Origin of the sequence: Streptomyces parvus (assembly GCF_014648875.1) — a bacterium.
Classification (GTDB): Bacteria; Actinomycetota; Actinomycetes; order Streptomycetales; family Streptomycetaceae; genus Streptomyces; species Streptomyces parvus.
The window spans coordinates 1-57,671 of the sequence record NZ_BMRY01000015.1 but is presented as its reverse complement, the minus strand read 5'-3'; the positions used below and the strand labels follow the sequence as shown (position 1 = coordinate 57,671).

At 72.3% G+C, this 57,671-nt stretch carries 37 protein-coding genes and 1 rRNA gene (1 of these 38 running past the window's edge); 18 read left to right on the top strand and 20 right to left on the bottom strand.

The features are described 5' to 3' along the window. Positions 1-933, bottom strand: partial view of a serine/threonine-protein kinase gene (locus IE140_RS32425; RefSeq protein WP_150196216.1) — the 5' portion only. The gene continues 762 nt to the left of window position 1, outside the view; 933 of the gene's 1,695 nt are visible here — the first part of the coding sequence; the start codon lies at positions 931-933; its stop codon lies off the left edge, out of view. 472 nt (positions 934-1,405) lie between these two features. On the opposite strand from IE140_RS32425, the gene IE140_RS32420 reads away from it, so the two are divergent. The 5 genes from IE140_RS32420 (at position 1,406) to IE140_RS32400 (ending at position 11,572) form a co-directional block, all read left to right on the top strand. Then, a complete protein-coding gene (locus IE140_RS32420; RefSeq protein ID WP_150196217.1) occupies positions 1,406-5,206 on the top strand; it encodes an FHA domain-containing protein in 3,801 nt (1,266 codons plus the stop codon). Positions 5,207-5,425: 219 nt separating this feature from the next. Continuing rightward, complete coding sequence (locus tag IE140_RS32415) at positions 5,426-6,790, top strand: ABC transporter substrate-binding protein (protein ID WP_150196218.1); 1,365 nt, start codon at positions 5,426-5,428, stop codon at positions 6,788-6,790. A 100-nt stretch (positions 6,791-6,890) separates the two neighbouring features. After that, a complete protein-coding gene (locus IE140_RS32410) occupies positions 6,891-8,177 on the top strand; it encodes a carbohydrate ABC transporter permease (protein ID WP_150196222.1) in 1,287 nt (428 codons plus the stop codon). After that, positions 8,174-9,136: a carbohydrate ABC transporter permease gene (locus IE140_RS32405; protein WP_093436039.1), complete on the top strand. Its 963-nt coding sequence runs from the start codon at positions 8,174-8,176 to the stop codon at positions 9,134-9,136. The genes IE140_RS32410 and IE140_RS32405 overlap by 4 nt, the downstream gene beginning before the upstream one ends. 204 nt (positions 9,137-9,340) lie before the next feature. Beyond that, on the top strand, positions 9,341-11,572 hold the full coding sequence (locus IE140_RS32400) for a bifunctional glycosyltransferase/CDP-glycerol:glycerophosphate glycerophosphotransferase (RefSeq protein WP_150196219.1): 2,232 nt from the start codon (positions 9,341-9,343) through the stop codon (positions 11,570-11,572). A 24-nt stretch (positions 11,573-11,596) separates the two neighbouring features. Here IE140_RS32400 and IE140_RS32395 read toward each other — a convergent pair whose 3' ends face one another. From IE140_RS32395 to IE140_RS32370, 6 genes are all read right to left on the bottom strand, one after another. Continuing rightward, a complete protein-coding gene (locus IE140_RS32395) occupies positions 11,597-12,739 on the bottom strand; it encodes a glycosyltransferase (protein WP_150196220.1) in 1,143 nt (380 codons plus the stop codon). Beyond that, on the bottom strand, positions 12,736-15,600 hold the full coding sequence (locus tag IE140_RS32390; protein ID WP_189460945.1) for a bifunctional glycosyltransferase/CDP-glycerol:glycerophosphate glycerophosphotransferase: 2,865 nt from the start codon (positions 15,598-15,600) through the stop codon (positions 12,736-12,738). The genes IE140_RS32395 and IE140_RS32390 overlap by 4 nt, the downstream gene beginning before the upstream one ends. Further along, a complete protein-coding gene (locus IE140_RS32385) occupies positions 15,597-19,076 on the bottom strand; it encodes a bifunctional glycosyltransferase/CDP-glycerol:glycerophosphate glycerophosphotransferase (RefSeq protein WP_189460943.1) in 3,480 nt (1,159 codons plus the stop codon). The genes IE140_RS32390 and IE140_RS32385 overlap by 4 nt, the downstream gene beginning before the upstream one ends. Positions 19,077-19,294: 218 nt before the next feature. After that, positions 19,295-20,176: a TylF/MycF/NovP-related O-methyltransferase gene (locus IE140_RS32380; protein WP_189460941.1), complete on the bottom strand. Its 882-nt coding sequence runs from the start codon at positions 20,174-20,176 to the stop codon at positions 19,295-19,297. A 26-nt stretch (positions 20,177-20,202) separates the two neighbouring features. Further along, a complete protein-coding gene (locus IE140_RS32375) occupies positions 20,203-20,979 on the bottom strand; it encodes a methyltransferase domain-containing protein (RefSeq protein ID WP_189460939.1) in 777 nt (258 codons plus the stop codon). Positions 20,980-21,019: 40 nt separating this feature from the next. Beyond that, positions 21,020-22,207, bottom strand: a complete 1,188-nt coding sequence (locus tag IE140_RS32370) for a CDP-glycerol glycerophosphotransferase family protein (RefSeq protein ID WP_150198020.1) — start codon at positions 22,205-22,207, stop codon at positions 21,020-21,022. 100 nt (positions 22,208-22,307) lie between these two features. On the opposite strand from IE140_RS32370, the gene IE140_RS32365 reads away from it, so the two are divergent. After that, positions 22,308-25,961: a bifunctional glycosyltransferase/CDP-glycerol:glycerophosphate glycerophosphotransferase gene (locus IE140_RS32365; RefSeq protein WP_150198023.1), complete on the top strand. Its 3,654-nt coding sequence runs from the start codon at positions 22,308-22,310 to the stop codon at positions 25,959-25,961. A gap of 77 nt (positions 25,962-26,038) precedes the next feature. After that, positions 26,039-27,262: a hypothetical protein gene (locus IE140_RS32360; protein ID WP_150198025.1), complete on the top strand. Its 1,224-nt coding sequence runs from the start codon at positions 26,039-26,041 to the stop codon at positions 27,260-27,262. Positions 27,263-27,268: 6 nt separating this feature from the next. Here IE140_RS32360 and IE140_RS32355 read toward each other — a convergent pair whose 3' ends face one another. Continuing rightward, positions 27,269-27,889, bottom strand: coding sequence for a TetR/AcrR family transcriptional regulator (locus IE140_RS32355; protein ID WP_032765096.1), 621 nt, complete (start codon positions 27,887-27,889; stop codon positions 27,269-27,271). Positions 27,890-28,051: 162 nt separating this feature from the next. Here IE140_RS32355 and IE140_RS32350 point away from each other — a divergent pair, with 162 nt between their 5' ends. Continuing rightward, positions 28,052-28,999: an ABC transporter permease gene (locus IE140_RS32350; protein WP_373296209.1), complete on the top strand. Its 948-nt coding sequence runs from the start codon at positions 28,052-28,054 to the stop codon at positions 28,997-28,999. Continuing rightward, entirely contained in the window at positions 28,992-29,783 is a 792-nt protein-coding gene (locus tag IE140_RS32345; protein ID WP_150197982.1) for an ABC transporter ATP-binding protein, read from the top strand. Before IE140_RS32350 ends, IE140_RS32345 begins: the two co-directional genes overlap by 8 nt. Positions 29,784-30,022: 239 nt before the next feature. On the opposite strand, the gene IE140_RS32340 is transcribed toward IE140_RS32345, so the two are convergent. Next, the gene (locus IE140_RS32340) at positions 30,023-35,038 is read right to left on the bottom strand and encodes an NAD-glutamate dehydrogenase (RefSeq protein ID WP_150197984.1); all 5,016 of its coding nucleotides are present in this window, start codon (positions 35,036-35,038) and stop codon (positions 30,023-30,025) included. Positions 35,039-35,492: 454 nt separating this feature from the next. Between IE140_RS32340 and IE140_RS32335 the strand changes: the two genes are divergently transcribed. Continuing rightward, positions 35,493-36,059, top strand: a complete 567-nt coding sequence (locus tag IE140_RS32335; protein WP_093444041.1) for a DJ-1/PfpI family protein — start codon at positions 35,493-35,495, stop codon at positions 36,057-36,059. 241 nt (positions 36,060-36,300) lie between these two features. Here the strand turns inward: IE140_RS32335 and IE140_RS32330 are convergent, their stop codons facing one another. Continuing rightward, on the bottom strand, positions 36,301-36,987 hold the full coding sequence (locus IE140_RS32330) for an HAD family hydrolase (RefSeq protein WP_032765103.1): 687 nt from the start codon (positions 36,985-36,987) through the stop codon (positions 36,301-36,303). Between the two features lie 62 nt (positions 36,988-37,049). Further along, on the bottom strand, positions 37,050-37,556 hold the full coding sequence (locus IE140_RS32325) for a DUF6912 family protein (protein ID WP_032765104.1): 507 nt from the start codon (positions 37,554-37,556) through the stop codon (positions 37,050-37,052). 274 nt (positions 37,557-37,830) lie between these two features. On the opposite strand from IE140_RS32325, the gene IE140_RS32320 reads away from it, so the two are divergent. Next, positions 37,831-38,340, top strand: a complete 510-nt coding sequence (locus tag IE140_RS32320; RefSeq protein ID WP_150196677.1) for an Rv3235 family protein — start codon at positions 37,831-37,833, stop codon at positions 38,338-38,340. A gap of 68 nt (positions 38,341-38,408) precedes the next feature. Here IE140_RS32320 and secA read toward each other — a convergent pair whose 3' ends face one another. Further along, on the bottom strand, positions 38,409-41,228 hold the full coding sequence (secA, locus tag IE140_RS32315; RefSeq protein WP_032765105.1) for a preprotein translocase subunit SecA: 2,820 nt from the start codon (positions 41,226-41,228) through the stop codon (positions 38,409-38,411). Positions 41,229-41,491: 263 nt separating this feature from the next. Here secA and IE140_RS32310 point away from each other — a divergent pair, with 263 nt between their 5' ends. Both IE140_RS32310 and IE140_RS32305 read left to right on the top strand, forming a co-directional pair. After that, complete coding sequence (locus IE140_RS32310; RefSeq protein WP_150196676.1) at positions 41,492-42,088, top strand: GNAT family N-acetyltransferase; 597 nt, start codon at positions 41,492-41,494, stop codon at positions 42,086-42,088. Between the two features lie 10 nt (positions 42,089-42,098). Beyond that, positions 42,099-43,286, top strand: coding sequence for a winged helix-turn-helix domain-containing protein (locus IE140_RS32305; RefSeq protein ID WP_109175124.1), 1,188 nt, complete (start codon positions 42,099-42,101; stop codon positions 43,284-43,286). A gap of 26 nt (positions 43,287-43,312) precedes the next feature. Here the strand turns inward: IE140_RS32305 and IE140_RS32300 are convergent, their stop codons facing one another. From IE140_RS32300 to mtnA, 7 genes are all read right to left on the bottom strand, one after another. Continuing rightward, positions 43,313-44,068, bottom strand: a complete 756-nt coding sequence (locus IE140_RS32300; RefSeq protein ID WP_032765108.1) for a response regulator — start codon at positions 44,066-44,068, stop codon at positions 43,313-43,315. A gap of 182 nt (positions 44,069-44,250) precedes the next feature. Then, positions 44,251-44,940 carry a ribosome hibernation-promoting factor, HPF/YfiA family gene (gene hpf / locus IE140_RS32295; RefSeq protein WP_006124981.1) on the bottom strand — a complete coding sequence of 230 codons (690 nt, stop codon included), beginning with the start codon at positions 44,938-44,940 and terminating at the stop codon, positions 44,251-44,253. A gap of 327 nt (positions 44,941-45,267) precedes the next feature. After that, on the bottom strand, positions 45,268-46,047 hold the full coding sequence (locus IE140_RS32290) for a ComF family protein (protein ID WP_150196675.1): 780 nt from the start codon (positions 46,045-46,047) through the stop codon (positions 45,268-45,270). 65 nt (positions 46,048-46,112) lie between these two features. After that, on the bottom strand, positions 46,113-47,948 hold the full coding sequence (locus IE140_RS32285) for an LpqB family beta-propeller domain-containing protein (RefSeq protein ID WP_483027948.1): 1,836 nt from the start codon (positions 47,946-47,948) through the stop codon (positions 46,113-46,115). 28 nt (positions 47,949-47,976) lie between these two features. Beyond that, positions 47,977-50,013 carry an MtrAB system histidine kinase MtrB gene (gene mtrB, locus IE140_RS32280; protein WP_150196674.1) on the bottom strand — a complete coding sequence of 679 codons (2,037 nt, stop codon included), beginning with the start codon at positions 50,011-50,013 and terminating at the stop codon, positions 47,977-47,979. Between the two features lies 1 nt (position 50,014). Further along, a complete protein-coding gene (mtrA, locus tag IE140_RS32275; protein WP_007448372.1) occupies positions 50,015-50,704 on the bottom strand; it encodes a two-component system response regulator MtrA in 690 nt (229 codons plus the stop codon). A 4-nt stretch (positions 50,705-50,708) separates the two neighbouring features. Next, positions 50,709-51,851 (bottom strand): S-methyl-5-thioribose-1-phosphate isomerase, encoded by a 1,143-nt coding sequence (mtnA, locus tag IE140_RS32270; RefSeq protein ID WP_093444012.1) that lies wholly within the window; start codon positions 51,849-51,851, stop codon positions 50,709-50,711. A gap of 140 nt (positions 51,852-51,991) precedes the next feature. On the opposite strand from mtnA, the gene IE140_RS32265 reads away from it, so the two are divergent. Genes IE140_RS32265 through IE140_RS32245 form a run of 5 tightly spaced genes read left to right on the top strand, consistent with a single transcriptional unit; the run spans position 51,992 to position 57,493 of the window. Then, on the top strand, positions 51,992-53,203 hold the full coding sequence (locus tag IE140_RS32265) for a DUF7847 domain-containing protein (RefSeq protein WP_093444010.1): 1,212 nt from the start codon (positions 51,992-51,994) through the stop codon (positions 53,201-53,203). A 4-nt stretch (positions 53,204-53,207) separates the two neighbouring features. Further along, positions 53,208-53,897 (top strand): DUF4129 domain-containing protein, encoded by a 690-nt coding sequence (locus IE140_RS32260; protein ID WP_093444008.1) that lies wholly within the window; start codon positions 53,208-53,210, stop codon positions 53,895-53,897. Next, positions 53,894-55,144: a DUF4350 domain-containing protein gene (locus tag IE140_RS32255; protein ID WP_150196673.1), complete on the top strand. Its 1,251-nt coding sequence runs from the start codon at positions 53,894-53,896 to the stop codon at positions 55,142-55,144. The genes IE140_RS32260 and IE140_RS32255 overlap by 4 nt, the downstream gene beginning before the upstream one ends. Further along, positions 55,141-56,169 (top strand): AAA family ATPase, encoded by a 1,029-nt coding sequence (locus IE140_RS32250; RefSeq protein ID WP_150196672.1) that lies wholly within the window; start codon positions 55,141-55,143, stop codon positions 56,167-56,169. The genes IE140_RS32255 and IE140_RS32250 overlap by 4 nt, the downstream gene beginning before the upstream one ends. A 10-nt stretch (positions 56,170-56,179) precedes the next feature. Continuing rightward, positions 56,180-57,493: a DUF58 domain-containing protein gene (locus tag IE140_RS32245; RefSeq protein ID WP_150196679.1), complete on the top strand. Its 1,314-nt coding sequence runs from the start codon at positions 56,180-56,182 to the stop codon at positions 57,491-57,493. Between the two features lie 103 nt (positions 57,494-57,596). Here IE140_RS32245 and rrf read toward each other — a convergent pair. Further along, a 5S ribosomal RNA gene (gene rrf, locus IE140_RS32240) occupies positions 57,597-57,671 on the bottom strand; the annotation flags it as partial.

The following is a 57,671-nucleotide window of genomic DNA, read 5'->3' as shown; positions in this document are numbered from 1 at the left end:
GGTCTCCGGGACGGCCGTGGGCGCCGGGTCGGGAGCGAGCAGGGCGCCCACCCCTTCGGCGGCGGCGATCTGGGCGGAGTTCGCGTGGACTCCGATGCCCGGGGCGACCGTACGCAGACCGCGGGCCAGGTTCTCGGCGCTGGGCCGGCGGTCCGGGTCCTTGCTCAGACAGCGCTCTATGACCGTCCACAGCGGTCCGGGGACGGTGGAGGGCCGGCGGGGCTCCTCGCTGAGGTGCCGGTGCAGGACTTCGAGTGCGGTGCCCCCGGCGAACGGCGGACGGCCGGTGACCAGCTCGTACAGCAGGATGCCCGCGCCGTAGACGTCGACGGCGGAGGTCTGCGGGCGGCCCTCGGCGGACTCCGGCGCCACATAGGCGGGCGTGCCGACGAACTCGTGGGTCCGGGTCAGGCCCGGGGAGTCGGCCAGGCGCGCGATGCCGAAGTCGGTGAGCATCGGGGTCATGCCGCCGTCGCGCTCGTCGAGGAGCACGTTGGCGGGCTTGAGGTCGCGGTGGACGACGCCGTCGGCGTGGCTGGCGGCGAGCGCGTCCGCGATCTGCGCGGTGAGCAGGGCGGCGGCGACCGGGGTGAGCGGGCCGTTCTCGCGGAGGTAGCGGTGCAGGTCGGGGCCGTCGATCAGGTCCATGACCAGGGCGAGGAGATCGCCCTCGACGACGAGGTCCCGGGTGCGCACGATGTTCGGGTGCGTGAGCCGCAGCAGGACGGAGCGCTCCCGCAGGAACCGCATCACCACGTCGGCGTCGTTGGCCAGCTCCTCCTTGAGGACCTTGATGGCCACGGTCTCGCCGGGCTGACCCGCGACGGCTGCCTCGGCGCCCGCGGTCTCCCGCTGGCGGGCTCGCCAGACGGTGCCCGTGGCGCCGCGCCCGAGCGGCTCCTCGAGCAGGTACTTGCTGCCTACCGGCCGCACGTCATGCGCTCCCTGCTGATCGTGGCTTGCGGTCCCCCCGGCCCGCCCGAATGTTCCGGCCCACTGTAATGCCGCCGAACGGGGCACCGGGGGCTCGCGTTTCGAGGGAAGACGCGGAGACCCGGCGGAAGGTTGCCGGACAGCTGATCACAGGCCGGTCAGACGTTCGGTGATCCGGTGCGGGTTTCCACCCGGTGTGCGGCGGACAACTCCCGGGAAACCACCCCGAGCGACGGGATCCGGACGCAAGCAGGCACTTTTGCGCCCACAGCCGACCATTCAAGATCATTTAAAGGTGACCGCCGGGCGTGTTGTCAGTGGCAGGTGCGAGGATGCCTCCAGCACGGATCTGTGGGCTCGGAGTTCCACGGTCCGTGACGACCTGTACGGACGACGTGTCCGTGCCGGGTGGGGGGAATCACAGGGCGTTTCCCCGGCCGGGCACCCCGCGCAGAAGGGACCGCTGACGGCGATGCAGATCCGGCTGACCGTCCTCGCGCCGCGCAGCGGCCAGACCCCGGCGCGCACCTGCGACGTGCTCGTGACCGCACCCGCCGGGACGGCGCTGGCCGCCGTGGCCTCGCAGCTGGCCGCCGCCGTGTCGGGGCCCGAGAGCTCCCAGGGCGGCGGGGCGGTCGTGCTCTTCGCCGGGCGGGAGCGGCTGGACGGCCACCGCATCGCGCTGGGTGAACCGCCCCTGGTGGACGGCGCGGTCCTCTCGCTCCAGGTCCCCGGCGACGACGAGGCGACGGACGACGTCGTTCCGGCCCAGCTCCATGTGGTCGCGGGCCCCGACGCGGGCGGTGTCCATCTGCTGCACGGCGGGCAGATCCGGATCGGCCGCTCCGCCGACGCGGACGTCCCGCTCGACGACCCGGACGTCTCCCGGCTGCACTGCGCGGTGTCGGTCTCCGACGACGGCCGGGTCTCGGTCGCCGACCTCGGTTCGACGAACGGCACCTCGCTGGACGGCGTGGAGGTGCGTGAGCGGCCGGTCCGCCTCACCCCCGGCGCGCTGCTGCGGCTCGGCGAGTCCACGCTCCGCCTCACCTCGGGCTCCCGTCCGACGACGCTGCCGACCGCCCCGGACGGCGAGGGGCACCTGCGGGTGACCCGCGCCGAGACGGGGGCCGCCGCCCCGGGCCGGGGCACGGGCGCGCCCGCCGCCGCACGCACCTCCGCCGACCACGGCGGCCAGGGCCCCGGCCACGCGTACGGCGCGCCCGCCGCCTCCCCGTTCGCCTCCGCGGGGCCCTCCGGGGCGTACGGGGAGGCGGAGCCGTCCTTCGACGAGGCGGCCTCCTGGCCGGAGCACGCCGAGGCCGGTCCCGGCGGCGCGTACGCGGGCGGCGGCACCCACGCCCGCGGCGAGGAGTTCGCCGAGGCTCCGGCGCCCCGGCGCGGTATAGGCGCCTGGGCGAGACGGCTCACGGGCGGCGCGAAGGGCGAGCAGGCAGCGCGCCCGGCGGCCGGAGCCGGGGTCGGCGAGCGGGCCGACGCGTACGGGCCCGCCCGCACTCCGGCCGCTCCGGGCGCCCCGGCGGCGTACGGAGCGCCGTACGGAACCGGCGCCGACGACTCCGGGTCACGGAGCTCCGGCGGGCACGGCTCCGGCGCGGGCTTCTCCGGCGTCCCGGGCGGGTCCGCGTCTTCGGTCGGCGGGCCGTCGGGGGCCGGGCACCTCGCCTCACCGGCCTCACCAGGTTCCCCCTTCTCCGCGCTGCCCTCCGCCCCCGAGGGCACCTGGCCGGACCCCGCGGCCGTGCTGCTGACCGCGCTCGGTCCGGGGCCCCGGCTCTGGGAGCGCCACCCGGACCACCCGGAGGCCCTGGTGGTGCGGCTCGGCACGACCGACCGGGCCGAGGTGCCCGCCGTGCCGGTGACCGTGGGGCTGCGGGAGGCCGGTTCGCTCGGGCTCGCCGGTCCGCGCGCCCGGCTGGCGGGTCTGGCCCGCGCGACGGTGGCACAGCTCGCCGCGCTGCACTCCCCGTTCGACCTGGAGATCGTCCTGATCTCCACGGACCGGTCCCGCACGCTGGAGGAACGGCGCCGCGAGTGGTCCTGGCTGGGGTGGCTGCCGCATCTGCGACCGACGCACGGGCAGGACTGCCGGCTGCTCCTCGCGTACGACCGTGAGCAGGCCGAGGCCCGTGCGGCCGAGCTGGTGCGCCGCCTCGACGAGGGGCCCCTCGGTCCCGGCTGGCCGCATCTGGACCGGGCCGCGGTGGCCGAGGCGGCCCGCGCCCACACGGGCCCGCACACGGTGGTCGTCCTGGACGGCGACCCGGGTACGGCGTTCCTGCGCGAGACCACGGCGCGGCTGGCCGGGGCGGGCGCGGCGGCCGGGATCCATCTGATCTGCCTGGCCGAGACCCCGGCCGCCTCCCCCACCTCGCCGGTGGCCGCGACGTACGAGGCCGCCTGCCGCGGCTCCATCGCCTTCCGGGAGTGCGGGGCCGTCGCGATGCTGAGCGGCGACGTCGCCACGGCGTTGCGCCTGCTGCGCACGGCGGGCGGACAGGCCGCGGGGCACGGGACGGTGGCCGCGGTGGACGCGGTGTCGGCGGCCTGGGCCGAGCGGTTCGGGCGGGCACTCGCACCCCTGCGCGAGGAGGGCTCGGCCGCGCTGGCGGGCCGCCCGACGACCGCGGCGCTGCCGCCGTCCGCCCGGCTGCTGGACGAGCTGGGGCTGGCCCGCGCCACTCCGGCGTCGCTGATGGCCCGCTGGGCGTCCACGGCGGAGGCCCAGCCGGGCGCTTCGGCACCCCGGGCGGCCGCCGCGCCATCGCCGCGCGCCGACCTGGACAGCCCCAACTCCGGGCGCACCCTCAGCGCGGGCCCGCGCGTCGGCCCCCAGCGCACGGCGGCCTCCCCGCACCACGACTCCGGCCGCACGCCGTACCCGGCCGCAGGCGCCCCCGACCCGGACCGCACGCCGTACCCGCCGCTGGACTCCAGGGATTCCGGCCGTACGCCGTATCCACCGCTGGACTCCCGCGACTCGGGCCGCACCCCGTACCCACCGCTGGACTCCCGCGACTCGGGCCGCACCCCGTACCCACCGCTGGACTCCCGCGACTCCGAGCGCACGCCCCACCTGGGCGCCCAGCGCTCCGGGCCGGGGCGCGGCGCAGGGAACGGCTCCGGGAACGCCTCCGGGTCCGATGCGGGCGTCGATGCCAGGGAGCGGGGCGACGCCACCGTCCACGCCGGCCGGCCCGTCCTCGTGCTCGGGGCCGGCCCCCGGGGCCCCCTCAGCGTCGACCTCGCCGACGAGGGCCCGCATCTGCTGATCGAGGGGCCCCCGGGCAGCGGCCGCACGGAACTGCTCCGGGCCGTCGCCGCCTCGCTCGCCTCCGCGGCCCGGCCCGACCGGCTCGGCATCCTCCTCGTCGACGGATCCGGCGGCGAACAGGGCGAGCGCGGCGAAGGCCTGCTCCCCTGTACGGAGCTGCCGCATGTCTTCACCCACCTCGTGGCGTCCGACCCGGTCCGGATGCGGGAGTTCGCGCAGGCCCTGGGCGGTGAGCTGAAGCGGCGCGCCGAGCTGCTCGGCGAGCTGGACTTCGCGGCCTGGCACGAGCGGTACGGGCAGCAGGATGCCCAGCGGGGGCCCGCCCCCCGTGTCGTGGGCCAGCGGCCGCCGAGCGGTGCCGAGCGCCGGGGCGATCTGGACTCCCCGGCCAGCGGCACCCTGCGGCTGCGCCCGGCCGCCGCCCGGTCCGCGGATCCGGGCCCGTCCCCGCTGCCCCGCCTCGTCGTCCTCGCCGACGACTTCGACGCGCTGGTCGCCCCGGCGCTCGGCTCCCCCGGCCGGCCCGCCGCCGGGTCGGTGGTGCGGGCGCTGGAGGCCGTGGCCCGGGACGGCGGACGGCTCGGGGTGCATCTGGTCGCCACCTCCGCGCGCCCCGACCGCACCGAGGACACCGAGCTGGCCCGGGGGGCCCGGCTGCGCATCGTGCTGGACGCCCCGGTGCTGCCGCCGTCCCCGGACGAACCGGCCCCCGGCCGGGGCAGGCTGGGGCATCCGGACGGCCGGGTGACGCCGTTCCAGGGCGGCAGGGTCACCGGCCGCATCCCGCGTACGGCGACGCTGCGGCCGACGGTCGTCCCGCTGGAGTGGGAGCGGATGGGCGATCCGCCGACCCGGCGTCCGGTCCGGGAGCTGGGCAACGGGCCGACCGACCTCGCGCTGCTCGCCAGCGCGCTGGAGCGCGCGGCCCGCTCGGTGAATGCCGAACGGCTGCCCGCGCTGGTGCCGTTCACCACCTGACACCGATCGGAGCCGACCTCGGGGAGGGAGCCGCTCCTACCCCTGCCCGGCCTCGCTTCCGACATGCCCTGACATGACGTCACGAGGCGATCACGATCAGCCTGTTGGGCCCTCCGGCGGTATTGCGGGGCCCGTGCGCCGGGCGTAGGACTGTGCGCACGGACGACGTGGTCCGGGCATGCGACGTGGCCGGGCGCGCAGGGAAGAAACGGGGCAGGAATGCGCACAACCTTCTCGATACGCAGGGCCGCCGTCGTGTTCGCGGCGGTCGGCGCTCTGGCGCTCACCGGCTGCGGGGGCGACGGCGACGGCAAGAAGAAGTCGGGCGAAGACTCCGGCAAGGGCGCGGACAGCGCGTCCACGGTCGACCTGCCGAAGCTGGACGGGGAGAAGGTCTCCGTCGCCGCGGTCTGGACCGGGCCCGAACAGGCCAACTTCACCAAGGTGCTGGACGAGTTCGAGAAGCGTACGGGCGCGGACGTCACGTTCGTCCCGGCGCAGGACCCGATCATCAACTTCCTGGGCACCAAGATCGCGGGCAAGCAGCCGCCGGACGTGGCGATGATCCCGCAGGTCGGCGCGGTCCAGCAGGCGGCCGCGAAGAAGTGGGCCAAGCCGGTCGGCGCCGAAGCGAAGGCCCAGCTCGACAAGAACTACGCCAAGGTCTGGCAGGACCTCGGCACGGTCGACGGCACCCAGTACGGGGTGTATTTCAAGGCCGCCAACAAGTCCCTGATCTGGTACAACGCCGCCGCGTTCGACAACGCGGGGGCGAGCGAGCCGAAGACCTGGAAGGACTTCCTGACGACCGCGGAGACCGTCTCCGCCTCCGGTGTCACCCCGGTCTCGGTGGGCGGTGCGGACGGCTGGACGCTGACCGACTGGTTCGAGAACGTCTACCTCTCGCAGGCGGGCCCGGAGAAGTACGACCAGCTGGCGAAGCACGAGATCCCGTGGACCGACCCGTCCGTGAAGGACGCGCTGACCACCCTGGCCGAGTTGTTCGGGAAGCCGGAGCTGATCGCGGGCGGTGCCGACGGGGCACTCCAGACGGAGTTCCCGGCCTCGGTGACGCAGACCTTCACCGGGGGCGACCAGCCCAAGGGTGCGATGGTCTTCGAAGGTGACTTCGTCGCCGTCAACATCGCGCAGACCGAGGCGAAGATCGGTACGGACGCCAAGGTGTTCCCGTTCCCGGCGGTCGGCGCGGACTCCCCCGTGGTGACCGGCGGCGACGCCGCGGTGGCGCTGAAGGACAGCAAGGGCGCGCAGGCGCTGCTGACCTGGCTGGCGTCGGCGGACGCGGCGAAGATCTGGGCCGAGGCGGGCGGGTTCATCTCCCCGAACAAGGGCCTGGACCTGAAGGCGTACCCGAACGAGGTGCAGCGCACGATGGCGCAGGCGCTGATCGACGCGGGTGACGACGTCCGGTTCGACATGTCCGACCAGGCCCCGCAGTCGTTCGGCGGGACGCCCGGGGCGGGCGAGTGGAAGATCCTCCAGGACTTCCTGAAGAACCCGAAGGACATCGCGGGGACCCAGAAAGAGCTGGAGTCCGAAGCGGTCAAGGCGTACAAGAGCTGACGCCGTGACGACAGCGACCGCGGGGGGCGCCGGTGCGGCGCCCCCCGCCGACGACACGAGTCCGAGCCCGTCCCCCGACCCGAAGAAGCCCGGCCACAGCGTGACCGGTACCCGCAGGGTCGTCGCGGCGGTGTTCCTGCTGCCCGCGCTGGTGCTGCTCGGTGCGCTGGTGCTCTACCCGATCGGGTATTCGGTCTACCGGTCGTTCTTCGACCAGGCCGGTACGGGCTTCGCCGGGTTCGACAACTACACCGCTCTGTTCACCGACGACACGATCCTCACGGCGGTGAAGAACAACGCGATCTGGGTGGTCCTCGCCCCGACGGTCGCCACCGCGCTGGGGCTGATCTTCGCGGTGCTGACCGAACGGATCCGCTGGGGCACCGCGTTCAAGCTGATCGTCTTCATGCCGATGGCGATCTCGATGCTGGCGGCGGGCATCATCTTCCGGCTGGTGTACGACCAGGCTCCCGAACGCGGGGTCGCCAACGCGGTGGCGGTGAGCGTGCACGACACGTTCAACGAGTCCGCCGGTTTCCCGAAGGCCCGCCCGCTGCCGGTGCACCCGCTGGAGAAGGCGGCCGGCGGGACGTACCTCTCCAAGGAGCCGATCCGGGCAGGCCAGCCGCTGCGGGTGCCGCTCGTCGGTGTGGCCCCGGCGAAGATGCCGGGCGACGCACGGCCGGCCGATGGCTCTCCCGCGGCCTCCGGGGACGAGATCTCCGGTACCGCATGGCTGGACTTCACCCGGGGCGGCGGCGGGAAACCGAACGTCGTCGACCCGAAGGAGCTGGGGCTGAAGGGCCTGAAGGTCGAGGCGGTGAAGGACGGCGAGGTCGTCGCCACCGCGACAGCGGGAGCGGACGGGGTGTTCACCCTGCCCGCCTCGGCGGACGGGGCCCAACTGCGCCTGCCCGCCGACAACTTCCGCGAGCCGTACAACGGCGTCGACTGGCTCGGCCCGTCCCTCGTGACGCCCGGGATCATCGGCAGTTACGTGTGGATGTGGGCCGGGTTCGCGATGGTCCTGATCGCGGCCGGTCTCGCCGGTCTGCCGCGCGAGCTGCTGGAGGCGGCCCGGGTGGACGGGGCCAACGAGTGGCAGGTGTTCCGCCGGATCACGGTGCCGATGCTGGCGCCGGTGCTCGCGGTGGTCCTGGTGACGCTGATGATCAACGTGCTGAAGGTCTTCGACCTGGTGTTCATCATCGCGCCGGGCTCGTCCCAGGACGACGCGAACGTCCTGGCGCTCCAGCTGTACCGGTCCTCGTTCGGCACGGACGCGGACCTGGGGATCGGCAGCGCGATCGCGGTGCTTCTGCTGCTGCTGGTGATCCCGGTGATGCTGGTCAACATCCGCCGGATCCGGAAGGAGGGACGGCGATGAGCAGCGCACCGGAGAGGAACAGCGCACCGGACGTGAACACCGCCCGCATCGGCCGCCAGAAGGCGGTCACCCGGAAGGCGGGCGGCGCCCCCGAAGCGCCGAAGGCCGAGCAGTCCCTCGGGGCCAGGATCGCCGCCCGCGCGGGCGGCGGGGTGATGCGGGTCTTCCTCATCCTGGTCGCCCTGTTCTGGCTGATGCCCACGATCGGTCTGCTGCTGTCCTCGCTGCGCGGTCCGCAGGACATCGCGGCGACCGGCTGGTGGAAGATCTTCACCGCCCCGTCCGAGCTGACCTTCGAGAACTACCAGCGGCTGCTCGACAATTCGACGATCACCGGCTCGCTCGGCTCCACCATCATGATCACCGTGCCGTCCACGGTGCTGGTCGTGCTGATCGGCTCGTTCGCCGGATACGCCTTCGCCTGGATGGAGTTCCCCGGCCGGGACTGGCTGTTCCTGCTGGTCGTCGGGTTGCTCGTGGTGCCGGTTCAGGTCGCGCTGATCCCGGTCTCCGAACTGTTCGGCACCATCGGGATCTTCGAGACGACGCTCGGGGTGGTGCTGTTCCACACCGCGTTCGGCCTGCCGTTCGCGATCTTCCTGCTGCGGAACTTCTTCGCGGAGATCCCCCGCGAACTGCTGGAGGCCGCCCGGCTCGACGGGGCGGGCGAGATCCGGCTCTTCACCCGGGTCGTGATGCCGCTGGGCGGTCCGGCGATCGCCTCGCTCGGGATCTTCCAGTTCCTGTGGGTGTGGAACGACATGCTGGTCGCGCTGATCTTCGCGGACTCCGAGTCGCCGCCGATCACCGTGGCGCTCCAGCAGCAGGTACGCCAGTTCGGCAACAACATCGATGTGCTCGCGCCCGGCGCGTTCGTGTCGATGGTGATCCCGCTGGCGGTGTTCTTCGCCTTCCAGCGGCAGTTCGTCTCCGGCGTGATGGCGGGCGCGGTCAAGTAGCCCGTAACGCGCGGCTGTACGCCCTCGGGGGCGCACCGCCGGAAACGTACGGCTGTGCGTCAACGCCAAGCGGCCCGGTTCCCCGGAACCGGGCCGCTTCGGCGTTCTCGTCCCCCGATTGCCACGTCCGGCGTAACCCTGTCATTCCATCCGACGTTTGCGCTCTGCCTGGATTTCCGCGAACGATCGACCCATGGATGTGTAGTGCCCCGGTTCTCCGTCATCGTGCCCGCATTCCGGGTCCAGGCGTATCTGCACGCGTGTCTGGATTCCGTGCTGGCCCAGTCCTTCAAGGACTACGAGATCGTCGTGGTCGACGACTGCTCCCCCGACGCCTGCGGACCGATCGCCGACGAGTACGCCCGCCGGGACCACCGCGTCACCGCACTGCACCTGCCCCGCAACATCGGCCTCGGCCCGGCTCGCAACGCCGGGATGGGCCGGGCGGCCGGCGACTACCTGATCTTCCTCGACGGCGACGACACCCTGCTGCCGGACGCCCTCCAGACCATCGCCGACCGGATCGACGCGACCGGCGAGCCCGACGTCCTGATGTACGACTACGCCCGTACGTACTGGACGGGCCGCAGCGTCCGCAACGTCCTGGCCGCCCATCTCGACGAGAGCGGCCCCGAGCGCTTCCGCCTCACCGACCGCCCCGAGCTGCTGCGACTCCTCATGGTCGTCTGGAACAAGGCGTACCGCCGCGCGTTCATCGAGGCCGAGGGGTTCACCTTCCCGCCCGGCTACTACGAGGACACCCCCTGGACCTACCCGGTGCTGATGGCGGCCGACTCGATCGCGGTGCTGGACGCGGTCTGCGTCTCCTACCGGCAGCGGCGGCGCGGCAACATCCTCTCCACCACCAGCGAGAAGCACTTCGACGTCTTCGACCAGTACGACCGGGTCTTCGCATTCATCGACTCCCGCCCCGAACTCGCCCTGTGGCGGCCGGTGATGTTCCGTCGCATGCTGGACCACTTCTCGGCGCTGTTCGCCTCCCGGGACCGGCTGCCGCTGCACAGCCGCGCCGCGTTCTTCCGCCGGGCCACCGCCTCCTGCCGCCGCTACCACGCCCCCGGCGCCCCGACCCCCCGCCGCGCCCTGCTGCGGCACGGCCTGATGCACCTCGGCGCGCGGCGCACCTACCGGGCCCTGTCGGAGGCCCAGCGCCTCGGTGGCCGGCTGCGGAAAGGGGCGACGGCCCTGCGCCGGGCGGTGCGGGGCGCGGCCCTGCGGGCGCACTACCGGATCCAGTTGCGGCTGCCGCTGCGCACCCGGGACGCGGTGTTCACGACCCGGGGCGGCAGCGGGTACGCGGGCAGCCCGGCGGCGGTCGAGGCGAAGGTCCGCGAGCTGGTCCCGGGGGTGCGGACGGCCTGGATCTGCCGGCCCGCCGACGCCCACACCGTGCCGACCGGCACCCGGCATCTGGCGCCCGGCACCTTCGCCCACCGGGCCGCCCTGGCCCGCTCGGCGTATCTGGTCAACGACGGGTCCTTCGACCGGGGGCTGGTCAAGCGGCGGGGCCAGATCCTGCTCCAGACGCACGAGGGCACACCGCTGCGGACCGAGGGCACCGATCTGCTGGACCGGCCCGCCGCCGCCCGGGGCACCGACTTCGACGAGCTGCTGCGCCAGGTCGACACCTGGGACTTCTCCCTCTCGGCCAACCCGCACTCCACCCTCGTACGGGAACGGACCTACCCGTCCGCGTACACGACGCTGGAGTACGGCTCACCGCGCAACGACGTCTACCACCGCACCGGTCCGGCCGATGTGGCGCGGCTGCGCGAGACGCTCGGCATCCCGGAGGGGGCCACTGCTCTGCTGTACGCCCCGGTGCCCCGCGACTACCGACGGGTCCAGCGGCCCACCCTGGACCTGGAACGGCTGGTCCGGGTCCTGGGACCTCGGTTCGTGATCCTCGCCCGGGCGCCGCGCACCGCCGGTCCGGGAGGCAGGGGCCGGGCGCCGCATCCGCGGATCATCGACGTGAGCGCCCACCGGTCCGTGGAGACGCTGGCGCTCGCCTCGGACGCCCTGCTCACCGACTACGCGTCGCTGATGTTCGACTACGTCAACCTGGACCGGCCGGTGGTGCTGCACCTCGACGACATCGAGGCGTACGAGGCAGCCCGGGGCACGTACTTCGACATCACGGCGTTCCCGCCCGGCGTCGTCGCCCGGAGCCAGGACGAGTTGTTCGACATCTTCGCCACGGACCACTGGCGGGGCTCCCGCTCGGCGCAGCTGCGCGCCGCGTTCCGGGCCCGGTTCTGCCCGTACGACGACGGGTACGCCGCCGAGCGGGTGGTGCGGCGGGTCTTCCTCGGGGAGGCGGACGGGCTGCCGCTGCCGGTGCCGTTCTCGGCCCGCCGGACGCCTGCGGCGCTGCCCGCGCAGGACGGGGCCGGGGCGGCCGTCGGCGGCTGACCCCGGCCCGTACGCAAGGCCTGCTCAGCGTTCCAGGAACGCGAACAGCTCCTCCCAGCGGCGCAGGGTCTCCGGCTCGGAGAACCGCTGGACGCCGGAGCGGGCCCGCGCGCCCATCGCGTCGCGCAGCCGGGGGTTGCCGGTGAGCCGCAGCAGCCGGTCGGCGAGCGCGGCGACGTCACCGGCGGGGGCGAGGAGCCCGTCCTCGCCGTCCCGGACGATCTCGCGGACCCCGGGCGCGCAGTCGAAGGCGGCACACGGCACACCGCTCGCCATCGCCTCAAGGAGGGCGAGCGGGAAGCCCTCGCCCCGGGAGGACTGGACGAAGACGGAGGCGTCGGCGAGGGCCCGCTCCACGTCGTCGGTGCGGCCCATCCACTCCACGGAGCCGTCGAGGCCGAGGCCCGTGCACTGTTGCTTCAGCGCGGCCTCGTCCTCACCCGCCCCGTACACGCGGAGCGTCCAGTCGGGGCGGGCGGGGGCGACCAGGGCCCAGCTGTCCAGGAGCAGGTCGATGCCCTTCTGGTCGCTGAGCCGGCCGATGCTCGCGACGGTCTTCGCGGTGCGGGGGGAGGGCACGAGCGGGAGCCGGGAGAGGGCGTTGGGCAGGAAGCCGACGTTGTTCATGCCGTCCGCGGCCCACCGGTCGGCGTCCTCCTCGGTGAGGACGAGCCAGTGGTCGAGGTCCTTGTAGTGGTTCTTGATCCAGCGGTAGCGGTGGCTCGCGCGGGAGTAGTCGTAGGACTCGTGGCTCATCCCGATGACCCGCAGCCCGGTGGTGTCGGCCTCCCCGACCCACTCCATCGCCCAGACCTGGGTGACGATGACGACCGCGCCGGGCCGGGCGGTGGCGAAGAGCTCCGAGAGCCGCCCGACGGCCTGCTTCTTGGCGGCGACCCGGGCCGCCTCCTTGCGCCGGGTGGGGATGCGGAAGCGGTCACGGACGCCGTGGGGTGTCCAGGGCGTCGGGGGGTGTGCGGCGTAGAGGGCGGTGACGGGGTGGTCGGGCTGCCGGGGCAGCGTCATCTTGAGGTCGGAGGCGTGGATGCCGACGGTGTGGACCCGGTGGCCCTGGCCGGCGAAGAGGCGGGCGGTCTGGTGCATCCACCCGGTGACGCCGCCGAGTTCGTCGGTGCTGTTGGAGACGATGAAGATGTCGCGGCTCATCGGCCGGCCCCCCGGTCGTGGTCGGTGGTGTGGCGGACGCCTCGGGAGGCGGCGGTCCCGAAGACCGCGGCGACGGTGGCGCGGGCCGCGTCGCCCCGGTCGTGGGCGCCGAACTTCTCTGCGAAGGACCGGCGTTGGTCGGCGTACCGGGTGTCGGACTTCTTCAGTTCCGCGAGGGCGGCGAACAGCTCCTCCTGCGTCGCGGCCACCGGCCCCGGGGCCTGCTCCCGCAGGTCGAAGTAGCTGCCGCGCTCGGCCGCGTACGCCTCCAGGTCGGGGGCGAACAGCACGACGGGCCGGTCGAGGAGGGCGAAGTCGAACATGATGGAGGAGTAGTCCGTCACCAACACGTCGGTGATGGCGAGGAGTTCGCTGACGTCGTGGTGGCGGGAGACGTCGACGACGGTGCCGGGCGGGCAGACCGGCAGCCGGGCCGACTCCAGGTAGTGGGCCCGGACGAGCAGGGTGTGGGTGTCGCCGAACCGCTCGGCGAACTCCCGTACGTCGAGGCGGAGTCGGCTCTTGCGCTGCTTTCCGGGGCCGCCCCGGAACGTCGGCGCGTACAGCACGGTCTTCTTGTGGTCGTCGAGACCGAGTTCCCCGGCGAGCGGCGGGCGCGGCAGCCTTCCCTCGGTCTCGGCCCGGGTGCGCTCCGCGATCAGGGCGTCGTTGCGCGGGTAGCCGGTGCGCAGGAGCCGCTCCTCAGGGAGCCGGTAGGCGCGGGCGAGGGTGTTCACGTCGTGCTCGGAGCGGACGAGGAAGTGGTCGAAGCGGTCGACGGCCTGCCGGAGCCGTTCGCGCTGCGGGGCGTTCTGGAGCCGTACGCGGGTCTCGTCGAAGCCCATCCGTTTGTACGCGGAGCCGTGCCAGGTCTGGAGGTACGTGGTGTGCCGGGGCTTGCGCAGATGCTGCGGGAAGCCCTGGTTGTCGACCCAGTACTCGGCGCGGGCCAGCGCCCACAGGTAGCGCCAGGACCAGCGGCGTACGAGGCGGGCGCCGTCCGGGAATCCGGCCGGGGACGGGTCGTAGGACCAGGTGGCGTGGAGCTTCAGGCCCTGGCGGCGGATCTCCTCGTACAGGGCGCGCGGGCTGTCGCCGTAGCAGGTGCCCATGTGGCTCTCGAAGACGACGGAGCCCCGGCGCACGGGGAGCCGGGTGAGCCAGGTGTTGTAGGCGGGGGCCTTGAAACCACGGGAGCGGTAGCGGTCCAGGCGCCCCCGCAGGGCGCGGACGAGGAGCTTGGCCTTGCGGGCGGGCCGGAAGTGCGTGGCGTAGCGGATCAGGCGGTGCGCGGTGCGGGCCGGGCGGCGGCGGGCGGCCAGCCGGAGCGCGAAGTGGTCCTTGACGGTGATGTAGGGCTCCCAGGTGTCTCCGGCGAGCCGCCCGAGCCGGGGCCGCGCGGCGAACCGGACCGCTCCGGCCACCTGGTCCCGCGGGGCGAACAGATCGCTGACCGACCGGACCCCGTCGGCCTCCACGGTCAGCCGCGCGTCCCACGCCGTGTCACGGACGCCGACGGGGCGCAGGCGGCGCGCGACGTCGGCCCGCGCGCGCCAGGTGATCCCGGTCCCGTCGTGCCGGACCACCTCGGCCGGGAACGCGACGGCGCGCGCCCCGCCCCGGGCCCGGAACTCCAGAGTGGCGGTGAGGGGGGCGCCGGGGGCGGGTCCGGTGTGCCCGGGCAGCACGAGACGGCCTTCGAGAAGCAGGCGGCCCCCGTCCGCGGCGGCGCAGCGGGTGAGCCGGTTCATCAGCCGCATTTCGCCGAACCGACGGTACTGGTGGCCGAGTTCGGTGATGTCGGCGACGGGCTCCTCCCCTTCCCCGCCCCAGCAGACCCGGCCGTCCGCGCCCGTCGTCAGCGGCGCGCACACGGTGGCGGGCCGGCTCAGCGCGTAGGCCGCCGCGAGGACCCCTTCGGCATCGCCCCGGCCCAGCAGGCTCACGGCGACCCGATCCAGCGGCGGCAGCTCCGGCGGGACGGGCCCGGTCAGGGTGCGGGCGGCAGCGGCGGCGACCCGGTCGCGGCGGACGGCGGGCAGCGCGGGGAAGGACCGGACCAGCGGCACCAGATGATCCCGGTGGAACGCCTTCTCCCGCTCCTCGCGCAGCTCGGGCAGCCCGTGGGCGAGGAGCGTGTTGGCGACCCGGCGGTGGGCCTCGACCAGGGAGATGAGGTCGCGGGCCCGGTCGGGGACGGCACGGCCGGTCACGATCAGCCGCCGGACCAGGGCGATCCGGCCGACCGACGCGGCGGCGATCGGGCCGAAGAGGATCTCCCCGTGCGCCAGGTCCTCCTCGTACCGCAGACCGTGCCGCCGGACGGCCTCGCGACGCAGACAGAATCCGGTCACCAGGGCGTCCCTGACGACGAGTTCGGGCGCCTCGGTGAAGCGGGAGAGGGTGCGGGAGCGGGCGAAGAGCTCCCCCTGCCAGGACGGCTCCCGCTCCTTGCCGCTCTCGTCGGCGATCCGGCTCCAGCGGCCGGCGATCAGGTCGGCGCGGCTGGTCTCGCCCGCCTGCCAGAGGTTGCGGCAGGCGTGCTTCTGGAGCCGCTCGCCGCTGCCGAGGACCAGGACGTACCGGCCGGCCGCCGCGTCGAGCCCCGCGTTGCGCAGGGCCCCGGTGGTGCGGGCGGCCGGGTCGGCGTGGACGAGGCGGACCCGCTCGGGCGCGCGGGCGGCGAGCGTGCGGGCGGCGGTGCGGACGGCCGGGTCGGCGGCGGAGGCGAGGACGACGAGGGCCTCGGCGGCGCGCATCGACTGGCCGAGGACGGACTCCACGGAGGCGCGCAGGGCGTCGGCCCCGCCGGGGCCCTCGCCGTCCCCGCCGCCGGTGATCACACAGCTGACGTCGCTCATGCCTGCTCCCCCTCGACGGCCCGTTCGCTCTTGAGCATCCGGTCCACGACCCGGGCGGCGGCGGTCCCGTCGTCGAGGTCGCAGAACGCCTCCCGGAACTGCTCGTACGCCTCCCGGTGTCCGGCGGTGGCCGCGTCCGGGTCGCGGAGCGCGGCCACGATCCCGGCGGAGTCGGGGATCAGGGGGCCGGGGGCGCGGTGCTCGAAGTCGAAGCAGAAGCCACGCAGGGTGTCGCGGTAGTGGGCCAGGTCGTAGGTGTGGAAGACCATGGGCCGGCCGGTCTGCGCGAAGTCGAACATGATCGAGGAGTAGTCGGTGACCAACGCGTCGCTGATCAGTAGCAGTTCGGCGGCGTCCGGGTGGCGGGAGACGTCCCGCACGAAGTCGGTGTCGGGGACGCTGCCGCCGACGAGGTAGTGCCGCCGGACCAGGAGGACGTGGTCGTCGCCGAGGACGTCGCGGGCGTGTTCCAGGTCGAGGTGGAGGTCGGGGGCGTACCTCCCCGCCTTCCGGGGCTGGTCCTCGCGCCAGGTCGGGGCGTAGAGGATCACGCGCCGCCCCTCGGGGATCGCGAGCCGTTCGCGTACGGCGGCGGCGACCTTGGCCCGGTCGGAGGCGTACAGCAGGTCGTTGCGCGGGTAGCCGCACTCCAGGACCTCGCCGCCGTAGCCGAAGGCGCGGCGCAGGACGGGGGTGGAGAAGCTGTTCGGCGAGACGAGCACGCTCCACTGGGCGGACCGGCGTTCCATGGAGGCCATGTACGCGGCGTCGGCGTGCGGGGTGCCGGCGAGGTCGCGGCCGATGCGTTTGAGGGGGGTGCCGTGCCAGGTCTGGACGACGCACTGGCCCTCGGCCCGCTCGAACCACTCGGGGAGATGGGTGTTGGTGACGATCCACCGGCTGCGGGCCAGCGCCTGGTACCACTCGGCGCTGTGCAGGGCGACGGGCCGGACCCCGTCGGGCACGGCCGCCTGCTGGTCGCGGACGACCCACAGATGCTCGATGTCCGGTTCCCTGGCGGCGAGTTCGCGGTGGATGGCACGGGGCGAGTCGGAGAACTGGCGGCCGTCGAAGCTGGAGTAGAGGACGGCGGGGCGGGTGGCGGCCGGGGCGACGGTACGGAGGACGGCGTACCGCTCGCGCCGGACGCGCTGCCCGTACGGTCCCCGGTCGGCGGCCGGGAGGGCGCTGCCGGACTCCAGGACGAGCCGGTCGTGGTAGCGCCGCTGGAGGGTGAAGTCCCTGTGGTTCTGATGATGTTGCCGGGGCAGGGTGCTGTGCAGGGGGGTGCTGAGCCGGAGCGGCCGGTACACCTCCGGGTCCCGCTCCCCCGGCGTCCGCAGGAAGAGGTACCAGCGCCCCTCGGCCAGCGGCATTGCTCCGCCGGGCCCTTCGACGGCGGCGGGCGCGATCACGGCCCGGAAGTGGTCGCCGTCTCCCCGGTCCACCGCGACGACGGCTTCCTCCTGGTGGCCGCTGTGGCGCAGGACGAGTTCGTGCGCGGTGCCCGTGCGCTCGGGGAAGGCGCCTTCGAGGACCAGCTCGCCCGATCGTTCCCAGACGGCGGCGGTGACGACGGGCTGGACGGCCCGGTCGGTGAGGACGAGGTCGCCCGAGGGGTTGGGGGCCGCGTGGACCTCGCGCCCGCCGGGCAGGGCGTAACGCCCGTCCTGCCCGTCGGGCCGGGCGGCGACGGTCAGTGGCTTGCCCTCAACGATGAGTTGGACGCCCCAGATGTCGTCCTCCCCCCGGAAGGCGCTGAGCGGGATGTCCGCCGCCCGGGAGCCGGGCGAGCCGCGCAGGGCGAACTCCCGGGTCTCCTTGGTGCGCCACTCGGTGAGCCGGAGGGCGACGGGCCCGGCGTCGCCGAGGACCTTCACCTCCAGGCGCACGGCGTCCTCGACCGCCGACTGCCCGGTCAGGACGGCGGCGACGCGTTCGGTGCGCAGCTCCAGCTTGTTGCCGGACAGGACGGGGACTACACGGGTCCGCTCGTCGGTGTACGTCACGGCGGGCGGGGCCGGGGTGCCGACGAGCCGCATCGGGCCCCGGCGCGGCCGGCCGGCGCCGACGACGACGGCCTCCAGCTTCCAGGTCGTACGGCCGCCGCCCGCTTTCGCGGCGAGCGTGCGCGGGTCGACGACGGCGGTGAACCCGGCACGGTCGTACCGGTGCAGGGAGCGGCCGGACCGGGCGGTGGCCTCGTCGCCGCCGACGGGGCGCAGCCGCAACGGGACCAGCCGCTTCCCGGCCCGCAGCCAGCCGAGGCGCGGGGCCCCGCCCGGGGCGTTGCGCACATGGGCGTACCCGGTCAGATGCAGCAGCCCGTCCCGCCAGACGGCCTCGGTGAGGTGGGCGTGGACGGGCAGATCGGCGGCGGTGAGCGCGGTGGCGGCGGGTGGCAGCGGGTCGCGGACGGCGGGGTGGTGGGCGCGGGGGCGGAGCAGTCCGCGGACGTGGAAGGTGTCCCGGTCCTTCTTCTCGTCGGCGAGGAGGGCGAGGAGTTCGGGGAGCCGGCGTTCGCGGATGAGCTGCCACTTGACCCGCAGATGCAGGGGCAGCGAGGCGAGGACGCCGGGTTCGACGGTGGAGGCGAACGCGCCGGCGTGCTCCAGGAAGGCTTCGTGGAACTCCGCGTCGCCGTCCGGCAGGGCCTCGATGAACAGCCACAGGTCGCCGGAGAGGGCGTGGGCGTCGTAGCGGCGCTTGGCCTCGGCGGCGTCGGCCGCGCCTTCCTTCGATGACCGCTCGGCGAGGAAGCGGCTGACGGTGGTGACGGCGGTGACCCGGTCACGGATGCCCCGGGGGACGGCCCGCCGGGTGGTGATCGACCCGTCGCGGTCGCGCCAGTGGTAGACGGGCTCCTCGACGACGTCGACCGAGCGGGCCAGGAAGTGGGCGGGAAGGACGACGGCGATGTCCTCGTACAGCACGCCTGTCGGGAAGGCGAAGGCGTGCTCGTCCCAGAAGGTGCGGCGGAACACCTTGTTGCAGGCGATACGGTCGCCGAGCAGGATCCAGTCCCGGGTGACATGGGTGGCCGGACGGGCCTTCTCCATCGGTTTGCGGAACATCGGGGACTGTTCGAGATCCCCGTTGGCACGCAGCCGCAGGACGTTCCCCGTGGCGAAGTCGGAGCCGGAACGGTCGAGTTCGGCGAGCATCCGGGCGTACGCGCCGGGCGGGACGACGTCGTCGCTGTCGACGAACGTCAGGAACTCCGCACCGGGGTGGGCCTCGCGGACCCCGGCGTTGCGGGCCGCGCCGAGCCCGGCGTTCTCCTGCCGGATCAGCCGGAAGCGGGGATCGCGTTCGGTGAACTCCTGCGCCAGTGCGGGGCCGTTGTCCGTGGAGCCGTCGTCGACGAGGACGACCTCCAGGTCCGGCATGGTCTGCTCGGCGAGCGAGGTCAGGCAGGCACCGAGGTACTCCTCGACGTTGTAGAGGGGGACGACGACGGTGAGACGGGGTGCCATCGCGGCGCACGATCCTTCCGGGGAATGGGGCTTCGGGGGGCCTGGAGGGCCCGCCGGGGGCCATGGGGTACAACCCGCGCCGTGGTCACCGGTCACCCGAGGGGGTCCGTTCGAGTGACGGGAGGGGCGGAGTCGGGCGCCCGGGGGCGCGCCGGTGACGCGTTCGAGCCCCGCACCGGTGAGGGCACGGGGCTCGGCACGACTGCGCAGGACGCGGGTCAGGGCTTGACGGCGATCCGGCCCTCGTCCATCCGGAGCAGGAGGAGTCGCTCACCGGTCTTCTCCAGGAATTCGTCCACCGCCTGCCGCGAGCCCTGCCAGTAGCCGTAGTCGTCGATCAGCAGGACGCCACCGGGGACCAACCGGTCGTACAGGTGCTCCAGTTCATGCTTGGTGGAGGCGTACCAGTCGGTGTCCAGGCGAAGGATCGAGATCTGCTCCGGGGCCTGCGCGGGGACGGTGTCCTCGACCCGGCCCTGCACGTAGTGCACGCGCTCCTTCGGGTACGGGACGTCCTCGAAGCCGGCCTTGACGTCCTCCAGTGACGCGACCGCCCAGATCGGCCGGTCCTTGCCCTGGGCGTCCAGGAGTTCCTGGGCCGGCCGGCCGTCGCGCCGCAGGTCCTCGGCGGTGGGCGGGGTCATCCCCTCGTACGTGTCGAAGAGGTAGAGGTCGCGCTCGGTCTCCCCCAGGGACAGCAGGGTCCGGGCGCACGCCTGCATCGAACCGCCGCGCCAGACACCGCACTCGACGATGTCGCCGGGGATGTCGTGCCGGGCGACGTACCGGGTGGCGAGGATGAAGGCGTTGAGCCGCTCCGGCGAGGTCATCGAGTACGGCTTGACCGCGCGGATGATGTCCTTCGCCTCGTCGTCGTAGTCCGCCGGGAACGCGGGGGCGGACTTCTTCGCCTTGGGCTTCGGGGCGGGTGCGGGGGCCGCCGCCGGGGCGGCCGGGGCCGGGGCGGAACCGGCGGGGGCGGTGCGGGCGGCGGGCACCGGGACACGCCTGAGCTGGTATCCGGTGAGCTGCTGAAGGACGCCGTTGACGGCGTTGCGCCAAGCCATGCCCCGGGACAGTACGCGCGGTTTGCGGCTCATGTCACTTTTCGTCAACCTGCCATTGATTACGGCGCGGTTCCGGGGGCGGACGCCGGGGCGGGCGCGGAGTCCGGCCCGGACACGGGCTCGGGCACGGGGGCGGCGGTGGACCTGCCGCACCGGTCGCGGCCGTCCACCGGCCGGGGCAGCGGGACGCCGTCCACGCCGCCGACCCGGTTGGCCCACCACACCGCGGACTCCCGCACGACGAACATCGTCAGGCGGGGGTAGCGGCGCGGCTTGCGGAAGACACCGACGGAGTCGCCCCAGTAGGCGGCCTTCCTGTCGATGGCCCGGTAGTCGTGCCAGATCCCCTTCTGCGGCGGGAAGTCGGTGTAGGCCTCGACCAGTTCGAGCCGGGAGTGGGCGGCGAGGGCGCGGAATCCGTCGGGGTAGTAGCGCCAGCAGTCCTGGGCGTCGTGGACGTGGCCCCGCGAGGGGGCGGTGATGAACGCGTGTCCGCCGGGCTTGAGAATGCGGGCGATCTCCAGCATCGACGCCCAGAAGAACGGGATGTGCTCGAACGCCTGCCCGGAGAGGACGACATCGGCGCTGTTGGAGCGCGCGGGGATGCGGTACGGCTTCGCCATCACCGCGTCGACGTTGGGGCCGTCCTGGACGTCGACCCCGAAGTAGTCGATGGGGTGCCGGGCGAGGAGCGCCCGGTGGGTACGGGTCTGCTTGCCGGAGATCCGCGACCCGAGGTCGACGACCCGGTAGGCGCCGTGACCGGATGCGGGTCCCTCGACGGGCAGATACTCCTTGATGCAGAGTTCCATCTGCTCGTAGGCGGACCGGTGCATGGACGTCTCCCAACCTGGCGGTGTGCGTGAGCTGTCGGAATCAACGACTGGGCGGGGCAAAGGGGACGGCGAAGAACCGCCGTACGACCCGTTCCGCCGCGTGCCCGTCGTCGTACGGGCAGAACCGCTCCCGGAACGCGGTGCGCAGCGCGGCCGACGCGGGCGAGCGCCACTCCCCCGCACGGAACACCTCGACCAGCTCGTCGGAGGTGGTGGTGACGGGGCCCGGGGTGTCGCCGGACCGGCCGGAGAGCAGGTCGAAGTACGTGCCGCGCGTGGTCCGGTAGGCGTCCCAGTCGGGGGCGTGAACCACGATCGGACGGTCCAGGCAGGCGTAGTCGAACGCCAGCGAGGAGTAGTCGGTGATCAACGCGTCGGCGGCCAGGCAGAGTTCTTCGACCCGGGGGTGCGCGGTGACGTCCAGGACGCGTCCGGCCGGCGCGCTCCCGAGTCCGGCGGACCGGCCGTAGAAGTAGTGGGCGCGCACCAACACCACGTATTCCGGACCCAGTTCGCGAGCCAGGCGCTCCGGGTCGAGGTCGGGGACGAAGCCCTCCCGGTAGTCGCGGTGGGTCGGGGCGTAGAGGAGTGCGGTCTGGTCCGCACGGATGCCGAGTTCGGCGCGGATCTTCGCGATGTCCTCGGCGGTGGCGGTGAAAAGGGCGTCGTTGCGGGGGTAGCCGAGGTCGAGCCGCTGGTACGAGCCCGGGTAGACGCGGTCCCACACCTCGGTGCTGTGCGGGTTGGCGGACAGGCTGAAGTCCCACTGGCCCACGTGGGCCAGGATCTTGGCGAAGTCCGCCTTCCGGGCCAGCTCGGGGTAGGCCCGCTGGTCCAGGCCCATCGTCTTGAGCGGGGTGCCGTGGTGGGTCTGGAGGTAGCGCTGACCGGGGCGTTTGGTGAAACCGCCGGGGAAGCTGGAGTTGTTGACCAGGTAGGTGGCGGTGGCCATCGCCCGCCAGTAGGAGCGCGAGCCCTCGATGACGTACGGCACGCCCGGGGGCAACCGGTCGCGGTGCCGGGAGGAGACGGCCCACACACCCCTGATGTGCGGAGCGAGTTCGCGGGCCTTGGCGTGGACGGCGGCCGGGTTGCAGGCGACGCCCCGGTTCCAGTACGCGCCGTAGACGGCGAGGTTCGGGTCGAGCGGGCGGCGGAGGTCGGTGCGGTAGGCGGCCCGCATGACCTGCCTGCGGACGTACCGCTTCACGGAAGCTCGGGTGGGCATGGCAGCCGAGCGTAATCCCGGGGCGGGGAACGGACGGCTCGCGTTCACCCGTTCGGGTCAGCGGCGGTGACCCCGGGACCCGGCCTCTGTTGACCAGGACATGAAGCCACCGCTCCTCAGCGTCGTCGTCCCCGTCCACAACGTGGAGGCCTATCTGGAGGACTGCCTGCGGTCGGTGGCGGAGCAGACCCTCGACGCGATCGAGGTGGTGATGGTCGACGACGGTTCGACGGACGGAAGCGCCCGGATCGCGGCGGAGTTCGCGGCGCGGGACAGCCGCTTCCGGCTGATCCGACAGCAGAACGCCGGCCTGAGCGCCGCCCGCAACACCGGCGTCCGGCACACCACCCCCACCGTGCCCTACCTGGCGTTCGCGGACAGCGACGACGTCGTCGTGCACGACGCGTACGAGCGGATGACGGCCTCCCTGGAGTCGAGCGGCTCCGATCTGGCGACCGGCAACGTGTGGAGGCTGACCGGGCAGGGGCGGCAGCAGGCCTGGCAGTACCGCTGGCTGACAGGCCCCCGGACGCGTACGCACATCACCCGGGATCCGCGTCTGCTGGCCGACCGGGTGGCGTGGAACAAGGTGTTCCGGCGGTCCTTCTGGGACACGCACGCCTTCGCCTTCCCCGAGGGCAGGCTGTACGAGGACACGCCGGTGATGATCCCCGCGCACTATCTCGCGGGCTCGGTCGACGTCCTCGCCGAGCACGTCTACTACTGGCGGGTGCGGGAGGGCTCGATCACCCGGCGGCGTACGGACGTCACGGGCGTACGGGACCGGATCGCCGCGTGCGAGCAGGTCAGCGCGTTCCTGGGCGGCCGGGACGCGGCGCAGCGGCGGGCGTACGACGCGTCCTGCCTCCGCGACGACTTCGGGTACTTCCTGGACGGCCTGCCGATGGGCGGCGAGGCGTACCGGGCGGCGTTCCTGGAGGGCGCGGGGGCCTTCGTCGACCGGGCGGGTCCCGAGGTACTGGAAGGGCTCCCGGTGGAGCTGCGCATCAAGTGGCAGCTGGTACGGGAGCGACGCGTGGCGGAGCTGCTGGAGGTGCTCGCCTTCGAACGGGCCAACGGGACAGGCACGTTCGCCGTCGAGGGCATTCCGGGACGGAGGCGGGCGGTGTACCCCGGCGTGCGCGGCGCGAGCGCCCCGCTCACGGGCAAGGACGTCCCGGCGGTCGCGCGGCTCCTGGAGGCGCGGTGGGGCGCGGACGGGAAGCTGCGGCTGCGCGGGTACGCGTATCTGCGCAACCTGCCCGCCGGATCGACGCACCGGCGGCTGACGTTGGGCATGGTCAGGGCGGAGCGGGGACGGGCGGTGCGGCCGGTGCCGGTGCGGCCCGTTCCCGCCCCCGAGGCGACGGTGAACTCCGGTCAGGAGCTGCACGGCTACGACCATGCGGGCTTCGAGATGGTCCTCGACCCGGACCGGCTGCCCGCGACGGCGGAGGGCGGCGGCTGGCTGGTGGGCCTGGTCCTCGCCGCCCCCGGAACGATCCGCCGGGTCGCGGTGCGCGCCCAGGACGCGGGCGCGGACCAGCCGCTGGTGCACGACCTGGGCGACGGGCGGCGGGCGGTGCTGGACTTCCTGGGCGGCCGCCTCCGGCTGACGGTGTCGCACCTGCGGGCCCGGGCCGAGGAACACCGGACGGTCGCCGTCGGGACGGCGGGGGCCTCGCTGGAGATCGCGGGCAGGCTCCTCGACGGGACGACGAGGCCCGCGGCGCTGGTGCTGACCCGCGAGGACGGCGAGGAGTGCTCCTGTGCGGTGGCGTACGGGGAGGGCTCCGGACCGCAGGGTCGCGCACCCGGGCCGGACACGGGTACACCCGGGCCCGGCGGGCTCTCGTTCACCGCGCGTGTGCCGCTCGCCGAACTCGCCGGCGCCCCGCCCGCCGTGCACCGGGCCCCCCGCGAGGTCGAGGCGGCGGGCGGCGCGCGGTGGCGGGTCCGGCTGCTGCTCGACGACGGCACCCGCGTCCCGCTGCCCGCCGCCCCGGACCTGCCGCCGCCCGCGTGCGCGGATCCGGCGGGCGACCTGGTGCTGGACCTGGCGGGGCTGCCGTACGCGGACCGGGTGGAAGCCACTCCGGAGGGGGGCCTGCGGATCTCGGGGGCGTACGCCCCGGCGGGGGCGGGGGCAGCGGACACGCCCGGCGCCCGACTGGTCCTGCGCCACGAGACACTGCACGAGGTGGTCCCGGCCGCGGAGACCGAGGTGATCGATGCGACGACCGACACGAACGGGACCCCGGGTGCCCGGGGAACCGGGGTGGGTACCCGGGGTACCCACCCCGCCCTCCGCTTCTCCGCGCTGATCGCACCGCCGCTCCCGGAGGGCCGCTGGGAGGTCCGCCTGGACGACCGCCCCGTCCGCGTCCTCGGCTCCGCCGCCGCGCAGCTGCCCTGCGGCGACGAGGACGAGACCGCGCTGCGCCTGGAGCGGCGGCACGGCGACCGGCTGTCCGTCGTCGCTCCGCCCGGCCTCCCGGCCGCCGGGCGGAGCGCGTACGGCAGGCGGCTCCTGCGCGCCGCGCACCACCCGGACCCGCGCAGGCCCAGCACGTCCCGCACGCTCCCGCTGCTCCGCGACCGGCGCACGCCCCGCACGTCCCACGCATCGCGCACGCTCCCCCTCCGCGACACCGTCCTCTACGCGGGCGGCGACTCCCCGCGCGCCGTCCACGCCGAGCTCGTGCGCCGGGGCACGGACGCCGAACACCTGTGGGTCACCGGTACCACCCCCGGCCGCATCACCCACGTACCGCCCGGCGCGCGGGCCGTCCCCGTGCACAGCGCCGCCTGGTACGAGGCGCTGGCCCGCTCCCGCCGGATCGTCACGGACGACCAGCTGCCCGCCTGGTTCGAGCGGCGGCCCGGGCAGACGGTCGTCCAGACCTGGCACGGCACCCCGCTCGGCCGGTTCGGCTCCGGCCTGGCGGACTCCCTCTACGCCGACCACCAGCACCTCGCCACCCTGCCGCAGCGGTCGGCCCAGTGGTCGGTACTGATCTCCCCGAGCCGCTTCGCCACCCCGTTGCTGCGCCGGTCGCTCGCGTACGAGGGCGAGGTGCTGGAGGCCGGGTCGCCCGCCAACGACGTGCTGTTCCCGCCGGTACGGGACAAGGCCGCCGAGGAGGTCCGGCGCGGCCTCGGCATCCCGGAGGAGCACCGCGTGGTGCTGTACGCCCCGACCTACCGCGACCACCTGGCCCATCCCTCGGCCGCCGCGTCCGCCTCCTCCGCCGACCGCACGGCCCCCGGCCCGTACCGCTGGGACCCGGCGCTCGACCCGCACGCCCTGGCCCGGACGCTCGGCCCCGGCCACACGGTGCTGGTGCGCCGCCATCCCCGGGTCACCGGGAGCGTCCCGGCCGGCCCCGGCGTGCTCGACGTCTCGCGCCACCCGGGGGCGGCGGGGCTGCTCCTGATCGCCGACGTCCTGGTGACGGACTACGCGGGGCTGATGTTCGACTTCGCGCTCACGGGCCGGCCGATGCTCTTCCACACGTACGACCTGGAGCACTACCGCGACACCGTGCGCGGCTTCTGCCTGGACTTCGAGACCCGGGCGCCGGGCCCGCTGCTGGTCACGACGGACGAGGTGGCCCAGGCACTGCGCGACACGGACAGGTCGGCGGCCCGGCACGCGGACGCGTACGAGAGCTTCCGCCGCGACTACTGCGACCTGGACGACGGCAACGCGGCGGCCCGGGTCGCGGACCGGCTGCTGGCGGACGCGGAGTAGCTCCGGGCCCGTCGCCCGGAATCCCCCGGACGGGTGGCGGCGGGGAGAACGGGCCCGCCGCACGGAACCCATGAGGTGTGCCCCTCTTCTCTGCTGCCTCCGCCGCGTCCTCCGCCGCCGATCTCCCGCCCGCCGCCACCGCGGGCGACGGGGCCGAGGGGGCTGCCCGGCCGTCCCTGTGGCTGCCGTCCCCGTACCTCGTGCTGGGCGGTCTGCTCTGGGCGGTGCTGTCGGCGGCGGCCTGGCAGGCTCCGCTGTGCTGCGAGGCCGGGCTCCAGGCGGCGGTCGTCGAACGGCTGCGGGTGAACCTGCTGCACCCGGCGTTCCCCATGACCGACCTGCCCGCCGTGGCGAGCGCGCACTACTCCCCGTACGCGCTGCTCCAAGGTGTCGCCGCCCGCGCCACCGAGCTCTCCGGCCCGTCCGTCGTGGCACTGGCCGCGTCGGTGAACCTGCTGCTCCTGCTCACCGGGATCGGCCGGCTGACCCGGCTGCTGACCCCGAACCGCTGGGTTCCGGTGCTCCTCCTCGTACCGCTGGGCCTGATCCACTGGGCGGACCCGGCGCGCTGGAGCGCGCCGACCACGTTCGCGGTCGCGGTCACCCTGCATCTGTGGGCGTGGACCGGCCACGTGGCCGCCCGGGTGGCCGAGCGCGGCGATCCGGCACCCCGCCGGTCGCCCCGGTGGTTCGAGGCGGCCGGGATCGGGGTGCTGCTCGGGCTCGTCCTGCTGGTCCACCCGCAGACGGCGATCGGCGCGGCGATCGGGTGCCTGGCCCTGATCGCTTTCCGGACGCGGACCCGGATCCGGCCGACCGTGTGGCGGTGGGCGTTCGCCGCGGTGTGCGCGGTGACCGTGGCGGCACTGTGGCCGTACTACAACGGGCTCACCGCCCAGCGCGCCCCCATCGACAGCCTGACGACAGCGCCTGCGGCAGCCGAGGGTGTGAAGGCGGCCGGGGAGCCGTACGCCTGGGCGACCGCGTACGTGCCCCGGGGCGAGGTGGTCCTGACGGACAGCCGCCCGGCGATGTACGCGCTGGCCGGGCACGGGGCGTACGTGCTGGCCGACGCCCTGCCGGACGCGGGGCTCGCGACGACGGAGCGGCGGGACAGGAGCCGCGCGGTGGCCGCCTATCTCGACAAGTCGACCCCGCAGGACCGCCGGGACGGGATCACCGCCCGGTACGAGGTGCGGTGGCTGCTGCTGACCCGGAACCAGCAGCTGCCGGAGAACGCGACGGTGCTGGCGTTCAGCACGCGTACGGGCGAGGTGCTGGCGCGGGTGGCGGCGGGCTGAGGATCCTCAGGTGTGCTTGAGTGCGGCCACCGCCGAGGCGGCCAGATCGTCCAGGTAGCCCTTGGGGAGCTCGCCCCGGACGACGACGAGCCGCCAGTACAGCGGCCCGACGATGAGGTCGAGCGCCCGGTCCGGATCGCTGCCTTCCGGCAGTTCCCCCCGGGCCACCGCCTCCCGCACCACGACGGCGGCGACGCCCTGCTGCTGGTCGAGGAGGGCGGCCTTGATCGCGTCGGAGATCTCCGGATTGCGGGCCGCCTCGACCAGCAGGTCCGGGATGACCTGCGAGGCGACCGGGTGGCGCAGGGCGTACGCCGCGAGCTCCAGGACGGAGCGCACGTCCCCGTACAGCGAACCGGTGGCCGGGGCGGGCATCCCCTGGGCGGCGACGGCCGCCACCAGGTCGAGGACGAGCGCCAGCTTGGACTTCCAGCGGCGGTAGACGGCGGTCTTGCCGACCCCCGCGCGCCGGGCGATGCCCTCGATGGACATCCGGGCGAACCCGACCGCGGCGAGCTCCTCGAAGACGGCGGCGCGGATGGCGTCGGTCACGTCCTCGCGCAGGACGGCGGCGCCTGCGGGGGCGCGGCGGCGGGTTCCCCGTTCGGTGGTCATGGCCCGCAGCATAGTCGGCCGCGACGAAACGGTTGCGTTGCGACGTAGAAGCGTCCTACTCTCAGCGTTACGACGATACGGTCCCGTCCCAACGAGGGCGTCCCCACGGGACCGTACCGTCCCGCCCTGCCACCTCCCCCCCATCGCCCCATCGGTGTCGAAAGCGGTCGATCGTTGAGCCAGACAGCAGCCCCGCCCCCGGTGACCGCCCCCTCGGAGGGCGCCCCGGCCACCGCCGTCCCCACGTACGCCCCCGGTGAGCTGGCGGCCCTGGCGGCCCGGCACGGCCTGAAGGTCAGCGGCGCCCGGCCGTCGCTGCCCGAGTACATCCGGCAGCTCTGGGGTCGCCGGCACTTCATCACGGCGTTCGCGACGGCCAAGCTGACGGCCCAGTACAGCCGGGCGAAGCTCGGCCAGATCTGGCAGATCATGACGCCGCTGCTGAACGCGACGGTCTACTACTTCATCTTCGGCGTCCTGATGAACACCAAGCACGGGGTGGAGGACTTCGTCCCGTTCCTGGTCACCGGGGTCTTCATCTGGACGTTCACCAGCAGCTCGATCACCGCGGGCACGCGGGCGATCAGCGGCAACATCGGCCTGGTGCGGGCCCTGCACTTCCCGCGCGCCTCGCTGCCGGTGGCACTGGCTCTCCAGCAGCTCCAGCAACTGCTGTTCTCGCTCGGCGCGCTGACCCTGATCCTGCTGGCGTTCGGCCAGTACCCGCGCCCGACCTGGCTGCTGGCCGTCCCGGCACTGGCGCTCCAGGCACTGTTCAACACGGGCCTGTCGATGGCGATGGCCCGCCTGACGGCGAAGACCCCCGACATCGCCCAGCTGACCCCGTTCGTGCTGCGGACCTGGATGTACTCGTCCGGCGTGATGTGGAGCCTGGACCACCTGCTGGCCGGCGACCGGGTGCCGCGGGCGGTGATGGTGCTGCTGGAGTACAACCCGGCGGCGCTCTACATCAACCTCATGCGGTACGCGCTCATCGACAGCTACACGTGGGACCAGCTGCCGCCCCTGGCCTGGGCGGCAGCGGCCGGCTGGGCGCTGCTGTGCGGGGTGGCGGGATTCGTGTACTTCTGGAAGGCCGAGGAGACGTACGGACGTGGCTGACGCCAGGAACACCCCCGGGGACCACCGGGTACCGACGGTCGTCGTCGACGACGTCCACATCACGTACACGGTCAACGGCGTGCGTACCGGCCGGGGCAGCGCGACCTCGGCGCTCAGCCGCCTCACCTCGCGCCGCCGCACCCCCGGCGCACGCCAGGTGCACGCCGTGAAGGGGGTCAGCTTCGCCGCGTACAAGGGTGAGGCGATCGGCCTGATCGGCTCCAACGGCTCGGGCAAGTCGACCCTGCTCAAGGCGGTCGCGGGCCTGCTCCCGCCGACCCGGGGCAAGGTCCACACCCACGGCCAGCCGTCGCTGCTCGGCGTGAACGCGGCGCTGATGGGCGACCTGACCGGCGAGCGCAACGTGATCCTGGGCGGGCTGGCGATGGGCATGACGCGCGATCAGGTCCGCGCACGCTACGACGAGATCGTCGACTTCTCCGGCATCAACGAGAAGGGCGACTTCATCACGCTGCCGATGCGCACGTACTCCTCGGGCATGGGCGCGCGGCTGCGCTTCTCCATCGCGGCGGCCAAGAGCCACGACGTGCTCCTGATCGACGAGGCGCTGTCGACGGGCGACGCGAAGTTCCAGCGCCGCAGCAAGGACCGCATCAAGGAACTGCGCGCGGAGGCGGGCACGGTCTTCCTGGTCAGCCACAGCAACAAGTCGATCACCGAAACCTGCGACCGCGCACTGTGGCTGGAGGCGGGCACGCTACGGATGGACGGCCCGGCCAAGGAGGTGGTGAAGGCCTACGAAGCCTTCACGAACCGCAAGTAGCCGAACCCACCCGGCCACATGCAGCCGACCTGGCACTTTCCCAGCCCGCCCGGCCACATCCAGCCCGCCCGGCGCTTGAGGGCATCTTTCCAGCCCGTCCGGCGCTTGAGGGCATCTTTCCAGCCCGTCCGGCGCTTGAGGACATCTGTTCAGCCCGTCCGGCGCTTGAGGACACACCCCCCACGCCGAGGGGCCGGCACCACCAGGTAAGGGCCCCTCAGACGTACAACAACCAACCCCTACGCGTGCGTACGCAACAACGTCCGCATCGTCCGCATCGCCACCGACAGATTCGCCAGATCGAACGCGTCCGACCCCTGGATCTCCTCCAGCGTCGACCGCGACCGGGCCAGGATCGCCGCGTTCTTCTCCTCCCACGCCCGGAACCGCTCCTCCGGCGTCGAGGACCCGTCCCCCACGCTCAGCACGTCCGACGTGAGCGCCGCGTGCGCCGCGTACAGGTCCTCGCGGATGGAGGCGCGGGCCATCGACTGCCAGCGGTCGGCCCGCGGCAGCTCGATGATCCGGTCCATCAGCTGCGTGATCCGCAGTCGGTCCGCGAGGTCGTAGTAGACCTCGGCGACCTCCAGCGGCTCCTTGCCCGTACGGTCGGCGATGGCCACGATGTCCAGCGCCGGGAAGGCGGAGGAGAACCCGGCCACCCGGACCGCCAGCTCGTCCGGCACACCCGCGGCCGTCAGCTCGTCCAGGATCGAGTGGTACCAGTCCAGGTCGGCGCCCCGGACCAGCTTCGGCAGTTCGTTCCAGACCTGCTCGACGCCGTCCCGGAACAGGTCGATGGTCTCCGAGATGGCGACGGGCTGCGGCCGGTTGCCCAGCAGCCAGCGCGACCCGCGCTCGACCAGCCGCCGCGAGTGCAGCCGGATCCGGGTCTGGACGTCGGCGGCGACCTTGTTGTCGAGCGCCTCGACCGCGTCCCACACCTGCGAGAGACCGAAGATCTCACGGGCCGTGAACTGGGCCCGGACGATCTCCTCGATCGACGCCCCGGTCTCCTCCCGCAGCCGGTGCAGGAAGGTCGAACCGGCGGTGTTCACCGTGTCGTTGACCAGGACCGTCGTGATGATCTCGCGCCGCAGCGCGTGCCCGTCGACCGCCTCGGGGAACCGCTCGCGCAGCGCGCTCGGGAAGTAGGCGTGCACCAGCTTCTGCAGGTGCGGGTCGTCCGGCAGGACGGTGGAGATCAGCTCGTCCGCCGTCGTGATCTTCGTGTAGGCGAGCAGCACGGCCAGCTCGGGCTGGCTGAGCCCCTTCTCGTTGCTGAGCAGCTCCCGGATGTGCCGGTCGGCGGGCAGGAACTCCAGCGCCCGGTCCAGCGCGCCGTCCCGCTCCAGCCGGCGCATGAAGCGCTGCTGGGCGTGGAGCAGCGAGGGCGCCTGCGCGGAGGCGTTGGAGAGGGCGACGTTCTGCGCGTAGTTGTTGCGCAGGACGAGCGCACCGACCTCGTCGGTCATGTCGGCGAGCAGCTTGTTGCGCTGCTTGACGGTCATGTCGCCGTCCCGGACCAGACCGTTGAGGAGGATCTTGATGTTCACCTCGTGGTCGGAGGTGTCCACCCCGGCGCTGTTGTCGATCGCGTCGGTGTTGACCCGGCCGCCGTTGCGGGCGAACTCGATCCGGCCGAGCTGGGTGGCGCCGAGGTTGCCGCCCTCGCCGACGACCTTGGCCCGCAGGTCCTCGCCGTTGACGCGGATCGCGTCGTTGGCCTTGTCGCCGACGTCGGCGTTCGACTCGGAGACGGCCTTGATGTACGTGCCGATGCCGCCGTTCCACACCAGGTCGACGGGCGACTTGAGGATGGTCTGCATCAGGTCGGCGGGCGTCATCTTGCTCACCGACGCGTCGATGCCAAGCGCCTCACGGATGTGCGCGTTGAGCGGGATGGACTTGGCGCTGCGCGGGTGGATGCCGCCGCCCGCGGAGAGCAGGTCGGTGTTGTAGTCGGCCCAGGAGCTGCGCGGCAGGTCGAACAGGCGGCGCCGCTCGGCGTACGAGGTGGCGGCGTCCGGGTTCGGGTCGATGAAGATGTGCCGGTGGTCGAAGGCGGCGACCAGGCGGATGTGCTCGGAGAGCAGCATGCCGTTGCCGAAGACGTCACCGGACATGTCACCGACGCCGACGACCGTGAAGTCCTCGGTCTGGGTGTCGTGGCCCAGCTCCCGGAAGTGCCGCTTGACGGACTCCCAGGCGCCGCGGGCGGTGATGCCCATGCCCTTGTGGTCGTAGCCGGCCGAACCGCCGGAGGCGAACGCGTCGCCGAGCCAGAAGCCGTACGCGACGGCGACCTCGTTGGCGATGTCGGAGAAGCTCGCGGTGCCCTTGTCGGCGGCGACGACGAGGTAGGTGTCGTCCTCGTCGTGGCGGACGACGTCGGTGGGCGGCACGACCTCGCCGGCGACCATGTTGTCGGTGATGTCGAGCAGCGCGGAGATGAAGGTGCGGTAGGCGGCGATGCCCTCGGCGAACCAGGCGTCGCGGTCGACGGACGGGTCCGGGAGCTGCTTGGCGACGAAGCCGCCCTTGGCGCCGACGGGCACGATGACGGTGTTCTTCACCATCTGCGCCTTGACCAGTCCGAGGATCTCCGTACGGAAGTCCTCACGCCGGTCCGACCAGCGCAGCCCGCCTCGGGCGACCTTGCCGAAGCGCAGGTGGACGCCCTCCACGCGCGGCGAGTAGACCCAGATCTCGTACGCCGGCCGGGGCGCGGGCAGATCCGGGATGGCCTGCGGGTCGAACTTCATCGACACGTAGGAGTGCGGCGTGCCGTCCTCCGTGTGCTGGAAGAAGTTGGTGCGCAGGGTGGCCTTGATGACGGTGAGGAAGGACCGCAGGATCCGGTCCTCGTCGAGCGAGGCGACTTGGTCCAGGGCCCCGTCCAGCTCCTCCAGGAGCCCGTCGGTCAGCTCGGTTCCGGCACTCTGACGGCCGGGCGACATGCGGGCCTCGAAGAGCGAGACGAGCAGCCGGGTGGTGTGGACGTTGTTGCGGAGCGTGGACTCCATGTAGTCCTGGCTGAAGGTCGAACCGGCCTGCCGCAGGTACTTCGCGTAGGCGCGCAGGACCATGGCCTGGCGCCAGTTCAGCCCGGCGCCGAGCACCAGCGCGTTGAAGCCGTCGTTCTCCGCCTCGCCCTTCCAGACGGCGGCGAAGGCCTCCTGGAAGCGGGCGCGGGCGTCGTCGGCCAGGTAGCCGCCGTTGCCGTTGACCAGGGGCATCCGCAGCCCGAAGTCGTAGATCCAGGCGTGGGTGCGGTCCGCGCAGCGCAGCTCGTACGGCCGCTCGTCGACGACCTCGACACCGAGCTGCTGGAGGGCGGGGAGGACGGCGGAGAGGGAGACCTGCTCGCCGGTCCGGTAGATCTTGAAGCGGCGCTCGCCGGGGCCCGCGCCGACGGGCTCGTACAGGCTGAGGGCGAAGTCCTTCTCACCCTCCCGGAGGGTTTCGAGGTGGACCAGGTCGGACACGGCGGCGCGCGGCGAGTGGTCGGCCTTGTAGCCCTCGGGGAACGAGTGGCCGTACTGGCGGTTGAGTTCGGCGGCGCGCTCCTCGCCCAGCTCGGCGGTGAGCGCCTCTCCGAAGCCGTCGGCCCAGGAGCGGGCGGCCTCGACGAGGCGGGCCTCGATCCGGTCGGCGTCGGCGTCGGTCAGGTGCGGCAGCTCGGTGCCGGCGGGGACCCGGATGACGAAGTGCAGCCGGGAGAGGATCGACTCGGTGTTCCAGGCGGTGAAGTCGACGCTGGTGCCACCGAGCTCCTCCTTGAGGATGTCGATCAGCCGCAGGCGCACGCCGGTGGTGTAGCGGTCGCGCGGGAGGTAGACGATCGCGGAGTAGTAGCGTCCGTACTCGTCCTGGCGCAGGTAGAGCCGCAGCCGGCGGCGCTCCTGGAGGTAGAGGACGGAGGTCGCGATGGCGCGGAGCTGGTCGACGGGCGTCTGGAACAGCTCGTCGCGCGGGTAGGTCTCCAGGATCTGGAGCAGGTCGCGCCCGTCGTGGCTGTTGTACGAGAAGCCGGCGCCCTCGACGACCTCGGCGACCTTGCGGCGGATGACGGGCACCCGGCGCACGGACTCGGTGTAGGCGGCGGAGGAGAACAGGCCGAGGAAGCGCCGCTCGCCGACGACGTTGCCCTTGGCGTCGAACTTCTTCACGCCGACGTAGTCGAGGTAGCTGGGGCGGTGCACGGTGGCCCGGCTGTTGGCCTTGGTCAGGACGAGGAGCTTGTGCTCGCGGGCCTTGGCGCGGACGTCGGCGGGCAGCCGGTCGAAGGACGGGCTGACCGGGTGGGCCTCGTCCGCGCTGTGCTGCGGGTCGGAGCGCAGGATGCCGAGCCCGGTGCCGGGTACGGCGGCGAGCGCGTCGCTGTCCTTCAGCTCGTACTCGCGGTAGCCGAGGAACGTGAAGTGGTCGGCGGCCAGCCAGCGCAGCAGCTCGCGAGCCTCCTCGACCTCCTCGTCGGCGAGGTCGTCGAGCGGCTCGCCCGGCAGGTCGTCGGCGATCCGGAGGGCGGCGTCGCGCATCTTCCCCCAGTCCTCGACGGTCTCCCGTACGTCGGACAGGACGCGCAGCAGGTCGGCGGTGATCTGCTGGAGGTCGGCGCGGTCGGTCTCGCGGTCGATCTCGACGTGGATCCAGGACTCGACGAGCGCGTCGTGCGGCAGCTCGCTCTTCTGGTCCTTCTCGCCCTTGGACTTCTTCCGGCTCTGGGAGGCCTTCGGGGTGCCGGGGCCGCCGGAGAGGACCTCGATGAGCTTGCCGGTGACATCGCGGCGGACGGTGACCTGCGGGTGGATCACGAGGTGGATGCCGCGGTCCTGCCGGGACAGCTCGTTGGTGACGGAGTCCACGAGGAAGGGCATGTCGTCGGTGACGACCTCGACGACGGAGTGGCTGCAGGCCCAGCCGTTCTCCTCGACGGTCGGGGTGTGCACCCGGACGTTCGCGGTGCCCTGCGGACGGTTCTCGGCCAGCCGGTAGTGCGAGGCGGCGGCGCCGAAGACGTCGACCGGGTCACGGCCGCTGAGGTCTTCCGGAGCCGTATGCAGGTAGTAGCGCTGGAGGTACGCGAGCACCGTGTACTGGCCGGCGGAGGCGCTCGCGTCGGCCCCGGCGGCGGAGACCCGCGCCCGGGGGGCACCTCCCGGGCCACCGACACCACCGCCCGGACCGTTGTCAGCTACCTTGGCGGCCCCTGCGAGCAGCTCGGCCTTGGCTTCGTCCAGCTTGGTCTGCATGTCCTCTGGCTCCTGTCGCGCGCCGTTGCGTGACGTAGGTGAGAAAAGCGACGTACCGCCACGACGCGGGGTTTCCGGTCTGGGTCGACGCTATGCCGCTTCGGGAGTTCCCCGGGACCACATGGGCCATTTTTGACGGCCGGTCCGGAGTCGGGAGATCGCGGATCGCCCGGGTGCTGTGGCACTCCGGGCGGCGGCCGGGGGCTTCGCTGCCCCCGAGGCGTATCGCGCTGATCACGGCACCAGGCTATCTCTCCCGCACCCCACCGCGTCATGAGCTGCTTGTGTACAAAAGAACCCCGCGAACTTTGACACTCTGGACAGTGCGCCGCGCCGCCTTGGCGAACCCCCGGAACCGGGGCAATCTGTGGAGAACGCCCGAACCAGGCCCCGGCGGACCCACGAGCCGACCCGACCCGACCTGCCGGGGCCGATCGCCCCCGAGGAGTCCGCCATGCCGCAGAAGATCCTCATCGTCACCGGCGACGCCGCCGAGTCGCTCGAAGTGCTCTACCCGTACCAGCGGCTGCTGGAGGAGGGGTACGAGGTCGACATCGCGGCCCCCGAGCGCAAGACGCTGCGCTTCGTGGTCCATGACTTCGAGCCCGGCTTCGACACGTACACGGAGAAGCCCGGCTACACCTGGCCCGCCGACCTGTCCTTCTCCGAGGTCGACCCCGGGGCGTACATCGCCCTGGTGATCCCCGGCGGCCGGGCCCCCGAGTACCTCCGCAACAACGCGGAGCTGCGGAAGATCGTCGGCGCCTTCTTCTCGGCGGACCGCCCGGTGGCCCAGATCTGCCACGGGCCCCTGATCACCGCCGCCACCGGCCACCTCAGCGGCCGCGCGGTCACGGCGTACCCGGCCCTGGAACCGGACATGCAGAGCGCGGGCGCAACGTTCCAGGACGCGGAGGCGGTGACGGACGGCCCCTTGGTCTCGTCGAGAGCCTGGCCGGACCACGCAGCATGGATGAGAGAGTTCCTGAGGGTGCTCCGCTCAAGCCCGTCGGGCGATTGAGGAGATCTTTCCCCCGCGAAGCGCCGCACCTTCCAGCCCGCCCGGCACACCATCCAGCCCGTCCGGCGTTTGAGGACATCCTTCAGCTCAGCCACACCCCGGCCCGCAGGGGCACTCCACCTGCCCGGGCACACTCCCAGCCCGCCCGGCGCTTGAGGGCATCCTTTCCAGCCCGTCCGGCGTTTGAGGACCGGGGCCCGGGGCAGCGCCCCGAAACCCGCACCACCTCACCCCGCACCCGCTACGCGCCAAATGTCTCCGCCAACGCCACGGCCTCCCCCAGGCTGTCCACGACCGGCACCCCCGCCCCCTCCAGACTGCTCCGGCTGTGCGACCCCCCGGTGTACAGCACCGCCCGCGCCCCCACATGCGCCGCCGCCACCGCATCGTCCAGCGCGTCCCCGATGACCACCACGTTCTCGGGCGAGAACCCGTCCACGCCGCCCGCCCCGCCCAGCGCGGCAAAGTGCCGCTCCATGTGCAGCGCCTTGCTCCCGCCGGACGGCCCCGTACGCCCCTCGACGCGGACGAACCGCGGCTCGATCCCGTACCCCCGCACCACCGGCACCAGCTGCTCATGCCCGTACATGCTCAGGAGCGACTGGCTGCGCCCGGCCCGCTGCCATGCGTGCAGCAGCTCCTCCGCCCCGGCGGTGAGCCCACAGGCCGCCCGCTGCTCCGTGTAGTACCGGTGGAAGACACCGTCCATCCGCTCCCACTCGGCCTCCGTGGGCAGCCGGCCCAGGAACCGCTCGTAGAACCGGGGTATGGGGATGGTGTACATCTCCCGGTACTGCTCCAGCGTGATCGGCGCCAGCTCGACCTCCGCGAACGCGGCGTTCGTCGCCCGGATGACGGCATGCGTGTCGTCGAGCAGCGTGCCGTTCCAGTCCCAGACCAGATGTGTGCGTGTCGTCCCGGAAGTCATACAGAGAAAATACCCGCCGGGTCCGACAGCCCCGCCGGCTCGGCGCGAGCCCGGCACCCGCCTCAGCGGATGAGCTGCGGAATCTCCTGCACGCCGAACCACAGCAGCTCGTGGTCCTCAGCCCCGTCCACCGTGAACTGCGCGTCGTCGTCGCCGAGGTCCGCAGCCCCCAGGGCAGCCGCCGCCGCGGCCACGTCCTTCTCCGCGTCGTCGGCGTCCACGTGCACCGCCGCCGCCTTGGCCAGCGGCAGCGCGGCGGCGATCCGCACCTCGCCGAGCGATGCCGCGCTCAGCCCGTGATCGGGGTCGGCGACGGCGGACCCGTCCGGTACGTCGACGGCGACGACGACCCGGCGGCGCACCTCGTCCGGGCTCCCGGCGATCATCCGGAGCGAGGCGGCGGCGGCCCGGTTGAGCGCCGCGTACTCCAGCTCCTCGATGTCGTCGGAGACGTACCACTCACGCAGCCCGGGGGTCACCGCGTAGGCCGTCAGCGGCCCGGGGCCGACCTCGCCCGCACCGTGCGCCGCTGCGAGACCGGAGAGGGTCAGGGGGACGTACACGCGCATGGCAGGTCGCTTTCGTAGGGGAAACGTCCTCAGGATACGTGGGAGCGTCCCCTTTCGGGTTTCGGCAACCGGGGTCGTCCGTCCACGGCCGACGCCCCGTCACCCCCGCCGTCGCCCTTGCCCCGCAAGGCCCGAGCCACGGATAGGTGAAACCGCCCGCGCCGGATCGGCGCCAGAAGGCCCCTTGCGTCGCTGACGACCGCCCCCGTAGAAGATCCCCAACAAAAGTTACCGCCCGGTAGAAGCCGGGCCCGGTCAACGGGGGCGATGGATCATGAGCACGGACAGGACGAGGCCCGCAGGACGACGCGACCAGAGCGGCCCCCGATCAGCACCGAGCGGTCCTCGATCGGCGTCGAACGGCCCGCGGTCGGCACCGAACGGCCCCCGCCCGGTACCTCCGCAGCGCTCCCGCAGGCCGCAACCCCACCGCCCGCTCCGCCCGCACCAGTGGTTCGCCGAGCGTCTGCTCGCGGTCCTCAGCGGCCAGCGCCCGGTGCACTGGATGCTCGGCCACACCATCGGCGAGGCCTACGACCAGCTCGCCGAACTGGCCCCCAGCACCCCGCTGAGGGCCACCCACGGCAGCCGCCCGGTCCTCCGCCACTGCCGAGGGGCCCAGCCCGCCACGGGGGTGGTCGAGGCGTTCGCCAGCATCGCCGCGGGCGACCGGGTGCGGGCCATGGCCTTCCGGCTGGAACAGGGCGCCGACCAGCGCTGGCGCTGCGCCGCCGTGGAGCTGGGCGGCGAACGCCTCACGGCCGGTGCCCCGGGCCCCCGGTGACCCGGCGAACGCGGCAGGGGCCGGACACCAAGCGGCGTCCGGCCCCTGCCGGGGAACAACCCTTACGGCTACTTCTTGCGACGGCGACCGCCGCCGCCACCGCTCTTCTGGGCCTTGCGACGCTCCGCACGCGTCATGCCGTCGGCCGACCGCGTGGCGCCGGAGGCATCGTCGTTGGCGAAGTCGCCCTCGACGACACCGCCCTCGCCGTCCACCGTAGGGGCGGAGAAGTGGAGCCGGTCCGGCCGCTGCGGGGCCTCCAGGCCCTTGGCGCGGATCTGCGGGGCCGCGGCGGCGCCCTCCTTCTCCAGCGAGGGACGCTCGGCGCCGTCCTGCACCGGAACCTCCTCGACCTGCTGCTCGACCTGGACCTCCAGGTTGAACAGGTAGCCGACGGACTCCTCCTTGATGCCCTCCATCATGGCGTTGAACATGTCGAAGCCCTCGCGCTGGTACTCGACCAGCGGGTCCTTCTGCGCCATGGCCCGCAGGCCGATGCCCTCCTGGAGGTAGTCCATCTCGTAGAGGTGCTCGCGCCACTTGCGGTCGAGCACCGAGAGGACGACGCGGCGCTCCAGCTCACGCATGATGTCGGAGCCGAGGGTGTTCTCGCGCTCCTCGTACTGCTCGTGGATGTCGTTCTTGACCGATTCGGCGATGAACTCGGCGGTGACGCCCGCCAGGTCCCCGGCCGCCTCCTCCAGTTCCTCGACGGTGACCTTCACCGGGTAGAGCTGCTTGAAGGCGCCCCACAGCCGGTCCAGGTCCCACTCCTCGGCGAAGCCCTCGGCGGTCTCCTGCCGGATGTAGTCGTCGATCGTGTCGTCCATGAAGTGCCGGATCTGCTCCTGGAGGTCCTCGCCCTCCAGAACGCGGCGGCGCTCGCCGTAGATGACCTCACGCTGCCGGTTGAGCACCTCGTCGTACTTCAGGACGTTCTTACGCGTCTCGAAGTTCTGCTGCTCGACCTGCGACTGGGCGGAGGCGATGGCACGGGTGACCATCTTGTTCTCGATCGGGACGTCGTCCGGAACGTTCGCCATCGACATGACGCGCTCGACCATCTGGGCCTTGAACAGGCGCATCAGGTCGTCGCCCAGCGACAGGTAGAAACGGGACTCGCCCGGGTCGCCCTGACGGCCGGAACGGCCGCGCAGCTGGTTGTCGATACGGCGCGACTCGTGGCGCTCGGTGCCCAGCACGTAGAGCCCGCCGAGCTCCTTGACCTCTTCGAACTCCGCCTTCACGGCCTGCTCGGCCGCCTCCAGCGCGGCGGGCAGCGCGGCCGCCCACTCCTCGACGTTGTCCACCGGGTCGAGGCCGCGCTGGCGCAGCTCCGCCTCGGCGAGGTCGTCCGGGTTGCCGCCGAGCTTGATGTCGGTGCCTCGTCCGGCCATGTTCGTCGCGACGGTGACGGCGCCCTTGCGGCCCGCCTGGGCGACGATCGTCGCCTCCCGGTCGTGCTGCTTGGCGTTGAGGACCTCGTGCTGGACACCGCGCTTGGAGAGCTGCTGCGAGAGGTACTCGGACTTCTCGACCGAGGTGGTGCCGACCAGGATCGGCTGGCCCTTTTCGTGCTTCTCGGCGATGTCGTCGACGACCGCGGCGAACTTCGCGACCTCGGTGCGGTAGATCAGGTCCGACTGGTCGGCGCGGACCATCGGCCGGTTCGTCGGGATCGGCACCACGCCGAGCTTGTAGATCTGGTGGAACTCGGCGGCCTCGGTCATCGCCGTACCGGTCATGCCGGAGAGCTTGTCGTAGAGGCGGAAGAAGTTCTGCAGGGTGATCGTGGCGAGGGTCTGGTTCTCGTCCTTGATGTCCACCCCTTCCTTCGCCTCGATCGCCTGGTGCATGCCCTCGTTGTAGCGGCGGCCGGCGAGGATACGGCCGGTGTGCTCGTCGACGATCATGACTTCGCCGTCGATGACGACGTAGTCCTTGTCCTTCTTGAACAGTTCCTTCGCCTTGATGGCGTTGTTCAGATAGCCGACGAGCGGGGTGTTCACCGACTCGTAGAGGTTGTCGATGCCGAGCCAGTCCTCGACCTTGGCGACGCCGGACTCATGGATGGCCACGGTCCGCTTCTTCTCGTCGACCTCGTAGTCGCCGGTCTCCTCGATGCCCTTGAGCTGGTTGCCCGCCTCGCCCTTGGTGAGGCGCGTGACCAGCTTGGCGAAGTCGCCGTACCACTTGGTGGCCTGGTCGGCCGGGCCGGAGATGATCAGCGGCGTACGGGCCTCGTCGACGAGGATCGAGTCGACCTCGTCGACCACGGCGAAGTTGTGGCCGCGCTGGACGAGTTCGTCCTTGGACCACGCCATGTTGTCGCGGAGGTAGTCGAACCCGAACTCGTTGTTCGTGCCGTACGTGATGTCGCAGCCGTACTGCTCGCGGCGCTGGGCCGGGGTCATGTTGGCGACGATGCAGCCGACGGACAGACCCAGGAACTTGTGGACCCGGCCCATGAGCTCGGAGTCACGCTGGGCGAGGTAGTCGTTGACCGTGATCAGGTGCACGCCCTTGCCGGAGAGCGCGTTCAGATACGTGGGCAGGGTGCCGACGAGGGTCTTGCCCTCACCGGTCTTCATCTCGGCCACATAGCCGAGGTGCAGGGCGGCTCCACCCATGATCTGTACGTCGTAGTGGCGCTGCCCGAGGACTCGCTTGGCGGCCTCGCGGATCGTGGCGAACGCTTCGGGAAGCAGGTCGTCCAGGCTCTCGCCGTCCGCGTACCGTTCCTTGTACTCGTCGGTGAGCGCCCGCAGCTCGGCGTCGGAGAGGTTGACGAAGTCCTCTTCGATGGAGCTGACCTGGTCCGCGATGCGGTGCAGTTTGCGCAGGATCTTGCCTTCGCCTGCACGCATGAGCTTGTTGAAGACGGACACTGAGGCTGGTCTCCTTGCCGGTCGGGCCTGGCACTGGGTCGTGTGATGGACTCTGGCGCGGGCACGGCAGGTGGGCCCCACCGCAATGGCCATCGTAAGCGAGGACACCACCGCGTCGGGAGGGCTGCCGTCGCGTGGACCTTGCCGCACCCTCAGGCGTGGACCTTGCCGCACCCTTATAGGACAACGGTCCAGGGGCGCGGAAGGTGCCGGGAAGCCCGAAAGTGCTCGCATCGGGGCGGCGGGCTCACGAGAATCGGCCCATGGAGCCGATCACCCTCACCACGGAACGCCTGGTCCTGCGGCCCTTCGGCCCGCAGGACACCCACCGGGTGCACGCCGCCTGTCAGGACCCGGACATCCAGCGGTGGACGGTGATCCCCTCCCCGTACCGCCTCACCGACGCGGAACTGTTCACCACGAAGCTCGCCCCGGCGGGCTGGCAGGACGACTCCGCCTACGGCTTTGCTTTGACCCTGCGGGGGAACGGGACCCTCGTCGGGGCGCTCGGCATCGACCGCCGCAGCCGTCCGGGGACGTACGAGGTGGGCTACTGGTCCACCAAGGAGCACCGCGGCAACGGCTACGCCACCGAGGCGGTGCTCGGCTCCGCCCGCTGGGCCTTCGCCTCGCTCGGGGCGGACCGGCTGGAGTGGCGGGCCGAGATCGGCAATCTGGCCTCACGGGCCGTCGCCCTGCGGGCGGGGTTCCGGCTGGAGGGCGAACAGCGGTCCGGGCTGCTCAACAAGGGCGTGCGGCGTGACGCCTGGACGGCGGCCCTGCTCCCGTCCGACCTCGGGCTCGCGGGCACCCACCCGTACGTCCCCGGGCGGGGCCGGGCTGTCAGTGGCGGCGTCTAGGGTTCGACGTATGACGCCTGTGCCTCCTCCCGCAGTCGAACTCTCCGCCGACCAGGCCCGCCGCATAGCCCTGCGCGCCCAGGGCTTCCTGGGGGCTCCGGACCGTCGGGCGGGGGTGCCGGGGGTACTGCGCCACCTCGGCGCGGTGCAGCTGGACACGATCTCGGTGCTGGCCCGCTCGCACGAGCTGATCCCCTACGCCCGCCTCGGTTCGGTGGGCCGCCGGACGGTGGAGGAGGCCTACTGGTCGGGCGGCCGCACCTTCGAGTACTGGTCGCACGCCGCGTGCATCCTGCCCGTCGAGGAGTGGCCGCACTTCGCGTTCCGCCGGCGCGCCTACCGCTCCCGCCCGCACTGGCACCACGATCTGCCCGACGGGGTGTACGACACCGTGATCAAGCAGCTGCGCGACGAGGGCCCGCTGACGGCCACCGAGCTGGGCGGCGCGAAGAACGGCGGCGAGTGGTGGGACTGGTCGGCGTCCAAGGTCGCCGTCGAGCGGGCCCTGATGTACGGCGAGGTGGTGTGCACCGAGCGGCGCGGCTGGAAGCGGGTCTACGACCTGGCCGAGCGGGCCATTCCGGATGCCCTGCTGCATGACGAGTTGAGCGACGCCGAGTGCCGGCGGCGGCTGGTCGCGCTGGCGGGCAGGTCCCTGGGCGTCGGCACCCGTGGCGACATCGCGGACTACCACCGGCTGAAGGGCGAGGAGTTCGACGCCGTGGTGGCGGACTCGGGACTGGTCCCGGTCGTGGTGGAGGGCTGGGGGAAGCCCGCCTGGGCGGATCCGGAGGCCCTGGCCAAGGAGGTGCGCGGCCGCCACCGTACGACGCTGTTGTCACCGTTCGACTCCCTGATCTGGGAGCGGGCGCGCACGGAGCGGATCTTCGGCTTCACGCATCGGCTGGAGGCCTATGTGCCCAAGCAGAAGCGGATCCACGGCTATTTCGCGATGCCGTTGCTGGCGGGCGGGAAGCTCCAGGGCCGGGTCGACCCGGCGCGCGAGGGCACCACGCTCGTGGCCAAGCAGGCGTCGCCGGCCGGCCCGAAGGCGGTGGCCCCGATGGCCGAGGCGCTGGTGGAGGCGGCGGCCTGGGTGGGCTGCACGGACATCCGGGTCGACCGGGTGGACCCGCCGGAGCTGCGCGAGCCGCTCAGGACGGAGATCGGCCACGCGCTGCAGCGCGCCTATCGCTGAACGGCGCGGCCGCCCCCGCCGGCCGGCTACCTGATCTCGAGGATCTTCTCGCGCATGGCATAGACGACCGCTTCCATCCGGGAGTGCAGCTGCAGTTTCTCCAGGATATTGCGGACGTGGTTCTTCACCGTGTTCTCGGAAATGAACAACTCCTTGGCGATATCCCGGTTGTTCATGCCGGTCGCCACGAGTTTCAGCACCTCCAGCTCGCGATCGGTGAGCCGGGGCGCCGGGACGAGCCGTCGCTCGTCGGTGCGCTGGATCATCGATTTGAACTCGGTGAGCAGCTTGGAGGCCATGGAGGGGCTGATCTGGGACTGGCCGTCGGCGACCGCGCGAATGGCCGTGGCGACCTCGTCGGTGGAGATCTCCTTGAGGAGGTATCCGGTCGCGCCCGCCTTGATCGCCTCGTAGAGGTCGGCCTCCTCGTCGCTGATCGTCAGCATGATGATCTTCGCGCTGGGGGCCACCTCCTTGATGGCGGTGCAGGCCTCGATGCCGCCGCGCTTGGGCATCCGGACATCCATCAGCACGATGTCGGGCAGCAGGTCGGCGGCCTTGTCGACCGCCTCGGAGCCGTCCCCGGCCTCACCGATGACCTGGATGTCCTCCTCCTGCGCGAGGACGATCTCCAGACCCCTGCGGAAGAGCGCGTGGTCATCGACCACGAGGACCCTGATGGGCTCCTTGCGTGCAGCGCCGTCCGCGTCCGCCCCGGTGTACGCGCGGGTGTCGTCGTCGGAGTCGTTCGCATCACGCACGGGCCCGAAGGTGTCCGCCATCGTTCCTCCCCCTGAGGCCACGGCCTGAAGTGTCGGTCGTTCGCCAACGGCACCTCACGGAACACCGATTGGCTCGGTCCGCCATGATTCCATGCCCCGGCCCCGGCACGGTGGTCCTGTACCCGTGCGCGGGTGCCCCCGGTGGCGTGAAAACGCCCCGGGGGCACCCGGATGATGTGGCCTCAGCCGCCGAGCGCACCGCCCGCGCCGCCTGCCTCGTCCGCGGCGAGCGGGTCGGTCCTCAGGTGGATGACGCCGTAGTCGTAGGCGTGTCGCCGGTAGACGACGCTGGGCTCCTTCGTCTCGGAGTCGACGAACAAGTAGAAGTCGTGGCCGACCAGTTCCATCTCGTAGAGCGCCTGGTCGAGCGACATCGGTGCGGCGGTATGGGTCTTCTCGCGCATCACGAGCGGCCCTTCGCCCTGTACTTCGAGCGAGCCGATCTTCGTGGTGGGGACGGGCGCCGGCGACTGGTCGCCGACCAGCTCACCGTCCTCGTCGAACGAAGCCACGCCGGGGACGACGTCCCCGACCTCGGCAGCCGACAGACGGCCGTTGCCACGGCGGCTGTAGCGCTTGTCGTGCTGCTTGCGCAGCCGGGCCTCCAGCTTTCCGGTGGCCAGGTCGAGCGCTGCGTAAGGGTCGCCCGCCGCCGCTTCCGCCCGGATGACCGGCCCCCGCGAGCGGAGCGTGATCTCCACCCGGTCGGAACGGTCTGCCTGACGGGGATTCGGCTCCTTGGACACCTCGACGTCGAGGCTGATCACCTTGCCGTCGAACTTCTGGATCTTGTCCAGCTTCAGCTTCTCGGCCACGTGCTTGCGGAACCGCTCGGGCACCTCGGTCTTGCGGCCCTTGACGACGATGTCCACGCAGAACTCCGTTCCCGGATCGCTCCGCTCAGCGGCGGAGCATCTCCCTTTTGCACCAGGCCCCGGAGATCCCCAGGGCCTCGGACTCGGTGGCTTTCGCCTCCTCCTCCCCCGTCGGAGGGGTCGCAACCCCACCGACTTTGCGTGCTTCTCCTACCGGTGAGTTACCTGCCCGAAACCTCATGGTGCATTCATCGAGGTCCGGCATTCACCGTTCCTCACAACCGAACATAGCCTGCGCACCAGGGTCTCGGCACCCGCTACTGGCACGTACCTCCATTCAGGGGGTATTGCCCTCTCATTACCTGCAACGATGCAGGTTCTCGGTCAGTTCCGGTTTATTTCGAAGGCGGAGGGAGAGGCTGCGACGACCGCCGCCCGGCACCCTCCGCGCACGGAAGGCTCCCGATCGGTGCCGCGCCCCTCGCCGACGGCCCGGGCCGCCTCCGCCAGCGTCGATCCCGTCGTCAACAGATCGTCGACCAGGATCACCCGGTCGTGACGGACGAGTCCGCGCCGGAGAAGGCGCTCTCCCGCTGCCGTGAGCTCCAGTGCGCCGGCCAGATTCGCCCGCCGCTGCCGTGCGTCGAGCCCGGACTGGTCGGCGACCGCGCGCCGCTGCCGGAGCACCGCAAGCACGTGGGCCGGCCGACCCGAACGCCGCAGCTCCCGCGCGGCCGCGGCGGCGATCCTGCGGACCGGATCATGGCCACGCGCGGCGGTCGCGGAACCCGCGGAGGGCACAGGGACCAGCAGCAGAGGCGCCTCAGCTCGCAGGGGACCTGCCCCACTGGGCGTCGCCGCACCGTCCAGCTGCCCCGTCCCGGCCCGTACGCAACCCGCCAGGGCCCGCCCGAGCGCCCCTGCCAGCCCGAGTGCCCCGCGCTCCTTGTGGGCCAGCAGAACCGCGCGTACGGCGTTCTCGTACGGCGCAGCCGCGTACACCGTCGGAAGTCCCGGTGGCCCGGGCGAGGGGCGGACCCGGCGGGCGGGCCCACCGAGCAGCGCCGCCCCGCAGACCGCGCACAGCTCGGTGCGCGGTCTGCCGCAGCCGGCGCAGGTCATCGGCAGGAGCAGACCGGACAGCTCGTGCCACACGTTCCGCATGGCCCCGACTGTGCCGCGCCCACCGGGACCGGGCCACCCCTGTGGAAAACCCAGGAACTCCGGGATCAGCCGGGGTAGACCAGCGCCTTGCCCTTCTTGAGAACCGTCTGCCAGTTGTCCCCCGGCGAGAGCTTCACAATGCCGTCGTCGACGGTCTCCGCCATCAGCGGGAGCTGTTCGTCGTCCGCCGCGGCGACCGACTGGACCTGGTTCACGCCGGGGAGCGCGCCCGAGCCCGACGTGGATCCGTCGGCCTGCACGTAACGCACCTGCTGAACGCCGCCCTCCTCCTTGCCGACCACCACCAGGCGGCTGCGACCCGACCAGGAGATGGCCGAAACGTCCGTGAGCTGCGGGGCGGCCTGGCGCAGGTCCTCGACGGAGATCTCGGGCGCGACGGAGGACCCCCGGCGCTCGACCCGGCCGATGTTCAGCGTCGTACGGCCGTCCTTCGTGAGCAGCAGGGCGATCCGCACGCCGTCCGCGGACATCCGGAGCTCCTCGATCCGGGCACCGTCGAGGCCGGGCACCCGGACCTCCTGCGGCTCGCCCGTGCCTCCGGCCAGCCGCAGCAGCCTGGGGCCCGCCGGATCGCGGTCGGCGACCCACAGGTCGCCGCGGCCGTCCCAGCTCGGCGGCGACAGCCGGTCGGCCGCCTTCTTCGCCTCGCTGGTGACGAGGGGCTCGGCCAGTTCGCCCTCCGTCTCGACGGAGGACACGTAAAGGTGCTGCCCGGAGGAGGAGACCGCGGCGGCCCGCTCCTCGTCCCGGGCCACTCCGACGGATCCCATCGGGACGGTGCCCGCTCCCAGCGGACCGGTCACGGGCTCGGGCGTCCCGGTGTCGTCGGTGGCACCGAGGATCCGCTCCACCTGGCCCTTGTCGTTGATGAGGTACTGGCTGTCGGCACCCTCGGAGCCGCGGTCGGCGGAGAACTCCGGCGCGTCGTCGGCGTCCAGCGCGCAGAGCCGGCCCTTGCCGCCCTCCAGCTCAACCCGCTCGACCCGCGCCGAGGTCAGGTCGCGGAGCGTGAACAGCACCTGGGCGGCCATCATCCGGCAGGCGCTGCGGCCCGCCGAGTCGGCCTTCTTGTTGAGCGGCACCTTCAGGACGTTCTGGTCGTCCGGCGCCAGCGCGGTGACGCCCTTGCGCAGGGCGGTCCCCGTCGGGAAGCGGGAATCGACCACGGGCCGCAGCCAGTTCGTCGGCCCGGCCAGGAGTGTCCTGACGGTCTGCGTCGCGGTGTCCATGCGCGTGACGGGATCCGTACGGTTGCGTACGTAGACGGGGTCGGCGACGAGCGTCGACCGGCCGTTCGTGCTCCCGGTGGCGTAGTAGTACTTGTTCACGGAGCGGTAGAGCCGCTTGAAGTCGGACTGCCCGAGGACCAGGCCGTCCGGCACGACGTTGATGCGCCACTCCTTCTTCCCCTCCGCCACCTGCTCCAGCACCAGGTGCAGGGTCTGGGCGTAGGCGGTGGGCGCGAGCGGCCGGTAGGAGCTCTGGGCGTCGACCGTCGCGACCTTCTCGCCGGTCAGCGTGTAGGTCGTCTCGCGGTCCCGGGTGGCCCGGTTGTCCTCGTCGTGGAGCAGGGGGCCGCTGCGGTTGGGGGCCTGGGCCAGCACCGTGGTGCTCCCGTCCGGCTGCCAGGTGCGGCGGGCATCCTTGCTCAGGTATTTCCGGGTGGTCGCGAACGCGGGATCGTCACTGGTCATCGACTCCAGGAAGCCGTCGACGATCTCACTGGGCGGCGCGCCGTCCCGGGGTGCCACCGCGTACACCTGCACCTGGGAGTCCCCGGGCTGCGAGGCGTCGACCGCCTTCACGTCCCCGGTCACCGGCATCGAGCCGCAGCCGACCAGCACGACGACGCCGCAGCCCAGCAGCGCGGTCATCCGCACCGCCCGTCCATGGCCGCCCGGACGGCGGTCAATACCCACGAGTGGTGTCCTCCTGATCGGAATTCTGTACGCCGCCGACCACGCCACCGGGACGTTCCGGGGCCTGGCGCGCCACGACACGTGCTCCGTTGCCGGGCAGCGCGGCGGGGTGCACCGACGAGGGCGCGCCGCTCCGGGCGACGGGGCCATGGCCGGGCACGGGCAGCGGCGAACGCACCCCCGCCCCGAGCTGGGGCGGCACGGACGTCAACCGGTGGTCGCCCGACGTACCCGCCCCGGTCTCGTCGCGCTCCCGGCCCTCCCGGTTACGCCGCGAGTCCTCGGGCTCCAGCGGTATCGGCGAACCGCGCAGGGGCTCGTCCGCCGTACGCGGCAGGGTCAGCCGGAACTGGGAGCCGCCGCCGGGCTCGCCCCAGGCCTGGAGCCAGCCGCCGTGCAGCCGGGCGTCCTCGACCGCGATGGAGAGGCCGAGGCCGGTCCCGCCGGTGGTCCGGGCGCGCGCGGGGTCGGCACGCCAGAACCGGTTGAAGACGCGGGTCGCCTCGCCGGGCTTGAGCCCGACCCCGTAGTCCCGCACGGCCACGGCGACCGCTCCCTGTGCCACGCCCATCCGCACCACGACGTCCCGGCCCTCACCGTGCTCGACGGCGTTGACCACGAGGTTGCGCAGGACGCGTTCGACACGGCGGGCATCGGCCTCGGCGATGACCGGCTGGTCGTCGCCGACGACCAGGATCCGGGTGCCCTTGCGCTCGGCGAGCGGTTCGGCACCGCCGATCACCCGGTGCACCACGGTCCGCAGGTCTATGGGCTCGGCCTCCAGGGCCGCGGCGCCCGCGTCGAAGCGGCTGATCTCCAGCAGATCGGCGAGCAACGACTCGAACCGGTCGAGCTGGTCGCCCAGCAGTTCGGCGGAGCGTGCGGTGACGGGGTCGAAGTCGGCGCGGGCCTCATGGATGACGTCGGCGGCCATCCGCACGGTCGTCAGGGGGGTCCGCAGCTCGTGCGAGACGTCGGAGACGAAGCGCCGCTGCATCCGGGAGAGCTCCTCCAGCTGCTGGATCTTCAGCTGGAGGTTCTGGGCCATCTTGTTGAAGGCCTCGCCGAGCCGGGCGATGTCGTCCTCGCCGGTGACCTTCATCCGTTCCTGCAGCTTGCCCGCGGAGAGCCGCTCGGCGATGCCGGCCGCCATCCGCACCGGTGTGACGACCTGGCGCACCACGAACCAGGCGATGGCCCCGAGCAGCACGACGACGAACAGTCCAGCGGTCGCCAGGGTCGTCTTGACCAGGGTCAGGGACTTCTCCTCCTGCGTGAGCGGGAAGAGGTAGTAGAGCTCGTAGGGCTGCTGATCGATGTCGTAGAGCCGCTTGCCGACGACGAGCCCCGGTTGCGACTCGTTGCCGTACGAGTACTGGATCAGGGAGTACGTCTGGTAGGCGCCCTGCCCCTTGCTCACGTTCTGCCGCAGGCGCTCGGGCACGCTGGACGCCTCGACGCTGCCGGAGCCGCGCGCGGCCCGGCTGCTCGCACCCTCGGTGACCGAGTCCACGCTGAGCGCCACCACGTTGAAGGCGTTCTTGCCGCCGCTGGCGAGCTGGTCGACGAGCTCGGTGCGCCAGGAGGTGCTGCCGGTCATGCCGTCGCCGCCGTCGCTCCCCTGGCCGCCGGGGGCGAGCGGGGCGTTCGCCTTCTCCTGGGCCGCGGCGAAACCGCCGGCGGCCTGGGTCTGGGCGGCCTTGCCCTTGGCGTCGAGCAGGCCGTTGCGCACCTGGCCGATGACGACGAAGCCGAGCAGCAGCACGACCCCGATCGACATCAGGAGGGTGCCCGCGACCACGCGGAGCTGCAGGTTGCGCCGCCACAAACGGACGGCGGGCAGCAACGGACGGCGCACCCACCGCATCAACAACCGCGGTACGGGCCCGCCGGGCGTCCGGTCCTCGAACAACCGGCCGCCCTGCAGGAAACGGCTCATTCGTGACGCCTTCCGACCCGGGCCGGCAGCCCGCTCCGTACGGACTCCCGGCTCGCCGGGCCCCGGAGCAGCACTGCCTCGGGCCATCTCAGCTCGGTCCGGCCTTGTAGCCGACGCCTCGGACCGTCACCACGATCTCCGGCCGTTCCGGGTCCTTCTCGACCTTGGAACGCAGACGCTGGACATGAACATTCACCAGGCGGGTGTCGGCCGCGTGGCGGTAACCCCACACCTGCTCCAGCAGGACCTCACGGGTGAAGACCTGCCACGGCTTGCGGGCGAGCGCGACCAGCAGGTCGAACTCCAGCGGAGTCAGGGCGATCGACTGCCCCTCCCGCTTCACGGAGTGGCCGGCCACGTCGATGACCAGGTCACCGATGGTCAGCTGCTCCGGCGCGGGCTCCTCGGACCGCCGCAGACGTGCCCTGATCCGGGCGACCAACTCCTTAGGTTTGAACGGCTTGACGATGTAGTCGTCGGCCCCGGATTCCAGGCCGACCACGACATCGACGGTGTCGCTCTTGGCAGTGAGCATGACGATCGGCACACCGGACTCGGCCCTGATCAGCCTGCACACCTCGATGCCGTCCCTACCGGGCAGCATGAGGTCGAGCAGCACCAGGTCCGGCTTGGCCTCACGAAATGCGGCCAGTGCCTTGTCGCCGTCCGCTACGAACGACGGCTCGAAACCTTCTCCACGCAGCACAATCCCGAGCATCTCGGCCAGTGCGGTGTCGTCGTCGACGACAAGGACGCGTCCCTTCATAATCGACATCATCCCATTAGCTAATCGTTACCTGCGATGACCTGGCACACAGCTCGGCCAGTCCGACCCCCGTGACCGGGGAAATTGCGCCCTCCTCGGTGACGATCGCCGTGATCAGTTCCGGCGGCGTGACGTCGAAGGCCGGGTTGTACGCCGGGGCTCCGAGGGGTGCGACGACGATCCCGCCTCCACTGCCGGCCGATACACCCCGGGGTGATGTGAACTCCGTCACTTCTTGCCCGGAACGCTGCTCGACGATGATCGATGTGCCGTCCGGGGTCTCCAGATCCACGGTCGTCGTCGGCGCCACCACGATGAAGGGCACGTGGTGGTACTTCGCGAGCACAGCCAGCGGGTAGCTCCCCACCTTGTTGGCCACCGAGCCGTCCGCGGCGATGCGGTCGGCGCCTATGAGCACCGCGTCGACCTCCCCCGCCGCGAAAAGGGACCCCGCCGCGTTGTCCGTGAGCAGGCTGTACGCCAGCCCGTTCCGCGCCGCCTCGTACGCCGTCAGCCGAGCCCCCTGGAGCAGCGGCCGCGTCTCGTCCACCCACAGCCGCCGCAGCCGCCCCTGCCGGTGCACCCGCAACGCCACAGCGAACGCCGTCCCCTCGCCCCCCGAGACCAGCGCCCCGGTGTTGCAGTGAGTCAGCAGCTGGTACGCACGGCCCGGCAGCAGCTCCTCCAGCAGCGCTTCGCCGTACTCGGCCATACGCCTGCTGGCCTGGGCGTCCTCCCGGTGCAGCGCCCGCGCCTCGGCCAGCGCCGCCGCGGCGGCCGCCTCATCGCCCTCCCCCTTCCCGGCCGCCGCCCAGTAGGCCGCCGCCACCCGCCGCACCCCGTAACCAAGGTTCACCGCGGTGGGCCGCGCCCCCTCCAGCAGTCCCGCCGCCTCCGCGACGTCGAAGCCCCGCGCCGCCGCGAGCGCCACCCCGTAGCCTCCGGCGATCCCGAGCAACGGGGCCCCGCGCACCGCCAGCGTCTGGATCGCCCGCACCAGCGCGGGCACATCGGTACACACCAGCTCGACCTCCTCGGCGGGCAGCCGAGTCTGGTCGAGGAGCACCAGCACGGGACCTTCCGGAGGCTCGTCCCAGCGGAGTACGGAAAGCACGGGAGGCTCGAAGCCCACCGGTGATTGCGCGTCCTGATCAGCCATCTGTCCAGTCTGCCCGGTGAGCCACCCGCAAATGAAGGTGCGAACGAGAAGGAGCGGCTGGTCCGCCCCGGACCGGCGCGTGGCACGATGGCTGCCAACCTGCCGCCCCGATGAGCGGTCAGGACGGTGAAGGAGCGAGAATGAACGACTCTCCGGGCTGGGCGTCGCCCGGATCTGCCCCCTCCGACGGCAAGGAGAAGGCGATCCCCCGCCCCTCCGACCCGCAGGACGGAAGCGGCCCGACGGGACAGTGGTCCCCCGAGCAGCCGCCCCCCGGGCAGTGGTCCCCACCGAGCAACCCCGGCAGCGGCCCCGGAACCCGGCCGCCCACCCCCGGCTGGGGTGGCGGCCCGCAGCGGCAGGGCTGGGCAGGACCGCCCGCGGCCGCGAAGCCCGGCGTCATCCCGCTGCGCCCGCTGAGCCTCGGCGAGATCCTCGACGGCTCGGTGTCCGCCCTGCGCGCCCACTGGCGTACGGCCCTCGGCTTCAGCCTGACGGTCTCGGTGATCACCCAGATCGCCGTCATCCTCATGCAGCGCTACCTGCTGCCGGAACCGACCTCCATCGACCCGAACGCCACCGGCGCCGAGGCCCTGCGCCAGACCGCCGACTCGGCCCGATCGACGCTGATCTCCCTGGCCCCGGTCTCCCTCCTCTCGATGATCGCCACGCTCTTCACGGCGTCGGTCGTCACCGTGATCATCAGCCGCTCCGTGCTGGGCCGCCCCACCACGCTCGCCGACTCCTGGGCCGAAGCCCGCCCCCGTGTCCTCCCCCTGCTCGGGCTGACCGTCCTGGTCGCCGTGATCATGGCCGCCATCATGGCCGTGGGCATCGGCCCCGGCCTGTTGCTCGGCTCCGAGGCCGGAGCGGCCCTCGCCTTCCTCGGCTTCGCCGCCGCCTGCGTCGTGATGCTCTGGCTGAACGTCAGCTTCGCCCTCGCCGCCCCCGCACTGATGCTGGAACGGCAGAGCATCGTGGCCGCACTGCGCAGGTCGGCGAAGCTGGTCCGGGGCGCCTGGTGGCGCACCTTCGGGATCCTCGCCCTGACCTATCTGCTGACCTTCCTGCTGACGTTCCTCGTCTCCATCCCGTTCACCGCCATCGCGGTGATCGCCGACGGAACCGAGGTCAGCGACCTCTTCGGCGGTACCGCCCCCTCCGTGGGCTGGCCCTTCCTGATCGTCACCGGCATCGGCGAAGTGATCGTCTCGACGTTGATCTACCCCTTCGTCGCCGGCGTGATGGCCCTTCTCTACATGGACCAGCGCATCCGCCGCGAAGCCCTGGACCTCGACCTCGCACGGGCCGCCGGCCTGCCCGGCTACGGCGACAACACACCCAGGAGCTGATGCGGTGTCGGGGGCGGGGGGCATCACCACAGCACGGCAGGACATCGCGGCGGGCGACATACCCGTGGACACGTCACGTCTTCCCGCCCGGGAGGCGGCCGAGAGCGAGCTGTCCAAGCCGATGTACCACGAGAACGACCCGAACGTCGTCCAGCGCGCCCTGAACCAGTTCTGGGACTGGGTCGCCGGAGTGTTCGACGCCGCCGCGGGGGCCGCCCCCGGCGGCCCGGCCGGACTCGCCGTCCTGGTCGTCATCGTCGTCGGCCTCGCCGCCGCCCTCTGGTGGCGGCTCGGCACCCCGCAACGCTCCTCCCGGAGCGCGGACGCTCTCTTCGACAGCACGGGCCCCCGCAGCGCGGCCCAGCACCGCGCCGCCGCCGAAGCACACGCCGCGGCCCTGCGCTGGACCGAAGCCGTCCAGGAACGCATGCGCGCCATCGTCCGGTCCCTGGAGGAGCGCGCCCTGCTCGACCCCCGCCCCGGCCGCACCGCGGACGAAGCCGCGGCCGAAGCGGGCCGCACCCTCCCCGAGCACACGGCCCGGCTGCGCGCTGCCGCCCGGAGCTTCGACGACGTGACATACGGCGGCCGCACCGCGGACCAGTCCGCATACCTGTCGCTCCGCACCCTCGACCTCGAACTCGACGAGGCGAAGCCGCTGCTGCCCGGAACCTCCCGAGGAGCCACCGGATGACCGCGGCGACCACCGCTTCGCCCACCTCGACCGCACCCACCCCCGGTCAGGTCTGGACCCGCGCCCGAGGCATCCTGGCGGTCGTCCTCATCCTCGTCGTCGCCGGCATCACGTTCGCCGCCGTACGCTCCGGCACGAACCACGGACAGCTCGACCCCCGCTCCGCGGACCCCAAGGGCAGCCGGGCCGTGGCCGAACTCCTCAAGGCACGCGGCGTATCCGTCACCGTCGCCACCACCCTCGACGAGGCCACCACAGCGGCCGGACCCGACACCACACTCCTGGTCGCCGGCCCCAACCTCCTGACCCGCTCGCAGCAGCTCCGGCTGGAGGAAGCGGCTTCCGACTCCGCGGGACGCACCCTGCTGGTCGCCCCCGGGCCGGGAGGCACAACCCGGCTGGCCCCCGGCATCCGCGCCGAATCGCACCAGGCCGCCAGTGCCCTCGCCCCGGAGTGCGAACTCCCCGCCGCCCGGCGGGCCGGCACCGCGGACATGGGCGGCACCCGCTACACGACGCAGGACCCCACCGCCATCACCTGCTACCCGAGCGCAGGCCTCCCCAGCCTGGTCGTCCTCCCAACCGGAGCGGGCGGCGACACCGTCGTCCTCGGCTCCCCCGACATCCTCCACAACGAACGCCTCGACAAGCAGGGCAACGCCTCGCTCGCCCTCCAACTCCTCGGCTCCCGTCCTCATCTCGTCTGGTACCTCCCCTCTCTCACCGATCCATCCGCGGCAACCGATGACGGCGCCCCCGGCGACGGTGACGAAGAACAGTCGGAGGGCGGAGCGAGGAACGACACGGGCGAAGAGAGCAGCTTCCTCGATCTCGTCCCCTCCGGCTGGCTGTGGGGAACGCTCCAACTCGCCCTCGCCGCCGTCCTCGCCGCCGTCTGGCGGGCCCGCCGGCTCGGCCCCCTGGTGACGGAACGACTGCCGGTAGCCATCCGCGCATCCGAATCCGCCGAAGGCCGCTCCCTCCTCTACCGCAAGGCCAACGCCCGTGACCGGGCCGCCGACGCCCTCCGAGCTGCCGGCCGAACACGTCTCGCCCCGCTCGCCGGTGTGCCCGCCCGTGACGCGCACACCCCCGATGTCCTCCTCCCCGCCCTGTCCGCACGCGTCACCGCCCCGGACCGCGAACTGAACACCCTGCTCTTCGGTACGGCTCCCTCCACCGACGCCGCCCTGGTCCTCCTCGCCGATCAACTCGACGCCCTCGAAAGAGAGGTACGCACTTCATGAGCGCCCCGACCCCCGAGCCGGCCGAGCACTCGGCGCCCGCGGCACCCCCTGCGATGCCCACGGAACCGGAGCCGTCCGACAGCGCCCGCGCCTCCTTGGAGGCTCTGCGCTCCGAGATCGCCAAGGCCGTGGTCGGGCAGGACCCCGCCGTCACCGGACTCGTCGTCGCGCTGCTCTGCCGAGGTCACGTACTCCTCGAAGGCGTGCCCGGAGTGGCCAAGACCCTGCTGGTGCGTGCTCTAGCCGCTTCCCTCGAACTCGACACCAAGCGCGTCCAGTTCACCCCCGACCTGATGCCCAGCGACGTCACGGGTTCACTGGTCTACGACGCACGCACCGCCGAGTTCTCCTTCCAGCCCGGTCCGGTCTTCACCAACCTGCTGATCGCCGACGAGATCAACCGCACCCCTCCCAAGACCCAGTCGTCCCTCCTCGAAGCGATGGAGGAGCGTCAGGTCACCGTCGACGGAACACCGCGTCCACTGCCCGAACCCTTCCTGGTCGCCGCGACCCAGAACCCCGTCGAGTACGAAGGCACCTACCCCCTGCCCGAAGCCCAACTGGACCGCTTCCTGCTCAAACTGACGGTCCCGCTCCCCTCACGGCAGGACGAGATCGACGTCCTCACCCGCCATGCCGACGGATTCAACCCCCGCGACCTCAAGGCCGCCGGTATACGGCCCGTCGCCGGACCCGCCGATCTGGAAGCAGCACGCCAGGCCGTCGCGAAGACGACCGTCTCCCCCGAGATCGCCGGCTATGTCGTGGATATCTGTCGTGCCACGCGCGATTCCCCCTCGCTCGCCTTCGGTGTCTCCCCCCGAGGCACCACCGCACTGCTGTCGACCGCCCGCGCCTGGGCCTGGCTGACCGGCCGGGACTATGTCATCCCGGACGATGTGAAGGCCCTGGCGCTCCCCACGCTCCGTCATCGCATCCAACTGCGGCCCGAGGCGGAAATGGAAGGAGTCACTCCCGACTCCGTCATCGCCTCAGTGCTCGCCCACGTCCCCGTACCCCGATGAGGCGGTGACCATGGCCCTCACCGGACGTACCGCGCTGCTGGCCGCCCTGGGGTCACTCCCCGTAGGCGTCTTCGCTCCCAGCTGGGCCGGGATGCTGGCGGTCAACGCACCGCTCTCACTGGCAATTCTGTGCGACTACGCCCTGGCCGCGCCAGTGCGAACGCTTCGATTCACTCGATCCGGCGATACAAGCGTTCGACTCGGTGACACGGCCGAGGTGCAACTGACGGTGACCAACACCTCCCGTCGGCGTCTGCGCGCCCAACTACGGGACGCCTGGCCCCCCAGCAGCTGGGCCTCGGGCACCGAACGCCGCGCTTCCCGTCACGCCCTGACGATCCCCGCCGGGGAACAGCGCCGAATGGTCACCGTTCTGCACCCGACGCGTCGAGGCGACCGGCAGGCGGAACGCATCACGGTCCGCTCGTACGGACCGCTCGGCCTCGCCGCACGCCAAGGGCAGCATCGAGCCCCTTGGACCGTACGGGTCCTGCCGCCGTTCACCAGCCGCAAGCATCTGCCCTCCCGACTCGCCAGGCTCCGGGAACTGGACGGTCGCACGAGCGTTCTGACCCGCGGTGAAGGCACGGAGTTCGACAGCCTGCGGGCCTACGTACCGGGGGACGACACCCGCTCCATCGACTGGCGGGCCACCGCACGCCAGTCCGCCGTAGCGGTCCGGACGTGGCGACCCGAGCGTGACCGGCACATCCTGATCGTCCTCGACACCGGGCGTACGTCGGCGGGGCGGGTCGGTGACGTACCCCGCCTGGACGCCTCGATGGACGCCACACTCCTTCTCACCGCACTCGCGGTGAGAGCGGGCGACCGCGTCAGCCTCCTTGCCTATGACCGCCAGGTCCGAGCCCGTGTACAAGGCCGAACAGCCTCGGGCAATGTCCTGCCGACCGTCATCAACACGCTGGCGACGCTGGAGCCCGAGCTCATCGAGACGGACGCCCGCGGCCTGAGCAACGCCGCCCTTACCGATGCCCCGCGCGGTTCGCTGATCGTTCTCCTCACGACCCTGGAGGCCGCACCGATCGAGGAGGGGCTTCTCCCTGTGCTGTCCCAGCTCACCCAGCGCCACACCGTTCTCGTGGCCGCGGTCTCCGACCCTCGGATCGAGGAAATGGCCAACGTACGGGGAACAGTGGGCTCGGTGTACGACGCGGCAGCCGCCGGCAAGGCCCAGGCGGACCGCCGCCGTACGGCGGACAAGCTCCGTCGCCATGGCGTCGTCGTCGTGGACGCCACCCCGGACAATCTCGCTCCCGCGCTGGCCGACACGTACTTGGCGCTGAAGGCCGCAGGTCGTCTCTGAGAGGCCTGCGGACCGGCCCAGGGAGAGGTGGGCGGGTTTCGGGTCGGCTCCGAAACGCAGAAAAGCCCCGTGCCACAAGGGCACGGGGCTTCCCGCAATGATTGTTCGGCGGCGTCCTACTCTCCCACAGGGTCCCCCCTGCAGTACCATCGGCGCTGAAAGGCTTAGCTTCCGGGTT

Bases quoted from the DNA above. Each gene is read 5' to 3' on its own strand.
- IE140_RS32420 (WP_150196217.1), top strand. From the start codon at position 1,406: ATGCAGATCCGGCTGACCGTCCTCGCGCCGCGCAGCGGCCAGACCCCG.
- IE140_RS32415 (WP_150196218.1), top strand. From the start codon at position 5,426: ATGCGCACAACCTTCTCGATACGCAGGGCCGCCGTCGTGTTCGCGGCG.
- IE140_RS32405 (WP_093436039.1), top strand. From the start codon at position 8,174: ATGAGCAGCGCACCGGAGAGGAACAGCGCACCGGACGTGAACACCGCC.
- IE140_RS32395 (WP_150196220.1), bottom strand. From the start codon at position 12,739: ATGAGCCGCGACATCTTCATCGTCTCCAACAGCACCGACGAACTCGGC.
- IE140_RS32390 (WP_189460945.1), bottom strand. From the start codon at position 15,600: ATGAGCGACGTCAGCTGTGTGATCACCGGCGGCGGGGACGGCGAGGGC.
- IE140_RS32385 (WP_189460943.1), bottom strand. From the start codon at position 19,076: ATGGCACCCCGTCTCACCGTCGTCGTCCCCCTCTACAACGTCGAGGAG.
- IE140_RS32380 (WP_189460941.1), bottom strand. From the start codon at position 20,176: ATGAGCCGCAAACCGCGCGTACTGTCCCGGGGCATGGCTTGGCGCAAC.
- IE140_RS32375 (WP_189460939.1), bottom strand. From the start codon at position 20,979: ATGCACCGGTCCGCCTACGAGCAGATGGAACTCTGCATCAAGGAGTAT.
- IE140_RS32370 (WP_150198020.1), bottom strand. From the start codon at position 22,207: ATGCCCACCCGAGCTTCCGTGAAGCGGTACGTCCGCAGGCAGGTCATG.
- IE140_RS32365 (WP_150198023.1), top strand. From the start codon at position 22,308: ATGAAGCCACCGCTCCTCAGCGTCGTCGTCCCCGTCCACAACGTGGAG.
- IE140_RS32355 (WP_032765096.1), bottom strand. From the start codon at position 27,889: ATGCTGCGGGCCATGACCACCGAACGGGGAACCCGCCGCCGCGCCCCC.
- IE140_RS32340 (WP_150197984.1), bottom strand. From the start codon at position 35,038: ATGCAGACCAAGCTGGACGAAGCCAAGGCCGAGCTGCTCGCAGGGGCC.
- IE140_RS32335 (WP_093444041.1), top strand. From the start codon at position 35,493: ATGCCGCAGAAGATCCTCATCGTCACCGGCGACGCCGCCGAGTCGCTC.
- IE140_RS32330 (WP_032765103.1), bottom strand. From the start codon at position 36,987: ATGACTTCCGGGACGACACGCACACATCTGGTCTGGGACTGGAACGGC.
- IE140_RS32325 (WP_032765104.1), bottom strand. From the start codon at position 37,556: ATGCGCGTGTACGTCCCCCTGACCCTCTCCGGTCTCGCAGCGGCGCAC.
- IE140_RS32320 (WP_150196677.1), top strand. From the start codon at position 37,831: ATGAGCACGGACAGGACGAGGCCCGCAGGACGACGCGACCAGAGCGGC.
- IE140_RS32310 (WP_150196676.1), top strand. From the start codon at position 41,492: ATGGAGCCGATCACCCTCACCACGGAACGCCTGGTCCTGCGGCCCTTC.
- IE140_RS32305 (WP_109175124.1), top strand. From the start codon at position 42,099: ATGACGCCTGTGCCTCCTCCCGCAGTCGAACTCTCCGCCGACCAGGCC.
- IE140_RS32300 (WP_032765108.1), bottom strand. From the start codon at position 44,068: ATGGCGGACACCTTCGGGCCCGTGCGTGATGCGAACGACTCCGACGAC.
- IE140_RS32290 (WP_150196675.1), bottom strand. From the start codon at position 46,047: ATGCGGAACGTGTGGCACGAGCTGTCCGGTCTGCTCCTGCCGATGACC.
- mtrB (WP_150196674.1), bottom strand. From the start codon at position 50,013: ATGGCCCGAGGCAGTGCTGCTCCGGGGCCCGGCGAGCCGGGAGTCCGT.
- mtrA (WP_007448372.1), bottom strand. From the start codon at position 50,704: ATGATGTCGATTATGAAGGGACGCGTCCTTGTCGTCGACGACGACACC.
- mtnA (WP_093444012.1), bottom strand. From the start codon at position 51,851: ATGGCTGATCAGGACGCGCAATCACCGGTGGGCTTCGAGCCTCCCGTG.
- IE140_RS32265 (WP_093444010.1), top strand. From the start codon at position 51,992: ATGAACGACTCTCCGGGCTGGGCGTCGCCCGGATCTGCCCCCTCCGAC.
- IE140_RS32255 (WP_150196673.1), top strand. From the start codon at position 53,894: ATGACCGCGGCGACCACCGCTTCGCCCACCTCGACCGCACCCACCCCC.
- IE140_RS32250 (WP_150196672.1), top strand. From the start codon at position 55,141: ATGAGCGCCCCGACCCCCGAGCCGGCCGAGCACTCGGCGCCCGCGGCA.
- IE140_RS32245 (WP_150196679.1), top strand. From the start codon at position 56,180: ATGGCCCTCACCGGACGTACCGCGCTGCTGGCCGCCCTGGGGTCACTC.